40 protein-coding genes are annotated in these 44,655 nt (G+C 56.6%); 27 read left to right on the top strand and 13 right to left on the bottom strand.

Annotated elements, in window-relative coordinates; all coding sequences use genetic code 11:
* Window positions 1-733 (bottom strand): IclR family transcriptional regulator domain-containing protein (locus ENI00_RS02095; protein ID WP_304098141.1); only part of this gene is annotated, 733 nt, incomplete at its 3' end.
* Window positions 734-927: 194 nt separating this feature from the next.
* Here ENI00_RS02095 and ENI00_RS02090 point away from each other — a divergent pair.
* From ENI00_RS02090 to ENI00_RS02070, 5 genes are all read left to right on the top strand, one after another.
* On the top strand, window positions 928-1,743 hold the full coding sequence (locus ENI00_RS02090; protein ID WP_304098138.1) for a CoA transferase subunit A: 816 nt from the start codon (window positions 928-930) through the stop codon (window positions 1,741-1,743).
* On the top strand, window positions 1,743-2,549 hold the full coding sequence (locus ENI00_RS02085) for a CoA-transferase subunit beta (protein WP_304098136.1): 807 nt from the start codon (window positions 1,743-1,745) through the stop codon (window positions 2,547-2,549). The genes ENI00_RS02090 and ENI00_RS02085 overlap by 1 nt, the downstream gene beginning before the upstream one ends.
* Window positions 2,530-3,744, top strand: coding sequence for a 3-oxoadipyl-CoA thiolase (gene pcaF / locus ENI00_RS02080; protein WP_414674193.1), 1,215 nt, complete (start codon window positions 2,530-2,532; stop codon window positions 3,742-3,744). Before ENI00_RS02085 ends, pcaF begins: the two co-directional genes overlap by 20 nt.
* Before the next feature lie 24 nt (window positions 3,745-3,768).
* Window positions 3,769-4,557 carry an alpha/beta fold hydrolase gene (locus tag ENI00_RS02075; protein WP_304098132.1) on the top strand — a complete coding sequence of 263 codons (789 nt, stop codon included), beginning with the start codon at window positions 3,769-3,771 and terminating at the stop codon, window positions 4,555-4,557.
* Window positions 4,558-4,715: 158 nt separating this feature from the next.
* On the top strand, window positions 4,716-5,639 hold the full coding sequence (locus tag ENI00_RS02070) for a methyl-accepting chemotaxis protein (protein ID WP_304098130.1): 924 nt from the start codon (window positions 4,716-4,718) through the stop codon (window positions 5,637-5,639).
* Window positions 5,640-5,672: 33 nt separating this feature from the next.
* Here the strand turns inward: ENI00_RS02070 and ENI00_RS02065 are convergent, their stop codons facing one another.
* Window positions 5,673-6,731 (bottom strand): SDR family oxidoreductase, encoded by a 1,059-nt coding sequence (locus ENI00_RS02065; RefSeq protein ID WP_304098128.1) that lies wholly within the window; start codon window positions 6,729-6,731, stop codon window positions 5,673-5,675.
* A 176-nt stretch (window positions 6,732-6,907) separates the two neighbouring features.
* Between ENI00_RS02065 and ENI00_RS02060 the strand changes: the two genes are divergently transcribed.
* The 7 genes from ENI00_RS02060 (at window position 6,908) to ENI00_RS02030 (ending at window position 12,871) form a co-directional block, all read left to right on the top strand.
* On the top strand, window positions 6,908-7,222 hold the full coding sequence (locus tag ENI00_RS02060; RefSeq protein WP_304098125.1) for a LysR substrate-binding domain-containing protein: 315 nt from the start codon (window positions 6,908-6,910) through the stop codon (window positions 7,220-7,222).
* Between the two features lie 110 nt (window positions 7,223-7,332).
* A complete protein-coding gene (locus ENI00_RS02055) occupies window positions 7,333-8,508 on the top strand; it encodes an ABC transporter substrate-binding protein (RefSeq protein ID WP_304098122.1) in 1,176 nt (391 codons plus the stop codon).
* A gap of 100 nt (window positions 8,509-8,608) precedes the next feature.
* Window positions 8,609-9,472, top strand: coding sequence for a branched-chain amino acid ABC transporter permease (locus tag ENI00_RS02050; protein ID WP_304098119.1), 864 nt, complete (start codon window positions 8,609-8,611; stop codon window positions 9,470-9,472).
* A 12-nt stretch (window positions 9,473-9,484) separates the two neighbouring features.
* On the top strand, window positions 9,485-10,441 hold the full coding sequence (locus tag ENI00_RS02045; RefSeq protein WP_304098116.1) for a branched-chain amino acid ABC transporter permease: 957 nt from the start codon (window positions 9,485-9,487) through the stop codon (window positions 10,439-10,441).
* Window positions 10,442-10,443: 2 nt separating this feature from the next.
* The gene (locus ENI00_RS02040; protein WP_304098113.1) at window positions 10,444-11,211 is read left to right on the top strand and encodes an ABC transporter ATP-binding protein; all 768 of its coding nucleotides are present in this window, start codon (window positions 10,444-10,446) and stop codon (window positions 11,209-11,211) included.
* Window positions 11,208-11,921, top strand: a complete 714-nt coding sequence (locus ENI00_RS02035) for an ABC transporter ATP-binding protein (RefSeq protein WP_304098110.1) — start codon at window positions 11,208-11,210, stop codon at window positions 11,919-11,921. The genes ENI00_RS02040 and ENI00_RS02035 overlap by 4 nt, the downstream gene beginning before the upstream one ends.
* A 116-nt stretch (window positions 11,922-12,037) precedes the next feature.
* Entirely contained in the window at window positions 12,038-12,871 is an 834-nt protein-coding gene (locus tag ENI00_RS02030; RefSeq protein WP_304098106.1) for an IclR family transcriptional regulator, read from the top strand.
* Here the strand turns inward: ENI00_RS02030 and ENI00_RS02025 are convergent.
* On the bottom strand, window positions 12,817-13,770 hold the full coding sequence (locus ENI00_RS02025) for an AraC family transcriptional regulator (RefSeq protein ID WP_304098103.1): 954 nt from the start codon (window positions 13,768-13,770) through the stop codon (window positions 12,817-12,819). The genes ENI00_RS02030 and ENI00_RS02025 overlap by 55 nt on opposite strands.
* Window positions 13,771-13,919: 149 nt before the next feature.
* Between ENI00_RS02025 and ENI00_RS02020 the strand changes: the two genes are divergently transcribed.
* Both ENI00_RS02020 and ENI00_RS02015 read left to right on the top strand, forming a co-directional pair.
* On the top strand, window positions 13,920-14,648 hold the full coding sequence (locus ENI00_RS02020; RefSeq protein ID WP_304098101.1) for a MotA/TolQ/ExbB proton channel family protein: 729 nt from the start codon (window positions 13,920-13,922) through the stop codon (window positions 14,646-14,648).
* Window positions 14,645-15,691, top strand: coding sequence for a peptidoglycan -binding protein (locus ENI00_RS02015; protein ID WP_304098097.1), 1,047 nt, complete (start codon window positions 14,645-14,647; stop codon window positions 15,689-15,691). Before ENI00_RS02020 ends, ENI00_RS02015 begins: the two co-directional genes overlap by 4 nt.
* 61 nt (window positions 15,692-15,752) lie before the next feature.
* On the opposite strand, the gene ENI00_RS02010 is transcribed toward ENI00_RS02015, so the two are convergent.
* Window positions 15,753-17,645 carry a methyl-accepting chemotaxis protein gene (locus tag ENI00_RS02010; RefSeq protein WP_304098094.1) on the bottom strand — a complete coding sequence of 631 codons (1,893 nt, stop codon included), beginning with the start codon at window positions 17,643-17,645 and terminating at the stop codon, window positions 15,753-15,755.
* A gap of 145 nt (window positions 17,646-17,790) precedes the next feature.
* Window positions 17,791-18,903 (bottom strand): S-(hydroxymethyl)glutathione dehydrogenase/class III alcohol dehydrogenase, encoded by a 1,113-nt coding sequence (locus tag ENI00_RS02005; RefSeq protein ID WP_304098091.1) that lies wholly within the window; start codon window positions 18,901-18,903, stop codon window positions 17,791-17,793.
* 107 nt (window positions 18,904-19,010) lie between these two features.
* On the opposite strand from ENI00_RS02005, the gene ENI00_RS02000 reads away from it, so the two are divergent.
* From ENI00_RS02000 to ENI00_RS01960, 9 genes are all read left to right on the top strand, one after another.
* Window positions 19,011-19,604 carry a TetR/AcrR family transcriptional regulator gene (locus ENI00_RS02000; RefSeq protein ID WP_304098088.1) on the top strand — a complete coding sequence of 198 codons (594 nt, stop codon included), beginning with the start codon at window positions 19,011-19,013 and terminating at the stop codon, window positions 19,602-19,604.
* A gap of 67 nt (window positions 19,605-19,671) precedes the next feature.
* Complete coding sequence (locus ENI00_RS01995; protein WP_304098085.1) at window positions 19,672-20,799, top strand: alkene reductase; 1,128 nt, start codon at window positions 19,672-19,674, stop codon at window positions 20,797-20,799.
* 33 nt (window positions 20,800-20,832) lie between these two features.
* Entirely contained in the window at window positions 20,833-21,594 is a 762-nt protein-coding gene (locus ENI00_RS01990; protein WP_304098082.1) for an SDR family oxidoreductase, read from the top strand.
* 125 nt (window positions 21,595-21,719) lie between these two features.
* Window positions 21,720-23,054 carry a DASH family cryptochrome gene (locus ENI00_RS01985; protein ID WP_304098079.1) on the top strand — a complete coding sequence of 445 codons (1,335 nt, stop codon included), beginning with the start codon at window positions 21,720-21,722 and terminating at the stop codon, window positions 23,052-23,054.
* 105 nt (window positions 23,055-23,159) lie between these two features.
* Entirely contained in the window at window positions 23,160-23,579 is a 420-nt protein-coding gene (locus ENI00_RS01980; protein WP_304098076.1) for a YkvA family protein, read from the top strand.
* A gap of 64 nt (window positions 23,580-23,643) precedes the next feature.
* Window positions 23,644-24,420: a MotA/TolQ/ExbB proton channel family protein gene (locus tag ENI00_RS01975; RefSeq protein ID WP_304098073.1), complete on the top strand. Its 777-nt coding sequence runs from the start codon at window positions 23,644-23,646 to the stop codon at window positions 24,418-24,420.
* A 5-nt stretch (window positions 24,421-24,425) separates the two neighbouring features.
* Window positions 24,426-25,373 (top strand): flagellar motor protein MotB, encoded by a 948-nt coding sequence (locus ENI00_RS01970; RefSeq protein ID WP_304098070.1) that lies wholly within the window; start codon window positions 24,426-24,428, stop codon window positions 25,371-25,373.
* 107 nt (window positions 25,374-25,480) lie between these two features.
* A complete protein-coding gene (locus ENI00_RS01965) occupies window positions 25,481-25,990 on the top strand; it encodes a PAAR domain-containing protein (protein ID WP_304098068.1) in 510 nt (169 codons plus the stop codon).
* Window positions 25,991-26,115: 125 nt separating this feature from the next.
* On the top strand, window positions 26,116-26,733 hold the full coding sequence (locus tag ENI00_RS01960) for a DUF2931 family protein (RefSeq protein ID WP_304098065.1): 618 nt from the start codon (window positions 26,116-26,118) through the stop codon (window positions 26,731-26,733).
* Window positions 26,734-26,847: 114 nt separating this feature from the next.
* On the opposite strand, the gene ENI00_RS01955 is transcribed toward ENI00_RS01960, so the two are convergent.
* From ENI00_RS01955 to ENI00_RS01925, 7 genes are all read right to left on the bottom strand, one after another.
* Window positions 26,848-27,657, bottom strand: a complete 810-nt coding sequence (locus ENI00_RS01955; protein ID WP_304098062.1) for a matrixin family metalloprotease — start codon at window positions 27,655-27,657, stop codon at window positions 26,848-26,850.
* Between the two features lie 279 nt (window positions 27,658-27,936).
* The gene (locus ENI00_RS01950; protein ID WP_304098059.1) at window positions 27,937-28,464 is read right to left on the bottom strand and encodes a PRC-barrel domain-containing protein; all 528 of its coding nucleotides are present in this window, start codon (window positions 28,462-28,464) and stop codon (window positions 27,937-27,939) included.
* Between the two features lie 104 nt (window positions 28,465-28,568).
* The gene (locus ENI00_RS01945; protein WP_304098056.1) at window positions 28,569-29,690 is read right to left on the bottom strand and encodes a lipocalin-like domain-containing protein; all 1,122 of its coding nucleotides are present in this window, start codon (window positions 29,688-29,690) and stop codon (window positions 28,569-28,571) included.
* Window positions 29,687-31,987 (bottom strand): FtsX-like permease family protein, encoded by a 2,301-nt coding sequence (locus tag ENI00_RS01940; RefSeq protein ID WP_304098052.1) that lies wholly within the window; start codon window positions 31,985-31,987, stop codon window positions 29,687-29,689. Before ENI00_RS01940 ends, ENI00_RS01945 begins: the two co-directional genes overlap by 4 nt.
* Window positions 31,984-32,664, bottom strand: coding sequence for an ABC transporter ATP-binding protein (locus ENI00_RS01935; protein ID WP_304098049.1), 681 nt, complete (start codon window positions 32,662-32,664; stop codon window positions 31,984-31,986). Before ENI00_RS01935 ends, ENI00_RS01940 begins: the two co-directional genes overlap by 4 nt.
* A complete protein-coding gene (locus tag ENI00_RS01930; RefSeq protein ID WP_304098046.1) occupies window positions 32,661-35,807 on the bottom strand; it encodes an efflux RND transporter permease subunit in 3,147 nt (1,048 codons plus the stop codon). The genes ENI00_RS01935 and ENI00_RS01930 overlap by 4 nt, the downstream gene beginning before the upstream one ends.
* Complete coding sequence (locus tag ENI00_RS01925) at window positions 35,804-37,096, bottom strand: efflux RND transporter periplasmic adaptor subunit (protein WP_304098043.1); 1,293 nt, start codon at window positions 37,094-37,096, stop codon at window positions 35,804-35,806. The genes ENI00_RS01930 and ENI00_RS01925 overlap by 4 nt, the downstream gene beginning before the upstream one ends.
* A 297-nt stretch (window positions 37,097-37,393) precedes the next feature.
* Here ENI00_RS01925 and gdhA point away from each other — a divergent pair, with 297 nt between their 5' ends.
* Complete coding sequence (gene gdhA / locus ENI00_RS01920; protein WP_304098041.1) at window positions 37,394-38,743, top strand: NADP-specific glutamate dehydrogenase; 1,350 nt, start codon at window positions 37,394-37,396, stop codon at window positions 38,741-38,743.
* A gap of 18 nt (window positions 38,744-38,761) precedes the next feature.
* The gene (locus ENI00_RS01915) at window positions 38,762-41,338 is read left to right on the top strand and encodes a PEP/pyruvate-binding domain-containing protein (protein ID WP_304098037.1); all 2,577 of its coding nucleotides are present in this window, start codon (window positions 38,762-38,764) and stop codon (window positions 41,336-41,338) included.
* A 27-nt stretch (window positions 41,339-41,365) separates the two neighbouring features.
* Here the strand turns inward: ENI00_RS01915 and ENI00_RS01910 are convergent, their stop codons facing one another.
* Window positions 41,366-42,874 (bottom strand): sensor domain-containing diguanylate cyclase, encoded by a 1,509-nt coding sequence (locus ENI00_RS01910; RefSeq protein WP_304098034.1) that lies wholly within the window; start codon window positions 42,872-42,874, stop codon window positions 41,366-41,368.
* A 207-nt stretch (window positions 42,875-43,081) separates the two neighbouring features.
* Between ENI00_RS01910 and ENI00_RS01905 the strand changes: the two genes are divergently transcribed.
* The gene (locus ENI00_RS01905) at window positions 43,082-44,176 is read left to right on the top strand and encodes an HlyD family secretion protein (protein WP_304098031.1); all 1,095 of its coding nucleotides are present in this window, start codon (window positions 43,082-43,084) and stop codon (window positions 44,174-44,176) included.
* A gap of 10 nt (window positions 44,177-44,186) precedes the next feature.
* The coding region (locus ENI00_RS01900) for a hypothetical protein (RefSeq protein WP_304098003.1) at window positions 44,187-44,655 on the top strand (469 nt) is incomplete at its 3' end.

Genomic DNA, 44,655 nt, shown 5'->3' with positions numbered 1-44,655 from the left:
GCAAGTAAACTCCCACCAGCGTCTCCATGTTTACCCGCGCGGCGTTGGTGCTGATGTTGATTGCGCCCAACAACTCACCGTCGCCCGCGAAAACCGGCACGGCGACAGAGCGAAGCCCGGAATCCAGTTCCTGATCGACAATGCAGTAGCCCTGCTCTCGAACCGCTGAGATTTCGCTTTTCAGGACATCGGAATGGACCACAGAAGCGCTCGTGAATGCTTCGAGCTTTACGCGGGCAAGAAAGGCCTCAAGCTCAGCGTCAGGCAATTGGGCTAACAATACTCGCCCCATTGACGTATAGGCCGCCGGCAGCCGAGTCCCCACCGACAGCGAAATAGCCATTAACCGATGGCGCGCAGATGAACGCACCACGTATACCACGTCATCGCCGTCCAACACCGCCAGCGATGACGATTCCCCCAGCTCGGCGGTGACATCTTCCAGATGTTGCTGGATAACTGCACGATACTGATTTGAAGCCTGATAGGCGTACCCTAACTGAAGCACCCGGGGGGTTAGCTCAAACTGCCTGCCGCTTCGGCGCACAAACCCTAACGCATGCAGAGTGAGCAGAAAGCGCCGAGCCTTCGCCCGATCCATATCCGTCCGTGCGGCTACCTCGCTCAGGGTCATGCGGGGATGCTCGGCGTCGAACGCCTGCAACACCTCCAACCCGGACGCCAGCGCGCCAATATAGTCCCGATCTCCGGGTTTGAGAACCTGGCCGCTCATTCCTTTCCCTCAATTGCCCACAAACCTGTGTTGGCGGATGGTAGCAGTTAGTTCGCCCTCCGAACATCCGTGCCTCAAACAAACTGATCAAATTTTGCGCTTGACGAAGGCAAAACCTTCGAGTCATTATGTTCGCATATTAAACTTATGTTCGCATATCGAACTTTTACAATCACTGCAATGGAGACTCTGTGATGGCTGAATTTCTCTCCCTCAAGGAGGCCGTGAGCCGCCACATTAATGATGGCGACACCGTCTGTATGGAAGGCTTCACTCACCTGATTCCCTTCGCCGCTGGCCATGAAATTATCCGTCAGGAAAAACGAGATCTGACGCTGATACGCATGACTCCGGACCTGGTTTACGATCAGATGATCGGTGCTGGCTGTGCCAAAAAGCTGATCTTCTCGTGGGGCGGTAATCCCGGCGTGGGGTCACTGCATCGCCTGCGGGATGCCGTTGAGAACGGCTGGCCGAACAAGCTGGAAATCCTCGAACACAGCCACGCCGCCATGGCCAGCGCTTATGAAGCCGGTGCCGCCGGCCTGCCACTCGCCGTGTTGCGCGGCTACGTGGGTAGCGACCTGCCAAAAGTAAATGACCAGATAAAATTCATCGAATGCCCGTTCACCGGTGAGCGCCTGGCTGCCGTGCCTTCCATTCGCCCCGATGTCGCCGTAATTCACGCCCAACGGGCCGATCGCAATGGCAATGTTCTGGTAGAGGGCATCATCGGCATCCAGAAAGAAGTGGTGCTGGCGGCCAAGCGCAGCATCGTTACCGTTGAAGAAATCGTTGATGACCTGGGCGCCTCGGTGAATGCCTGCGTACTGCCGTCCTGGGCGATTACGGCCATCGCCGAAGCTCCGAAAGGCGCCAGCCCTTCCTACGCGCTGGGCTACTACGACCGCGACAACGCTTTCTACAAAGAATGGGATGGCATCGCCCGTGACCGCGAAACCTTCCAGGCCTGGCTGAAAAACAACGTATTTGAAAAAGGAGCTGCGTGATGAGCCTTGAATATACCTCCTCGGAAATGATGAGCGTCACTGCCGCGCGCGCGCTGACCAACGGCATGACCTGCTTTGTAGGTATCGGTTTGCCCAGCGAGGCCGCCAACCTGGCACGCCTGACCCATGCACCGGACGTGACCCTGATTTACGAGTCCGGTACCTTGCAGACCAAGCCAGACGTTCTACCTTTGTCCATCGGTGACGGCGAGCTGTGCGAGTCTGCCCTGACCACCGTTTCTGTGCCGGAGATGTTCCGTTATTGGCTGCAAGGTGGGCACGTTAGCGTGGGCTTCCTGGGTACCGCTCAGATTGACCGGTACGCCAACCTGAACACCACCCTGATTGGTGACTACCGCGAACCCAAAGTCCGCTTGCCGGGCGGTGGTGGCGCGCCGGAGATTGCCACCAGTGCGAAGGAAGTATTCATTACCGTTAAGCATTCCAAACGCACCTTCGTGAAAGATGTAGATTTTGTGACCACCGTCGGCTTCGGCCGGGACGGCAAGGCCCGCGACAACGTACCGAACATTGGCAATGGCCCAACCGTGGTGATCACCGACCTGTGCATTCTGAAACCGGATCCAGAGACCAAAGAACTGGTGGTCCGCTCCCTGCACCCAAACGTGACCCGGGAAGACGTAATTGCGGCCACCGGCTGGGACATTCGTTTTGCGGAAGATCTGGCAACAACGCCGGAACCCGGCGCCCGGGAACTGGAGGTACTGCGTGACCTGAAAGCTCGTACCCATTCACACCATTCAGGGCCCACCATGCCAGCCAACAATGAGGCTCACCGTGACTGACGTCTATTTATGCCATCCCCGCCGGTCGGCCATTGGCCGCTTCGGCGGCGCTCTGTCCAGCGTTCGCCCTGACGACCTGGCCACCCATATCTTCAAGGCCGTACTGGAACAGGCTCCGGAATTGGATCCTGCTGCTATCGAGGAAGTCATGATGGGCTGTGCCAATCAGGCCGGCGAAGACAATCGGAACGTGGCCCGCATGTCGGCGTTGCTTGCCGGCTTGCCCACCTCGGTGCCCGGCACCACACTTAACCGTTTGTGCGGCTCGGGTATGGATGCAGTGGGCACGGCGTTTCGCGCCATTCGCGCAGGCGAGATGGACCTGGTGCTGGCCGGAGGTGTGGAATCCATGTCCCGCGCGCCCTACGTCATGGGCAAAGCCGACAGCGCGTTTTCCCGCAAACAGACCGTTGAAGACACCACCATTGGCTGGCGTTTCGTCAATCCGTTGATGAAAAAGCAGTATGGCGTCGAGGCTATGCCCGAAACGGCCGAGAACGTCGCCGAACAGTTCAAGGTATCGCGGGAAGATCAGGATCAGTTTGCGGTGTGCTCACAGCAAAAGGCCGCCCGGGCACAACAAGCCGGCGTTTTGGCCGATGAGATCGTGGCAATTTCGATTCCCCGTCGCAAGCAAGAACCGCTGATATTCGATACGGACGAACACCCCCGCAGCACCACCCTGGAGAAACTGGCCGCCCTACCCGCGCCGTTTCGTGACGGCGGCAGCGTCACCGCGGGCAATGCTTCCGGGGTAAACGACGGCGCCGCCGCCATGCTGGTCGCCAGTGAACAAGCGGTTAAAGCCCATGGCCTCAAACCCATGGCCCGCATTCTGGGCATGGCCACGGCCGGAGTGGAACCGCGCGTGATGGGCATTGGCCCGGTGCCCGCCGTTCGCAAACTGCTGAAAAAGCAAGGGCTCAGAATCGATGACATAGATGTGATCGAACTGAACGAAGCCTTCGCCGCCCAAGGGCTCGCGGTGCTGCGTGAACTGGGCGTCGCCGATGACGATCCACGGGTGAATCCGAACGGTGGTGCCATTGCCCTCGGACACCCTCTGGGCATGTCCGGCGCCCGGTTGTTAATGACAGCGGCCCACCAGCTCCAACGCACCAACGGCCGTTACGCCATATGCACTATGTGTGTAGGCGTCGGCCAGGGTATTGCTACACTCATCGAACGTGTCTGAAACAGACTGAAGTAGGGAGAGCTCATGGCATTTCTTAAACACAACGGCCGCACCCTTTGTTATCGCTTGCTGGGTGACAGCGCGAAACCACTATTGCTCATGGCACACCCTCTGGGTATGACCCAGGGCGTATGGGACGATATGTTGCCAACGTTGCTGGGTAATTTCCGGGTACTGACCTGGGACTTGCCGGGGCACGGTGCCAGTAGCGCCTGGCCGGAAGAGTCTGGCCAAATCACGCCAGAAGAGCTGGCGCAGGAAGCCCTCGCGCTCGCCGCCGTTGCGGCCGTTGAGAACTTCCACTTTATCGGCACTTCTATTGGCGGCGTGATTGGCCAACAGCTCCTCAGCCAGCATTCGGACCGGTTGCTATCCACCACCCTCACCAACACCGGCGCCGTCATTGGCACGCCTGAGGCCTGGAACAGCCGCTCAGCGAGCGTCATGGAACTCGGTCTTGATGCCATGGCAGCGGACATCGTGCCACGCTGGTTTGGCCCGGCCGCCTGTGATCAGCAGCCCGCGCTGGTAGAGGGCTGGCGCGTCGTTCTGGGGCGCGTTGATAATCGCAGCTATGCGTTGCTGTGCGAGATGCTGGGCGAATGCGACTTCCGGGAAAAGCTCCAAAACCGTCGTACACCCTTGGTGCTGGTGGGCGGGGCCGACGATGTCGCGACACCGCCACAAACACTGCAAGCCCTGGCCCGGTTCAGCGGCGCCGAGGCACCGCTGATCCTGGATCGGGTTGCTCACGTGCCCTCCGTGGAATGCCCGGCAAAACTTAACCAGATCCTGCTTGATAACCTGGCCTGACCGCCAGCCCTGAAGCCAGACCTTGTTGTTCGGGGTCTGGCTTTCTACCTCACTTTTCAAAATACGGACAAAGCTCTGCACTGCGCGGATAGGCTCGCTGCACGAAAAGCCTTAGCGTTTCTCCGCGATGCGAACTCTTGCCCAGTGGAAACAGAACCATGACCAATACCATCACCCTCGAACAGGAAATTTCTCACCCCAGCCCTTCCAAGATGCTGGTATACGGCGCACTGGTTCCGGCGATTGCCAGCTCAGCCTTCCTGCTATTGATGGCTGACACGTCGGCCCAGACCGGTCTCGCCGCCCTGACTCTCGGCCTGGCCGCCACCGCGCTGATACTCTGCGCCAAATTGAAGCCAGTGACGATTACAATCCGGGAACAAGCGCCCGCGCCGGAATCGATACCCGAGCCGGTGCAGGAGCCAGAGATACAAGCTCCGCCCCCGACTCAGAAATCACCAGACCCCATGCTGACCAGTCACCTGGATGATTTGCGCAGCAACGTGGATGTCATACTTGCGGAAATGGACGAGGCCGGCAAACTTGCTAAAGCGTCCGGAGCCAAGGTAGCCCAAAGCGCCAACTGCATTTCTGAATCCGAGGCGTCTATCCGGGAACTGGTCGATTTCATGAGCCGCATTGATGACGTCTTCACCCAACTGGGCAAGCAGTCCAAGGAAATTGGCAGCATCGTGGGCAATATTCAGGACATTGCCAAACAGACCAACCTGTTGGCTTTGAATGCCTCCATTGAGGCCGCCCGCGCAGGGGAACACGGTCGTGGTTTTGCTGTAGTCGCCGATGAAGTGCGCAATCTGGCGGTGCGTGCCAACGAATCCAGCGAGAGTATTCGCGCCATCGCTAACAGTCTCAATACAACCTCGATCGAGGCCGGTAACGGCATGGACAGAATCCGGGAGTCGTGCAACCAGTGCCTGGGCCAGTCAGGCGAAGCGTTGCAGGCAATGAAAGATATTCAGGCCGGAGCGGTGGCACGCATGGAAGTGGTACGGGGCGTTACCGAACGACTTCATGTCCAGCGCGACCTCGCCAATAAGGTGTACCAGGACATCCTTGACTGACCCGGACCCGTTTATCGACCTTAACTTTCCGCTTCAGGGGATAATCTTTTCAGCGCGCAGGCGATCAAACAGATCGAAAAATGCGCCACGTGTCTCCCGAAAATGGTCGAAACCAAAGTCGCGGGACTTGGTCGTGTCGTTGACACACTCTTGATCGCGGCCCAGATCGCCGTCAGTGTGCCACCAGGACGCAAGCTTGCCGACGTCCGGTTCTACCAGACTATGCTTTCCGGCAATCTCGCGCCAGACAGGCTCCGCGCCAATCATCTGATCATCCAGCGGCTGTGGCGTCTCGGGGCAGTCCGCTACCTCAAGGCCGAAGTATTCGCCGATTTCGCGCCACATGCGGCGCCAGCGGAAAACGTCACCGTTAACCGTATTGAAGGCCTGATTGGCTGCACCCGGCGTGGTCGCTGCCCACTCCATTTGCCTTGCCAGCACAAGCGCATCGGTCATGTCGGTCAGGGCATTCCACTGGAACTGCGAGCCCGGGAACACGAACGGCTGACCGGTCGCCTTACAGATCGACGCGTAGACAGCGATTGTTGTGCCCATGTTCATGACGTTGCCGAGCGCATAACCGATCACGGTGTGAGGGCGGTGAACATTCCAAGCAAATCCGTGACGACTGGAAGCTTCCAGCAACACATCTTCGAGCGCGTAATAGAAATTTTCACCCGGTACGCGCGGCTCGGACTCACGGAACGGGGTTTCGATGCGCCCGCTACCGTAGGCTTCGAACGATCCCAGGTACTGCTTGGTGCCGGTCACCAGCGAAGCATGTTCCAGGTTATCGCTATCGAGGGCGCTGAACAGGTTACGCATCATCGCGCTGTTGGCTTCAACGTTTGCCTTCTCATTGTCACGACGAGCCCAGCTACAGTAGAAGACGTGAGTGATCGGCAGGTCTGCCAGCGCCTGCCCGGTCGCCGGTTTGTCCAACAGATCGGTGGCGACCGGAATCACCCCGCTCTGCTCGGTGGGGCGCCGTGAAAGACCGTAGACAGTCCATCCGCTGGCAACCAGATAAGACGCCAGATTGCCGCCGGTAATGCCGGTTGCGCCAACTACAAGTGCTGTACCTTTACGCATGTTTGATGCCCTTTTAAACATTAGGGGAAGAGCGTGGGTCGAATATGGAAAGAACTCGGGAAGCTCCGACCACACACCAAATCAAGACGGCCAGTCTGGTAGAATTCAACCATTGCTACAATCGGAATTATCGCAAATCTTTATTGCACCAAACGCAACAAAAGGACTGTAACGGAATGGACCTTAACGCCTTGCGCGCGTTCGAACGCGTTGCCGTCGACGGCAGCCTCGTAAGCAACGATGCCGAAAGCTTGGTCAGGGCAGCATTGCTCGAGCAGGGGCTGGTCTTGTTCCCCACCTGGCTGATTGCCGGGGAGTTGGCTGCGGGCACTTTGGTGGCCCTGCTGGAAGAATGGCGAAGCGAAGTTATGCCCGGTCGCCGTGAGATCTATGTGCTAACCCCGGAGCGTCGGCTCAGAGCCCTCAAAGTACGTGCCTTCATGGATTATCTTTTTGAAACCGTGTCGCCAGTTCCTCTTTGGAGCCGATGACAAAACGAACGTCTGCACCCACCGGACACCCCTGTGCAGAAAACGGATATTTATGCAGCGACTTCACGCCTCTAATAGCAGAACTTAAAACAACAATCTGAGGTGTTGAAATGAGCAGGATCACAATCCTTGCCAGTACTGTACTGGCAACCACACTGACCGCCGGACTCTCTTCTGCCGCCCTGGCGGCTACGGGCGATCCGATAAAAATCGGACTCATGCTGCCTTTTAGTGGCATTTACGCGCAACTTGGCGAAGCGGGTCGGGACGGCCTTAAGCTAGCTTTGAAGGAACACGCATCACAGCTGCACGGATCTCCGGTGGAATTCATTGAGCTGGACACCGAAGCCAAACCGTCCCGTGCGCCGGAACTGGCGTCCTCGATGCTCAATCAACACAAAGCGGACTTTGTCATTGGCCCGGTTCATTCTGGCGTTGCCATGGGCATGATCAAGATGCTGCGGGGCAAGGACACCATCATGATCATCCCGAACGCAGGTTCCGCCGCTGCAACCGGGCCACTGTGCTCACCTAACGTATTTCGCACGTCATTTTCGTCTTGGCAGCCGTCTTATCCGATGGGCAAAGTGGCGCTCGAGAAAGGCTATAAAAAGGTTTATGCCATCAGCTGGAACTACGGCATGGGTCGCGAGAGCCTGGATGCATTCAAAGAATCGTTTGAGGCAGGTGGCGGTGAAATTGTCGAGGAAGTACTACTGCCCTTCCCTTCTACTAATTTTCAGTCCCACGTCAGTGCCATCGCTGACAAGAACCCGGATGCCGTATTCACCTTTTTCGCTGGCGGCGGCGCCGTCAAATTTGTGAAGGATTACGACGCCATGGGTCTGCGCGGCAAGATCCCGCTGCTGGGCTCCGGATTTCTTACCGAAGGCACACTGCAAGCTCAGGGTGAAGCCGCCGAGGGTGTGATTACTGGCCTGCACTACGCAGAAGAGCTTGATGTTCCCAAAAACCGGGAGTTCCGCAAGGCCTTCAATACCGAATACGGTCACTACCCGGACATCTACGCAGTTCAGGGGTATGACGCGGGACAAGCTATTGCCAGCACCCTGGACCAGCTCAACGGCGACATCTCGGACAAACAGGCCGCTATCGCCATCATGGAGAAACTGACCATCGACAGCCCGAGGGGGGAATTCACTTTCTCCAAGGCCCATAACCCGATTCAGAATATCTATCTGCGGGAAGTGAAGGATGGCGTAAACGTGGTGCAAAGCGTCGCTGCTGAAGCGCTGGAAGATCCCGCCCGCGGCTGCAAGCTCTGAGCACGGGTTCTCCGCTAGCCTCCGGCACTCGCCGGGGGCTTCCTCGAAGCTCCCCATCCGCACCTGAACTGAATTTCCCGTAAAACCGCTGGGTTCCGTTATGTCTACTGAGCTTTTCTTTGTGCAACTTATCAATGGCGTCCAGTACGGGTTGCTTTTGTTTCTGATCGCCTCCGGGTTAACCCTGGTGTTTGGCGTCATGGGCATTCTCAACCTGGCCCACGGCTCCATGTATATGGTGGGCGCGTATCTGGTGTGGTACTTCGTTGCACTGACCGGCAGCTTTACTGTGGCCGCCATTCTCTCGGCTGTGATCGCTCTGGGGCTGGGCATACTCATAGAGCGAATGCTGATACAGCGGCTCTATAACCGCAACCACCTTGACCAGGTGCTGCTAACCATCGGCATGATATTTGTTTTCAACTCCCTGCAAAGCATCCTCTGGGGCAACGATCCTTACGGCGTGGCCGTTCCAGAGGCGCTTAGCGGCTCGGTGCCGTTTACCGACAACTCCAGCTATCCGATCTACCGCATCTTCGCGGCTGTCATCTGCATTGCCATTGCGGCTGCGTTGTATTTTTTGGTCAGCAAAACGCGCCTGGGCATGCTGATTCGTGCCGGTGAATCCAATAGGGAAATGGTTGAAGCTCTGGGCGTTAACATCAAAAGCCTCTACACCATTGTGTTTGCCATCGGCGTCATGCTGGCGGCCATATCAGGCATTATCGCCGCGCCCATGAGTTCCATTGTTCCGGGTATGGGAGAAAGCGTACTGATTACCTGTTTCGTGGTGGTGGTCATCGGCGGTATGGGCTCCATCAAGGGCGCCTTCGTGGGTGCCCTGCTCGTCGGGATTATCAGCACCTTTGCGGCGGTCCTGATACCGACCATGTCCAACATGATTATCTACATCTTTATGATCCTGGTGCTGCTGGTGAAACCCCAGGGCCTGTTCGCAAAGTAAGCGGAGCCGAACATGATTTTTGAAAAGCGCACTGAACGCATTTTCCTGGCGATCTTTTTCCTGATCGCCCTCTGTATCCCCCTGTTCATGGAGGACAACTCGTTCTTCGTGGGGAAAATCACCACCATCCTGATCCTGGCCGTATTTGTAATGTCGCTGGATTTTCTGGTCGGGCGGGTTGGCCTGGTAACTCTGGGACATGCCCTCTTCTACGGACTGGGGGGCTACCTGTTCGTCATCCTTACCCCCGAGTATGAAGCGGTCAACTTCTGGATTTACGCGTTTTACGTCCTCGGGGTCAGCGCCCTGATTGCACTGATTATCGGCGCCGTGGTGCTTCGCACATCGGGCATCTACTTCATTATGATTACCCTGGCGATATCGCAAATGGGCTATTATTTCTTCTTCGACTCGTTGGAATTCGGCGGCGGGGATGGCCTGTTTATTTTTATCAAGCCTGAGACCAGTATTTTTGGCCTCAACTTTCTGAATCTCGATAACCCGACGCATTTCTATTACCTGGCATTGCTGGGCGTGCTCATTACCCTGCTGACGATAAAGATCGTGCTGCGTTCGCGTTTTGGCCGGATCATCGAAGCCAGCCGCCTGAACCCGGAACGTACTGAGGCGCTGGGCTACAACATCTTCGCTTTCCGCCTGATCAGCTACGTCATCGGCAGCACCCTGGCGGCCTATGCCGGCTTGCTGTTTGCGTTGCAATACGGTTATGTGAATCCGCAATTCATGACTTGGGAGATGTCCGGCACCGCGCTGGTAATGTCCATTCTCGGCGGCATGGGGACGATTTACGGCGCCATTCTCGGCACGATCACCTACGAGGGGCTGCAGTATTTTTTCGAGCACGTGAGCGAGGACTGGAAGCTGTTCATGGGCGGCGCCATCATCCTGATGGTCTTGCTGCTGCGCAAAGGCCTGGCCGGTTATCTTGAAAAACTGCTGGAGAAATAATCATGGCCAACAACATCATTCTGGAAACCGAATCCCTCAGTAAACACTGGGGTGGCATCAAGGCACTTAACGATATTTCGCTGCAGTTCCATGATAAACAACTGCACGGGGTGGTCGGCCCTAACGGGGCTGGCAAAAGCACCTTGCTTAACATGCTATGCGGCACGCTGAAGCCCACCAGCGGCTGTATCCTGCACAAGGGCGCACAGATAGAGGGCATGAAGCCCTGGAAATTTGTGCGCAGTGGTATCGGGCGCAGCTTCCAGAAAACCAACATCTATGCCGAAGTCACCTGCCTGGAAAACTGCGCAGTGGCTGCCCAGCGCCGCTTTGCGGGCAGTTTTAACCTGTTTGCCTCACGCCATGCCAATAAACTGGTCAAGGAGGCCGCAGAAAAAGCACTGTGTCAGGTTGGCCTGGCAGACCGCATTAACACCATCGCGGCGGAAATATCCTACGGTGAACAGCGACAACTGGAACTGGCCATGGTGTTGGCAACTGATCCCTGTATCCTGCTGTTGGACGAGCCCATGGCTGGCATGGGCCATGAGGAGTCTCTGCGCATTATCGAGCTACTCAACGACCTCAAAAAAACCTACAGCATTGTGCTCGTAGAGCACGATATGGACGCCATTTTCGAACTTTCCGACCAACTGACCGTACTCGACAACGGAACGCACCTGATTACCGGCACGGTAGATGAGGTGCGCAATGATCCTCGGGTAAAAGAAGCCTACCTGGGTAAGGATGACGAGGAGGAAGCCGCATGAACTCCATTCTGCTGGAAGTGAAAAACCTCAATACCCTTTATGGTCGCAGCCACATTCTCCACGACTTGTCATTCCGGCTTGAAAAGGGCCATTCCATGAGCCTGATGGGCCGCAACGGCATGGGGAAAACAACCACTCTGAAGTCCATTCTGGGCATCGTGTTACCGCGCAGCGGCCACATTTATTTCGACGGCGAGGACATCAGCAAATTGCCAACCTGGAAGCGCATGCGCCGCGATATCGCATACGTTCCTGAAGGCCGGGGCATGTTCCACAACCTGACCGTGAAGGAACACCTGCAGATGGCCGCCCGCCCAAACAGTAGTGGCAAGTCCGAGTGGGATTTCGACCGGGTTATGGCAACCTTTCCCCGCCTTCAGGAAAGGTTGTCCAACCTGGGCACCGAACTTTCCGGAGGGGAGCAACAAATGCTCGCCATTGGCAGGGCCCTGGTTACCAATCCGAGGCTTATGATTCTCGATGAAGCGACAGAAGGGTTGGCACCGCTGATCAGAGAAGACATCTGGCGCGTTATTGCGACCATTCGAACGTCTGGCATTTCAACGTTGGTGGTGGACAAGAACATCAAAGCGCTGAAAAAGCTATGCGATCGACACGTAGTTGTCGTGAAGGGAAAAGTTCATTTTGATGGCAGCTCTGAAGATCTGGCTCAAAACCTCGAGAAAGTCGAAACCGCCCTCAGTGTTTAAACGTACACGAAGGGTTAGGGATCTTCGGTAACGGGATAGCGGGCACCGACCGTCATGCTGACGTCTGTTATGCTTTACCACCCGGTTCAACAAGCAACTTTATAACGGCAACCTCCATGGCAGAAGAAAGCCCAAAACGACAAGGAATCGGCTCCCTTGAGATCGGCCTTCGCATTCTTGATTACATTTCCAGCGCGGCAAAACCACCGACGTTAAAGGAACTGTCGGGCGCATTGGACCTGTCTCCCAGTCGCGCCCATAAGTATCTTGTGAGCCTTCTGCGTAAGAATTACATCAATCAGGTTAACCAGACCCAGTACACGCTCGGAAACTCCAGCCTGACTCTTGGCATTTCCGCACTGCGCCGTATCAACCCGATCCAGCTGTCCTACGAGGCTGTCGATCTGTTAAATGAGGAAACCGACAAGACCGTCTCCGTTACGGTCTGGAATGGCAGCGGACCGCTTGTCATAAAATGGCTCGACTCCAGCCAACCCGTTGCGGTCAACGTTCGTCTTGGCGCTGAGCTTTCCGCCCTGAATTCTGCGTCTGGTCGAATTTATTTGGCAAGCATGCCGCAAAAACGTCGCAGGGAACTGATCGATCACTATTACCGCCAGTCGCGGACGCTGCCAAAACATAATCGAAAAGACATTCCCAGAGAAAAGCTGGGGAGTTATCTGGAGTTGATCCGAGAACAAGGTTATTGCGCATTTTTCAGCGACTATCTGCCCGAAATCAACGTCTTGAGCATGCCCGTGTTCGACCTGAACGGGAGCATCGTGACCGTAATTTCGCTGCTTGGCCTTGAACGGGATACTGATATTATCGAGGGCTCGGAACTGTTTAACCAGATGCGTCAGTGCGTGGATAAGATTACGCGCCAAATATGCGGTCAGCCCGCCAGTCGCATGGTTTCAGAGGGCAGTTCACCAAACCGTTTGCGATAGTCTGACGAAAAACGGCCGAGGTGACTAAAGCCGTAATCCAATGCAACCTCAGTGACGTTCCGGCAATGGCCATGCAACAAATCATTTCTCAGGCGTTTGAGCTTAACAAGTTTCACGTAACTTTTAGGGGTGGTTGAGAACACCCTTGAAAAAGCATTGTAGATGGAGCGGATGCTCATGTTGGAAATTTGAGAGAGCGTTTCAAGCTCAATGTCTTCTTTCACATTTTCCTCAATGTAACGAATTATCCGCTCCATAGAGGGTGAAACCGGTTGAACACTATCGGAGGCATTCCAGTTGTTAGGAAATACCTTCAGCAGCTTTTTCAGAACAATTTCCCTATACGGCAACGTGACAGCGCCAAGATTCGAGTCGCCAGATTCTTCGAACTCTGAAAAAACGGCATCCAGAATGCTCATCAACGACGGGCAAAGCCGCATGTCTATGGGCAAGCGATCAAAACGCACTACCTGTTCACGCGCAGAACTCCCGGTGCTGGAAACAGATTTCATGATCGATGCAGGCACCTTGATAATGACTTTTTCGCATTCCTGAGTGTACTCAAGATCAATCACTTCATCGGGATTGACCATCATTGCCTGACCGCGGCGCACCCGTAAATTTTCCCCGCCATGCCGCCAGCGACATTCCCCCCGTGTCACCACCTGAAAATGATAGATGTCATCGAGTGCCGGGGACTTGACCCTGACATGGTTGCCATAACTGATTCTTGATAGCCCAAAGCCTGCGAACTCCCCAAAGCTCAGACTCGCAGCAAGGTTCTCGCCACCGAGCAGGTCCAGGCTGTGGCCTCCGATATGCTGGTTCACGAACGCCGATACCTCTTCAGGATGAGCGCCATGGAAAATCGTTGACGTGGCAAGCGACTGGGAAAACATTTTCCGCACCATTGTATTTATTATGAATCGATTCACTCTATATGAATCCATGGGTGCGATCAACAAATGAACCCAACGAATCTTCTACCTCGCAACCAGGATGTTTGTGCTATGTTTCGTGGGAATCCCTATACACCAGCAGGAGCTCCATGAGTAATCCCAAACACACCCTTTTCTGGATGACCTTTTTCCTGGCCGTTGTTGCAGTGGTTGGCGTGTTGATCCATCAACCTCTGATAACCGCATTTATGGCCAACTGGGTTTTCAACCTGATGATTGTTTGCGTACTGCTCGTCGGGATTGGGCTCACCTACCGCCAGGTTTTCGTATTGTTTCCTGAGCTGCGCTGGATTTCCCAATTCCGCACCGGTCATTCCGGTCTCTCGGTGTTAGAGGAGCCTCGCCTGCTCAAACCTCTCGCCCGACAGTTGGGGGAAGATTCCAAGCGCGACCGGTTCACGCTGTCTACGCTGTCACTGCGCACGGTTCTGGATGGCATTTATTCCCGAATGGATGAGCAGCGAGAAATAACGCGGTACTTTATTAATCTGTTGGTGTTCCTTGGGCTTCTCGGTACGTTTTGGGGTTTGCTCGGCACCATCAATGCCGTTGGCGCGGTCATTACCAATCTGGATATGGGCCAGGGAGATTTCAGCAAGGTGTTTGCAGACCTTCAAGCCGGCCTGTTGACGCCCTTGCAAGGCATGGGCACCGCGTTTAGTTCATCGTTGTTCGGTCTGGGTGGCTCTTTGATATTGGGCTTTCTCGATATACAGGCCGGCCATGCCCAGAACCGCTTTTATGACGGTCTGGAAGAATGGCTGACTGGTGTGACCAATCTGGTTGACCCGTTCAACGGCGGTGACCGCTCGCTATGATCGGATCCCGACGCCGAAGCCGCAGTACCACAAATGTCTGGCCAGGGTACGTAGACGCGCTCTCTGCGCTGCTGATGCTGGTGATATTCATGTTGCTGGTTTACGTGGTCAGCCAGCTTTTCCTGTCCCAGACGCTGTCTGATCGCAACTCCGAACTTGCTCAGCTAAACCAGCGACTGAACGAAATATCTCAGTTACTGGGGTTGGAAAAGAACAAAACGGACGCTCTGGAGCAGCAAATACTGACCGTTCAGAGCAACTTCAGCGACAGCCTTGCCCAGAACGAAGGTCTGCAGGAGCGGCTGGATGCATCCCGTAACCGATTGATGCAGCAAACCGCCGATGCCGAAGCCCGGGCTGAGCGGTTGGCCAATATGAACCAGGAACTGGACAGCAAGGACGAACTATCGTCGAGCCAGCAGAACATGATCCTGCGCCTTTCCAACCAGATTGCGTCGCTTCAGAACCAATTGAGGCAGATAACCAAGGCACTGAACCTGCAAAAGGAAATGACCGCAAATAAAGACGGTGAACTGGAAGATGTCAGCCGGCGCCTTAATACTCTGCTGGCTGAGCGGGTCAACGAACTGGAGCAGTATCAGTCGGAATTTTTCTCACGGCTTCGGAACATCCTGGCCGCCAACGAAAACATCCGCATAGTCGGCGATCGGTTCCTGCTGCCTTCGGAACTGCTGTTCGCATCCGGCTCGGCGCAGTTGGGCCCTGAGGGCAAGCGTGAACTTGATAAACTGGCGGGCGTGTTGCTTGAAGTGGTTAAAACCATTCCCGCCGATCTTGACTGGATCCTGCGTATTGATGGCCATACCGACATTATTCCCATCAATACACCGCAGTTCCCCTCCAACTGGGAACTCTCGACCGCGCGCGCTGTGGCGGTCGTGCGCTACCTGGCTGATCAGAACGTGCCGCAAAAACGCATGGCCGCAGCGGGTTTTGGCGAGTTCTTCCCGGTTGCTGACGGCACGACACCCGATGCACTACAGAAAAACCGGCGCATCGAAATCAAACTGACCGATCGCTAACCCGGGCCGCCACCCTGGGCCAACTCAATACGGCCCTCGTCCTGGGGGTCGGCCAGGCCTGCTAAAGCCGAAACCGTTGGGACGCCTGAGTCAGGCTGCCAACCTGAAACGAAAGCCGCTCGATGTGCGCATTGAGTTTTTGACGAATGTCGGAGGTTTCCCGAGTGTGGCCATGGATCATCTCAACCTTCTGGGCAATTTCTTCCGTGGTGGTTGAAATGCCCTCTACGGAGGAGGCCACCTGATTCATGTCGCCGGCCAGCTGTCCAATTGCGGCGGTGATCTGGTCAATCGACGTAGCGGCCTCCTTTGAACTCGCTTCGCCTTCGCCGGCTGACACCAGACCCTCTTTCATGAGGGTGGTGATGGTCCTGGTTTCCTGATTGAGTGATTCAACGATATCGGCAATACCTTTGGTGGCAGAAACGGTTTTTTCAGCCAGAGAACGAACCTCATCGGCTACCACCGAAAAACCTCGGCCGGCCTCACCCGCTCTGGCGGCCTCAATGGCGGCATTCAGAGCAAGGAGGTTGGTCTGTTCTGCCAAACCGTTGATCACTCCGACGATGGAACTCACCTTTTCGCCGGTTTTACCAAGCCGCTCCACCTGATCGTTGGCTTTGTGAATTCGCTCGGCCAGCTCGCTCATGGCGCGGGCACTGCGCCGGACAACCTCGGAGCTGGAATGGGCAGAGTCGTTAGCACTCTGCACCGCACCATTCACCGACTGGGTATGCTGAGCGATATCGACGGCGGTATGTGAAATTTCCTGCACCGCCGTAGCGGTTTGTTCGGTTCCGTCTTCGACCTGTTCACCGTTGCGCCCTATCTGATCCACCAGCGCGTCAAGCTCTGACTGAAGGGTGGACAGTGTCCGGTTGCCCTCAACCACTTGCCCGATAACGCCGGACACATCGTCCAGCATCTTGTTGGCTGCCAACCCCAACCGGTTGAATTCATCGTTCGGGTTCTTTCCCGGTTCAAGCCGTTGGCTGAGATCGCCCCCGGCGACCTGGGTCAGCAGGCCTACCGCCTCATTAAGTCGCCTTACCAGGGTTCTGGAGGCGGCTGTTAATGTGATCACAAGGATCGCCAATACCGCCGCAGCCGTCGCGATGATCAACCAGGTCGAGGAGGTTCGAGCCTCCTCCGCTTGCCTGCTGGTAACCACAATTACGTCACGCCGGAGCACGTCATTCTGCTCCGTAACGAGATTGCGAATGCGTGTCCCTGTGTCAGACAAATTGCTTTGCGTCCCGGACACTGAGACTACAAGCTGCTCGGCCTCTGAAAACGCATCGTCAAACCCCTGTATGGCCTGACCAATGTCGATGTCCTGCCAATCCATCTTCCTGACGATTGTCAGCATTCGCTCAAGGGCCTCGCGGGTCGTCTGGGCGTAGGCGGGGTCAAAGGTCGAGAGGTAATCCCGGTAGGCAGACGCAATGATACTGATATCATCGTCAAACATGGAAATGCTGATTTTTCGCAGCTCGTTGATATTATTGGACATGGCCGCTCTTAGCCCATCGGCGGGCGTCAGGCCCAATTGCTGGCTCAGGGCCAATTGCTGGCTCAGGGCCAGCCAATCGCGGCGCAGCTGGACATATTGTTCAACTTGCGTTCGGATTTCCTGTGCGGTGGCGTCGATGGCCTCATCCGATAAGGCGCCTGCGGATTCTTTAAGCGCTAATGATTGGGCGGCGAGGGATTGAAGCTGCTCTTGATAGCGGTCGACCTGTGCCGGCTCGAGACTCTCACTCACCCTCTCGATTGCCAGCCAGTTATTCAGCAGTGCGAGGGACGCCGATTCATAGGCCCGGGCCTGCCCACGTGCGTCATAGGCGTCGGATACCTTGGCAAGCCCACCTAAAGATACCATGGTGGCAATGGCCAGCCCGATCAGAGTGGCGACAATTAACAACATGAATTTTTGTTTCCATGAAAGACTCATTGAGTCACTCCGTTCGCTATTGTTTTTGTTTGAGATTTTTCTTTTACCCGCAACCTACCCACAGCCTAGAGCCTACAGAGCACCGCTGTCAGCCTTTAAAAAGCCGGGGGCCAATTCAGGCGCTCCGGCGACATTCACAATCCGGTCAGAAATGAATCACTGTTCTGATGCTCTTGCCTTCATGCATCAGATCAAAGGCCTTGTTAATGTCTTCCAACGGCATTTCATGGGTAATGAACACATCCAGCGGTATCTCACCTTTCTCGGCTTTCTCCACGTACCCTGGCAGTTCCGTGCGGCCTTTTACGCCACCGAACGCTGAGCCTTTCCAGACTCGGCCGGTCACCAGTTGGAAGGGGCGGGTGCTGATTTCCTGGCCGGCGCCGGCAACGCCGATAATGATGGATTCGCCCCAGCCTTTGTGACAGCACTCAAGCGCCGAACGCATAAGGTGAACGTTGCCAACGCACTCGAATGAGTAGTCTACGCCGCCATCGGTCATGTCAATGATCACGTCCTGAATCGGCTTGTCGTGGTCTTTTGGGTTGACCACATCGGTAGCGCCGAGCTGCTGTGCAATCTCGAATTTACCCGGGTTAATGTCTACCGCGATAATACGGCCGGCCTTCGCCATTTTGGCGCCGATGATCGCTGCCAGGCCGATGCCACCCAGGCCAAATATCGCGACGGTATCGCCCTCTTCAACCTTGGCGGTATTCAGCACGGCGCCAATACCCGTCGTTACGCCGCAGCCCAGCAGGCACACTTTATCCAGAGGCGCTTCTTTGGGAATTTTTGCGAGCGACACTTCCGGCAGCACCGTGTACTCAGAGAACGTTGAGCAGCCCATGTAGTGATACAGCGGTTCGCCGTTGTAAGAGAACCGGGACGTGCCATCGGGCATCACGCCCTTGCCCTGGGTTGCGCGCACGGCTCCGCACAGGTTGGTCTTGCCAGAGGTGCAAAATTTGCACTCGCCGCACTCGGCGGTATAAAGCGGAATGACGTGATCGCCAACCTCAAGGCCGGCAACCCCTTCGCCAAGGGCCTCTACAATGCCGCCACCTTCGTGGCCCAGAATGGTCGGGAACAGACCTTCCGGATCAGCGCCTGAAAGGGTGTAGGCATCGGTATGACAGACACCGGTCGCCACAATACGCACCAGAACCTCCCCTTTTTGGGGCGGCGCGACATCCACTTCGACAATTTCCAGCGGCTGGTTGGCAGCAAAAGCCACGGCGGCACGAGATTTAATCACAGGCTATCTCCTTGCAGGCATAATTACGGTTACGGTTATCTCTGATGCGGTTTTTTCGGACATCGAGAGTTTGACGGATTCTAGACGATCGGTCTAGTATGGTGGCCATGACGACGAACGCCACACGCAATCTTATCATTCAAACAGGCGCCGACCTTATCGGCACGAAGGGATTTGGTGCAACAGGCATCAATGGCATCCTCACGGTTGCTGGCGTGCCCAAAGGGTCGTTCTATCATTACTTCAGCAGCAAGAATGACTTCGGCCTTGCGATCATCGATACCTTCGCCGAGGAATACGATACGAAACTTGATCACATTCTTAATGACAGCAGTCGTTCCTACGTTGATCGTTTGCGGGCCTATTTCGATACCGGCTTCGACAATATGACAGACTGCAACTGCACCCGTGGCTGCCTTATTGGCAATTTGGGCCAAGAATTGGCGGGGCAAAACGAGATGTTCCGCGTTCGATTGAACAATGTGTTTTCCGCTTGGGAAAAGCGCTTTGAAGATTGCATTGCCGACGCGCAAACCGCCGGAGACATTGCTTCGGGCATTGATTCCGCAGATGCCGCCAGCTTCCTGCTATCCGGTTGGGAAGGCGCCATTCTGAGGGCCAAGGTTGTCAAATCAACAGAGCCGATGGAACGGTTTGTCCGCGTATTTTTCACCCGATGTCTTGGTATTAGCACCCTGTAAATTTTTTTCGCACACTTTCTAGTAGACTGGTCTAATTAACATTTGTTTATCCTAAAAGGCGTATTTTATGAGTAACCAAAAACAGAACGATCCGTTATTTCAGCCATTTGAACTGGGCGGCGTCACACTGCCCAACCGGGTTTTAATGTCGCCACTGACCCGCTCACGCGCCAGCCAACCAGGCGACATTCCGAACGCCCTGAACGCGCACTACTACGAACAGCGGGCCAGTGCCGGGCTGATTCTCAGTGAAGCAACTCAGATCTCGCCTCAAGGCAAGGGGTACGCGTTCACGCCAGGCATTCATTCCAACGAACAAATTGATGGCTGGAAAAAGGTTACAAACGCGGTTCATACGGCTGGCGGTCGCATTCACATGCAGCTATGGCATGTGGGCCGCATTTCCCACCCGGATCTGCAGCCAAATGGCGACCAGCCAGTCGCGCCCTCTGCCATCAGGGCAGAAGGCGCCAAAACCTTTATCAGTGCAGACTCCGGCATGGTAGATGTGCCGGAACCACGTGCATTGGAAACCGCCGAAATGGCCGGCATTGTCGAGCAGTATCGCCAAGGCGCACGGAACGCGAAGGCAGCCGGATTTGATGGCGTAGAGGTTCACGCCGCGAATGGCTACCTGCTGGACCAATTTATAAAGAGTGGCAGCAATCACCGCACCGATGAATACGGCGGTACGTTGGAAAATCGCCTGCGCCTGCCGCTGATGGTAATCCAGGCCGTCATCGATGTGTGGGGCAAAGACAAAGTGGGCGTTCGTGTTGGCCCAACCGGAAGCTTCAACGGAATGTACGACAATAATCCAATTGAAACCTTTAGCACTTTTGCCAAACACCTGAACGACTTGGGTATCGGCTATCTCGAAGTCGTAGAAGATTCCTTCCAGGGCAACCATGCCAACGGCCGCCCGGAAGACGTCATCGACGCAATCCGGGCAGCTTATAAAGGTACCTACATCGCCAACGGCGCCTATACTGCCGAAGAGGCCCGCATCCGTATCAGCGAAGGCCGTTGCGATCTGGTTACCTTTGGCCGGCCGTTTATCGCCAACCCGGATCTGCCTGAGCGGTTTCGTCAGAATGCGCCCCTCAACGAATGGGACGACAGCACCTTCTACGGTGGCGATGAACACGGGTATACCGATTATCCGGCACTGGAAAAACTTGAAGCAAACGCCTGATCAGCAATTTTTGATCCAAACGGGAGCAAACCGATGAGCAACACCAACGATACGATTAACGATACGATTAACGAGAAGGTAATTATCATCACCGGCGCCAGCAGCGGCCTGGGCGAATCCACCGCCCGGCGCCTGGCCGATCGTGGCGCCAAGCTGGTGCTGGCAGCCCGCCGGGAAGACCGCCTGAAGTCGCTGGCTGATGAGCTGACGGCAAAGGGTGCAGACGTCTTGTGGCAGGTCACCGATGTGACCGACCGCAAACAGGTCGAAAGCCTGGCAGCAGCGGCCAAAAAGAAATTTGGCCGCATCGATGTGCTGATCAACAACGCGGGCCTTATGCCGCTGGCGCCGCTGGATGCCTTGAAGGTAGACGAGTGGGAACAAATGATCGACGTCAACATCAAGGGCGTTTTGTATGGCATCGCGGCCGTGCTGCCCACCATGCGCGAGCAGCACAGCGGGCACGTGATCAACCTGTCCTCGGTAGCCGGGCACAAAGTGTTCGCGGGTGGTGCCGTGTATTGCGCAACCAAGTACGCTGTGAAAGCCCTCTCCGAAGGACTGCGTATGGAAGCCGGCGATGAAATTCGCAGCACCAACATCTCTCCGGGCGCAATAGCCACCGAACTGACCAGCACCATCACCGACCCCGATGCAGCACAAGCCGCGGAAGAGCTCTACAAAGTGGCTATCGATGCCGATGCGGTTGCCCGCGCCATTGTCTACGCGATTGAGCAGCCTCAGGACGTGGATATCAACGAGATCATCCTTCGCCCTACGGCACAGGAGATGTAAGCCTGCTTTCAGACTGACGCCTGTTGCCGTCATGCGCTTCTGATAATCTTTTCACACATCTGAAGCGTATGACTGTGACCGCACAAGCGGTTTGGACAGGTTTTCACGTTGGACAGGCCTTCACATTGAATACGCTTTACTGGTTTACCCGAGATCTTCGATTACACGATAACGCGGCCCTGTTAGCCGCCTCAAAATCAGACATGCTGCTGTGCGCGTATGTTGTGGACCCCCGATGGTTCCAACCCGGCCCCCTGCAGAGCAAGGCGATGGGCGATCACCGCTGGCGATTTCTCTGGCAAAGCCTGATCACGCTGGAACGTAATCTCCGGGCTCTGGGCCAACGATTGCATATTGCCTATGGCAAGCCCGAGGACGTCATTCCAGCGCTGGTGCATAACCATAAAGTGAACAGAGTCATCCGCTCGCGCCAACCCGGCACGCGGGAAGCTGGTCAATGGCAAGTCATTCAGGACACGTTACCCGACACCCTGTTTCAGGAATTCGAAACGCTCGGCCTGTTTACCGAAAGCTCGCTCCCCATGAGCCTGGAAGACCTGCCGGATTCCTTTTCAAAATTTCGTAAACTGATCGAAAAATCCGGCGAACGCGGCCCCTCAATGCTGCGCATCCGAACCCTCACGGCGTTGCCACCGGCACCGGGGTTTCCCGAAGACAACCGGGGTGAGTGCCCCGCCGTTAAAAAACCGCTGCATCCTGCCCCGTTCACGGGCGGAGAAAAGGCCGGCCTGGCCCGTCTGCAGGAATTTTTATTCGGTCATCATGCCATCGACAATTACAAGCAAACGCGAAATGCCCTCGATGCCCTCCAGGAATGGGATGCCTCCTCGAAGTTCTCGCCCTGGCTGGCCGATGGCTCACTCTCGGCACGGGAAGTTGCAGAAACCATTGCCCGATACGAGCGCGATGAAACCCGAAACGAGTCCACTTACTGGCTTTGGTTTGAACTGCTGTGGCGGGAGTACTTTTACTGGTACGCCCTGAAGCACGGTGCTGATTTGTTCCGGCGCAACGGCGTGCAACACAAGCGCCGGCCCGTCACGTTTTACGGGCACCGCTTCAAAGCCTGGTGCGAAGGCACCACCGAGTACCCCTTGGTCAACGCGGCCATGAATCAGCTCCGGGAAACCGGTTATATGAGCAACCGGGGTCGGCAGTTGGTCGCCAGTTGTTTTGTGAACGAACTGGAACTGGACTGGCGCTACGGTGCCGCATGGTTCGAAGAGCAACTGATAGATTATGATGTGGCTAGCAACTACGGTAATTGGCAGTACCTGGCCGGTGTAGGCGCCGACCCCCGCGGCCTTCGCCAGTTCAATCTGGAAAAACAGGCCCAGCAATACGATCCGCAGGGTCTCTTCATTGATAAGTGGCGCGGCCACGCCGAACAACCGGTTGGATTGCACACAGTGGATGCGGCGGACTGGCCAATTTCGTGACGCTATAATGACACTCTTAATGACACTCTTAATGACACTATATCGCGACGGCAATTGGCACTATGATTGACCGGCGCCCCATTCATCACCAGAGGACAGCTATTCATGGCCCTGTTCAGCCAGAAGAACGCGCAAAAAGAACTGAATGCAGAAGCTGAAAAGGTAAACCCTGCCGATCTGGAGGCGTTGCTGAATCGGCAGCAGGCTATTGAGGCAAAGGTTAAAAACAGCGGAAAACTGAATCGGTTCAGCGCCGACATCAAACTGATGTTTTCCATGCTCAGGGACTACTGGAACGGCAGTTACCGCAATGTTCCATGGAAAAGCATCGCAGCCATTGCGGGTGCGCTGTTATACGTGCTCAATCCACTGGATCTCATTCCCGACCTGCTGCTCGGCATCGGCTTCGTAGACGATGTTGGCGTTGTTGCACTGTGCTTGAACCTGGTCGAGTCTGACCTGCACAAGTACGCAGCTTTCAAAGAATTCAGAGACGAGTCCACACAATGGGCACAAGCTGATTGATTGAATAATGAACTGCAGGTAATCTCACCACCCTGGTTTTATCGCGACATTTGCAGGAGCGCACGTGGATTTTGCCACCCTTATCGGCCTTGTTGGCGCGCTGGTACTCATCGCATCCGCCGTTATTCTCGGCGTCTCACCCGATGTTTTCCTGAACTCTGCATCCCTTCTGATCGTCGTAGGTGGCACCATGCTGGTGGTGCTGGCCAAATTCAGCATTCCACAGTTTCTAGGCGCTTTCAAGGCAGCTCTCCGGGCGTTCAAGTTCAAACTCCCGGAGACACAAACCAGCATTGAAGAGCTGGTAGACGTGGCCAACGTCGCCCGCAAAGAGGGGCCATTGGGGCTCGAGGGCCGGGAAGTCGCCTCGCCGTTTCTCGGCAAGGGCATTCAGATGCTGGTTGACGGCCAGACCGGCGACACAATCAAGCAGCTGCTGGACAAAGAACGCCTGATGACGCTTGACCACAACCGGTCCGGCGCCAAAGTGTTCACCGCCATGGCAGACGTAGCGCCGGCGATGGGTATGATCGGCACCCTGATTGGTCTTGTACAAATGCTCTCCAATATGGAAGATCCCAAATCCATCGGCCCGGCCATGGCCGTTGCGTTGCTGACCACGCTTTACGGCGCGATGATTGCGACCATGATAGCCACCCCCATCGCCGATAAGTTGTCCCTGCGGATGACCGAAGAGGCCCGCCTGCAAATGCTGTACACCGACGCATTAGTGGCCATTCAGCAGGGCACAAATCCACGCATTATCGAACAAATGCTCTCCAGCTACCTGCCACCAGGCCAGCGCGACAAAACGCCGGAGCCAGAGACCGCCAGCGGATAAGCCCTATGGACGAGCTCCCAGAAGAGGAAAAGCCGGGCATTCCCGCGTGGGTTGTCACCTTCGCCGACCTGATGTCTCTGCTGATGTGCTTTTTTGTGCTTTTGCTGTCATTTTCTGAAATCGACGCGATGAAATTCAAGCAGATTGCCGGTGAACTCTCACAAGCCTTCGGGGTTCAGCGCGAAGTTCCGGCACTGGAGATTCCCCAGGGCACCAGCCCGATCTTCGACAAGTTCTCTCCGGCGCCTCCCGAGCCAACGCTCGTTAATGAAGTCCGTCAGACCACAACCGATCAGCAACCAGAGCTGCAAACTCTGAAAAGCCCTACGGAACAGTCGGAAGAAGCGGCGGCCGACCAAGCCCTAGAAGCCAACACCGCCCGCATCCGGGACACCCTCAAGGAGGCCATTTCCGATGGCCGAATTACGGTAGAAAAAGACAGGAATGCTTACCACATCGTCATACGCGTCGAGGAAAAAGGCTCGTTTCCATCCGGCTCGGCAGAACTGACCTATGAATTCGAAGGCCTGCTTCTGGAGATGGCGAAGGTGCTGGCCGACATGCCTGGCAAGCTCACGGTGGAAGGGCATACCGACGACATTCCCATTCGCACGTCGCGCTTCTACAGCAACTGGGATCTCTCTGCGGCCCGCTCGGCCGCTGTTGCAAACGTTTTGTTGGCCACCGGCGATGTTGAGCCCAGGCGTCTGGCGGTGAAGGGGCTGGCAGATACAGAGCCCAGAGTGGACAATATTTCGGCCGAGAATCGCGCAAAAAACCGGCGTGTGGAAATCATCATCGATCTGTCTGATACGCGGCCAGGCTCTCAAGAAAACCAGGAACAACCGCAAGGTTTGCGGCTTCGGGAACTGATTGAGAAAGACGCCGGAGAGCGCGAGGCCGTTATCGATATTCGCCCTGTCAGCCCGGATTCGGACGGCATTACCTGGTAAAAGGCTCTCTGTTGTATGGTACCGGCTGTGCCAGTGTGGTAATTTTTTGACCGGATTTGTTAATGAGCAGCCAGGATGCTACTCATCACCAGAAAGGAACTCTCATCATGAGTAATCTGATTGCCGCCTGCGTGGGCGACATGCATGTTTGTCCGATCAAAGGGCACGGCTCCTCCCCTATCTTGCCAAACGGCTCTAACATCCTCGTTGAAGGCACGCCCATCGCGCGCGTTGGGGACGCTACCGGTTGTGGTGCCATTATTACTCAAGGCTACCCGCTGGCCTTGGCCGATGGCATGCCTGTGGCGTACCTTGGGAGCCCGACCTCCCACGGTGGATCCATTGTCAGCGGAAACTCTCGCGTTATTCTCGGCGTTGCTACAAACACCGCTCCGATTGTTGATTTTGCGATGGCCGGCGCACTGGATGGCAAAGGCCAGTTAACGCCCACAGCAAAAGAACTGCTCGACAAGGATCCACAGAAATTTGTGCAAAGAGCGGCTCAGAAAGGCGCGCTAATTGACAACGGGGTACCCGAAGAATCATTAGACAACTCACCCGCCGAAGAGGATCGCCCCAAAGTCCGGGTTGAGGCCGGAATCCAAGGCCCTACTTAAGCAAAGGTACATTCACCACTCCGATCATTACTTGCAGCTCGGCCCACTATACCCCTTCAGACCCGCTCAAGATGGTCATCGCGCGGTTTATCCCAACAAAGGACGACGGGTGGATGGAGAATATTATGAGTATTAATCAATGGGTGCTCAGTTTTTGTGTTTTCGCACTCTTGGGGTGCTCGGAGCAAACAGAGTCAAAAGGGCCAACCCATGGACCCAATGGCACGTATCGGAGTATCGGCGCTGTGGCTCCTAGGCACTATGATGTTTGGGTTGACAAATTTTTCATCGAATCCTTGTCAAAGGATATTGGGTGGCGTCGTCCTTTTGGGATTGTGTCTTGTTGCTGGAAAAGTCCGCCGCTCTCGCGAGCTGACTGGCAAACGACACCAGAGTTGTTTGTTATCCGTTGGTTTTCGTTTGCTGAACAGCAATCCTATGAAGCAGTTATTAAGCTGGAGAATCCGGACGATATTGAAGAAAGAATGAAGGAGGTTGCTTCGTTTAAGCGTTATGGCGAAGTAGTCGAACGCCCGCGCTATAACCTCGTCCTAGGACTGGCACCGGGTGGAACAGTGGTCGTCTGGATCATGAATCGTGCAGAGAATGCGATTGAGGTAGGGCGGTATGAGGCAAGAAAGATTGAAACCCACCCTGAGCACTATCGCGAGATTACCGAACGCTATAATCGTGACAACGCCAAGTTTATTCAGGAACACGGCATCCCGTTTGTCGGCTGGTAACTCGAACCCCCTTTCGGACCGCCCAAAATGGTCATCGCGCGGTCCAGTCCAACAAGGGACGGTGGTTGTCTGGATCATGAACGCTGGTGTTAATGCGACTGAGGTAGAGGAGTCTTACCCATTCGGTATGGCAACCTCCTTTCTGAAATAAGGGTGCTCGGTGAAAATAGCGTCTGGGCCTGCTCGGTGAGGTTGAATTACAACTGCTGAGGCATTGACCAGTTCGTTGTTATTGGCACGCCGCCCGTAGAGTTGCCGAATGCCTCGTAGATCGCCTGGTTGCAGCTCGGCGAAGACCTCGGTGTAGCGAAATCCCATCACCTGCCCGGACGGCCCGGGATGGTCCAGGCCCAGAGCGTGGCCGATCTCATGAATCAGCGTATAGCGGATGTCGTAGACGTCTTCGTCGCCGTTGAACCCGACCTTCCATTTGTGATCAGGGTTCAGACACACCAACGCCTGTTCGATGGCGCGCACACCGCCTCTCTCGTCGGGCGCGTAAGATACATTGGCGAATGCCCGCATCCGCGGCGTCCCTTGTGCACCGATAATAATATCTGCGTCACGGGCATCGGCAACCTGATGAAATGAAAGATCGGCCGCGCGCTCCCATACCCGGAACGCTTCTGCGGTCTCGCGCACCAGCGTCTCGAAGGGGAGGGTCTGCCCGGAGAGTATGCTCATCGGTGCCAAGTCACGACAGTTGCGCGCGTCATCAAACCGCAGTGTCTCGTCAGCGAACGCGTAGCTGATGCTCGCTCCCACCCCGAGCGTGTGCTCACCCCACTTTACTTTGTAGCCGTCCAGCTCAAGCAGCCGATACCCGCTTTCGCCGTTATCGGCAGACAGTGGGAGTGACAAGGGTAAAAGCGCTGCCATTACTGACACGCACATGAAAAGACGCACATTTTTGGCTGTTAACACTGCAGTCTCCGAACATAGCTGACTGAGAACAGTGGAGTCTATTCGGCAAGCGCCTTTCGAAACTCCGATGCAAAACAACGAGTAGGTGCGCCACCGCGATACCAGGACTCGAGTCACCAGGTCAGATTACTGACAACCATGGGAGGCGTCGGTTGTAGATTGGTAAGGAAATGTTTATCGGGAAGGAACCACAATGAGTTGCCTGGCGTGTAACAAAAACGGCAGAGGCTTTCGCCCCTGCCGTCTATTCATTTCACCACGAGTGGAGCGTGCTGGAATTTACATCTTGGTTTCGAACGCCGGCGCAGACTGCAGTTCCTCACGGGTAGCGTCAATCCGCAGTTCCTGCTTATCAGACGTGTTTGATTTTTTTACGTTATCCCAGGCAATGGCGACGTTTTTCTCGCCCATGCCCAGAAATCCGCCGACACCCACGACAACAGCAACGACCTGACCGTCTTGATCAATGACCAGGTCACTCACCGAGCCCACGTCGTCATCACCACTGGTTTTAATATCAGCACCGATCAGGTTGCTCGCGTGCATCCCATTAGCGGGTGCAGCGTCCATGAACGCTTTGTTCTGCATGGCAGACTGGCCGCCCATTTTTTTCTCGCTTTGCGCAGTTTTATTCTCACCTTGCATGGTTTTGGTGTTGGATTTCATGGTGTCTTGTTCACCCTGCATGCTCCGCTTTTCCTTGGTCATTTTCTGATCAGTGGATTGCTGGGCAAATACCGCGCTGGAACTCATCGCTATGGCCGGCGTGATCAAGGCATAAAAGGCAAGTGAATGTAGTTTTTTCATAGGATTCTCCTGCGAATCGTGTGTGGCTGTCGGACTAAACTGTCCAGTTCCAACATACTCTCGCCGTTGACACTTGTTCGGTGCGAAAACGCACATAGGGGCGGTTAATCGGCATCCCCGGTCAGCTCCATATAGCCCTGTCCCTGATGGCTTCCCGTCACGCTGACCGGGCTTTCCCAATAGGGGTAAAGCCCCCGATTGAGATAGTCACCGGGTGGCGCACTCAGCTCCAGATCAATCTGATAAGCGGGAACACGAAGCTGCCAGCGCACAGGCACACCCTCACGCCGGTCCAGCGCCTGCAGGCTCAGATCTTCCGGGCCCAGTGGAACAGGATCGCCCTGCGCAGGGATCCAGGTTCCAGATTGGAAAGTTCCGCTGTCGTCCCGCAATCGGAACGCCATCAGTTTGTCGCCACTATCGAGGTGCAGGGCAAACCAGTCCCAGCCTTTTTGCCCGGTTTTCAGTAACTGGCTGCTCCATTCCCGGTCAAACCAGCCTTTGCCACTGACCGCCAGCGCCTCGCCATTCAGCGTCACCTCGCCGGTAATGGCAATGTTCACCAGGCTGAAGTACATGGAGCCTTCACCGCTGGCAGATTTGGCGCTGAAGCCCTGGTCTCCGTGGGCTACTGGATCACCCTCAATACTGAGGGTCAGGTCGTAGCTCCAATCTTCGCCAGCCGCGTGCAATTGCCAACGATCATTATCGGCATTGCCAGTCAGCCGCCAGTCATCCAGCCACACGTTGAACGGCACTGCGGTGGCACCCGCAGTGCCCATATCTCCACGGGCAAGCTTTTCCTCAAAGTAATGCTGGCCCTTCCAGCTCACCGCCCCGTGGGCCATCCAGGCGGCTTGCAACGGCCAGTCGGTGGCAGCCGGCGCGGGCGCTGCTGCGGCTCTGGGCTGCAGTGCCTGCCGGAATTGGGTCCATTGCAGCCCTAACGGCTCGCCCGCCGCCGTTTCAAGGTTCGCAGTGAGGTACCACCACTCAATACGGTGCTGCGGGTGTGGCCCGTAATCGACGGGAAAGCTCAGCCGGTCTCCCGGCGCCGGCTGCAAATACGGCGTATCGGCGTTGCTATTTGAATCATTGCGTTTCTCAAGCCCCGCGAGGCCGGCAAAGCCTTCATCCCCGGCATCGTTGGAACAGCCGGCCGGCGAGAACAAACCGAACAGTAGACCGACGATGAGACTGAACCGACAAACTCTGTATCGCGTCATCTCTCCCCCTCGGACGGAGCGCCAGCAGAAACAGGCGCAACACCGGGCTTGCGAAGTTGCCGGCGCATGAGTAAGGCAATGCTCAAGCCAATGGCCAGGCTGAGAACGGCGATTTCCAACCAGAATGCCGGGTACACAACCATGGGCAGCGACCAGCCAAACGCCAGCGGATTAATCCGATGCACCAGCACCCAGGTCAGCCAGATGCCCAGAGGCAACGCCAATACCGCGATACCGCCCGTCAGCGTTAGCGCCAATCTCAGCAATTGGCCTGCGACCTCACGGTGCGGCAAACCCCAAACCACCAGCAATCGGAAGTACCAGGCACGGGTGGAAAAAAATACCCAACCCATCATCAACAGCGCCGACGCCGCCAGAATCAGGGTAAGCAGCGTCATGGCGCGGGTCAGTGCGAAGGTTTGATCAAACACACCGGTTGCCAGTTCGCGCACGGTGCCGTTGTCTCTCAGGGATAACGCTTGCACGCCCCAGAGGTGTTGAAGCGCATCGGTTATGCTCTGCATCCCGGGCTTGCCGGGCGTGATGGATAGGCTTTCGGAGCTGGCATTGAAGCTGTCGGGCAAGGTTGCACCGTTCAACAGGACCTCACCTACCGGGCGGCCGTAATCCGGGTACACGCCCAACACTGGCATAGCCCCCGGCTGATCACCGAGCACTAACTGCACGCGATCACCCACCCCAAGATTCTCCCTGCGGGCAAGTTGCTCGTTGATCATCACACCGTCACCGGCTGCCAGGGCTTCCCAGGGGCGATCTACGGCTTCCAGCAGCGTCCACCCGCGTATCAGTGGGCTGACGGGCGTGAGCGCAAACACATCCACTTGCCGGTCACCGGCATGCTTTGCACCTGGCAGCCGTGCCTGGCCCCGAATCGCCCGGTGCCACTGCAAACCCGGCACGCTCGCCTGTTGGCCAGTGAGCCATTCGGCGGCCTCCCGACTGTCAGCGCCCGCCGGCACTTCTACGTAATAAGCGGCTTCCAGGCGCTGCGCCAACCAGCGATCGAAGGTGCTTTCAAAGGTGGTGACCAGAGCCTGAACCGCCAGCACCATCGCCAGAGCAAACTGCAGGGCAACCAGCGGCAACGTCAACCGGCGAACCAGTACGGTAAGCTCCCGGTAGCGCCAACGGGTGAGCGGGGCTGCCGAGCGGCTTGCACGCCAGTGGGCCAGTTGGGCGACGGCGGCCGGCGTGAGCCAACCCGCACTGGCAAACACCAGAGCAACGGCCACAAAAACCCAGGGCAGCGAGGGCGCAAGCCAGGCCATCACCAATCCGGCTGAAAACAAAACGGCCGCTAACCCTGCTCGCGCGGGCATGGGCACGTTAAGATGCCCACGCAACCTCAGCACCAGCAGATCGCCCAAACAGGCGACCACCACCACCGCCAACATCACCAGCACCGGCGTTAACCAACCTTGCCCTTGCCCTGCGTACAGGGGAATATCGAACAGCCCGTTCAGTGCGTTCCCGAAACCGCTTCCCAGCCCCGCGGCCAACCAACGGCCCAGCCAGACACCGGGCACCACACACACCAGCGCCAACACCAGAATCTCCAGCACCAGCCAACGCTGAACCTGCCCCGATGACACCCCGAAACGCTTAAGCAGTGCAAAGCTGTCCCGGCGCTGTGCCAGCCCCAACAGGTAAACGCTGCGCAACAACAGAGCGGCAATCAGCAGCACCAACACACCTAAAGCTTCGAGGTTGAGCAGGAAGCTGTCCCCGAGTTCGCCGGTGTCCGGGCTGGTTGAGAAGGTTTTCAGGTGGTAACCAGGTGGCAAATCGGCCGCTTGCGTGGCATCAGAGGCCAGCAGAAACAAACGACTTTCGCGGGCGCTGATGCCGGCTGCGGTATGAATGTCCACAAACGGTTTGCCGTTCAAGGGCTGATCCGGCGTTTGAGACACACCGGCTTTGGCACCGAAACACTGGCCGGCCAGCGGATCAATACCGACAAGGCGATTGCCGGTTTCAGGTGCCACCTCCAGCCAGGGCATGGCACACACGCCGGCGAGCCTGAGGGATACAAAATCTTCAATCGCCAGAGCCCTGCCATCGGCTCGCACTACCTGCTGGCGTTCCGCGACAGCTTGTTCACTTTGATTGAGGCTCGCTCTGGCCTGGCTGGTCAGATGGTTAACGCCTGTCCACAGCATGGTCGCCAGGAGGATCATGATCGCCAGAGCAATCAGTTGCAGCGGATGACGGCGGTAGTGGCTGAGCAGAGCCCCGGGTAAGACGAAAGATCGCGAGAAAGAACGGGCACTTCTCATGGGGTTCTCTGGTGGCCAAGATCCAGATGCTGCTCGCAGGCGGCAGCCAACTCAGCGTCGTGGGTAGCCAGAATCAGGCTGCAGCCATAGCGAGCCTGAAGGTCGAACAACACCCGCGTTACCTCATCAGAGGTATGACGGTCGAGGCTTCCGGTAGGTTCATCTGCCAGTATCAGCGCCGGTTCCATGGCAAACACCATGGCCAGAGCGGCGCGCTGACGCTGCCCACCGGATACCTGATCCGGATATCGCCGGGCGAGCTCGCCTATGTCGAGGCGGGTTAGCCAATCTTCACTGTGCGCGGGGTCACGCCCGGCAAGCTGGGCCCGCAGCCGCACGTTGTCCAGTAACGACAGCGCGGGCATGAGGTTCGCCTCCTGAAACACCACCCCGATATGCTTTCGGCGCAGCGCAGACCAGGCCGTAGCCTTTCGCGGTGCCCCTGCACCACTCGCCTCGAAAACCTGATCGCGCAGGGTAATGGTGCCGGCATCTGGCAGTTCCAGGCCGCACAACAGATTCAGCAGAGTGCTCTTGCCAGAACCGGAGCGGCCAGTCAGTGCCAAAGACTGGCCCTGGCCGAGGGTAAACGACAGTTTTTCAACAACCGGAACGATTTCATCAGCACTGGCAAAGCGCTTGCTCAGGCCCCTCACCACCAGCAAAGATTCCGTCATGTCAGCTCCTCACTGTGGCGCCTTGCCCGCCATTCCCGGAACTGCTCCAACCAGGAGAGTAACGCAGGAATAATCAACAGCACCAACACCGTAGACAGGCCCAGACCAAACGCGATAGACGTTGCCATCGGAATCAGGAATTGCGCTTGCAGTGAGGTCTCAAACAGCAAGGGCAGCAGCCCGCCAATGGTAGTCAACGAGGTCAGCAGTACCGCACGTACCCGCTGAACGGCCGCTTCGTTCAACGCTTCATCAATACCCAGCCCTTTCTCCCGCTGCTGGTTATAGAAAGACACCAGAATAATCGCGTTGTTTACCACAATTCCGGCCAAGCCAAACAGCCCGAACAACGACAAAATCGTGAGCTGTAGCCCCATCAACCAGTGCCCCAGCAACGCACCCACCAGTGCGAACGGAATAATCGCCATCACGATCAACGGCAGAGTCCAGGAAGAAAATACCCAGACCAGGATCACGTACATCAGCGCCACCCCAACCAAAAGGCCGGTTTTCATGTCCGCGATGGTGTCCCGCTGATCCGCCGATCGGCCCTCAAAACTGTACCGAACGTTGAAGCGACTGGCGATGTCCGGCAAGGCATCAACCTGCAGGCTCTCAAGAATCTGGGCCGTGGTGCTTACCCGGGTGTTCAACCCGGAGGTCACTTCTACGGCCAGTTTGCCGTCAGCGTGGCGCAAAGCCTCAAAACCCTGGCGATGATCCAGATTCATCACCTGCCCCAGGGGCACGAAACGTCCGTCGGGCACGCGCACGGTCACACGCGAAAGCGTAGACAGGCGCTCGCGCTGATTCCGGGGCAGTTGCACCCGCACTTCCATTTCGTCGCGCCCGTCCTGATAGATCTGGGCCAACCGGCCATCAAACGCCGCCCGCAGTTGGCCGCCCAGATCCGTTGTGGTGAGGCCCAGCGCTTCACCATAGGCACTGGTCTGATAGATCAATTGTTCCCGACCCCAGGGCATGTCATCTTCCACATCCAGTACGCCGGGCAGGGTCGATAAGGCTTGCGCCAGTTCCTGTGCGGCAAGCTTCAGATTTTGTGAGTCGTCGCCGGTCAGGCGCACGTTCACATCACTGCCCGGAGGCCCGGACTGGCGCTCTGAAATGGTCAGGTTATCCAACCCGGCCGGAAGGGCCAGGCGGTCGCGCCACTCGTTGATGAATTCGGGGTTGCGCACCGGGCGCTGATCCGACGGCACCAACTCAATCATTATCGAACCCAGTTCGTCGCCCGTCCGGGAACTGCCGCCTCCGCCCTGGGTGGCGCCCTGGGTGGTAACGGCGTGCAGAATGAGGTTGCCGCCCAGCGCCGATTCTGACTCATTGAGCGCCTGTTGCATCTCGGCCATAAAGAGGTCAACGGTGTTGCTGTCGGTGCCCGCAACAAAGCTTGCATTGGCGTAGAGCACGGAGGGCTCAGGCGTCGGGAAGAAGTTAAATCCGAGCCGACCACCGGCGAGCAGTCCCAGAGTCACGATGGCTAACGCCAGAACACTGGCCATGGTGATACCGCGATGCTTCAGGCTGCGCTGGGAGAAACGGCGAAACGGGCCTTCGCGAAAGCGCTCAAACCGGCGTTCAAAACCGTTACGGAACCGCACAATCGGATTGCGGCTGGGTAACGCCGGTTCTGAATCACCTTTCCCGGTGCGCCTGGGACTGAAGGCGTGCCGCAAATGCGCTGGCAGAACAATAAAGCACTCCAGCAATGAGGCGACGAGCACGCAGATCATGACCACCGGTATATCGCCCAGGATATTGCCGATAATGCCACCCACAACCAACAGTGGCATAAAGGCGGCGACGGTGGTCAAAGACGACGCCAGCACCGGCCATACCATGCGCTTTGCCGCGCCTTCCGAGGCGTATATCGAGGCTTCGCCCAGTCGTGCATGAGCGTCTGCATCTTCGCCCACCACAATGGCATCGTCCACGATTACCCCCAGCGCCATGATCAGCGCGAACAGGGAAATCATGTTGATGGAACCGCCAATCAGCCACAGCACACCAAGAGCCGCAAGAAACGCCGTGGGAATTCCCACGGCCACCCAGAATGCTACTCGCCCCGGCAGAAACAGATACAGCAGGCACACAACCAACAGCAGGCCGCTGAGGCCGTTGCTGGTGAGAAGGGAAATGCGGTCGTTCAGCAGTTGCCAGGTCTCATCGTAAACTTCGAGATGCACGGTCGGAGGCAGCGTGGCCCGGGTATCAACCAGCCATTTTTCGAGCACTTTTGCCGCGGCCAGTGAGTTGCCGTTTTCCGCTCGCTGGAGTTGCAACTCAATCGCCGGAAGCCCCTTATGGGTGAGCGCTACCTGATTGTCCCGATTTTCCTTGCGAATCGTCGCGATGTCCCCCAGGCGTAGCTGAAGTCGCTCATTGCTTAGCAGGGGTACCGTCTCGAACGCCTGCGGGCTGCGGCGTTGTTCCAAAGATCGCAGCTCGCGGGCCGCGTCCTGCTGGGCCATTATGCCGGCGGGTAAATCCCGTGAAACCGACGCAACCCGATCAGCAATCTGCCCGACCGACAGCCCCAGTGTTTCCAGGCGCTCTACCGGCACCTCTATACTGATTTGCTGTTCTGGCAACCCCCTGAACGATACGCGGTCGATGCCTTGCTGCAGAAGTTCGTCTTCATAGCGGTAAGCCAGGGCTCGCAGTTCACTGGGTTCAACATCCCCGTACACCAACAATCTGGCAACCGGGTCGTAACGTTCCAGCCGCGCGACCCGGGGCTTCTCGGCGTCTGCCGGAAAATTATTAAACTCATCCACTTGTTGGCGCACATCATCCAGTGCGGTGATCGGATTGGTGCCTTCCTGAAATTCGAGGGTGATTGCAGCGATGCTCTGAGCCGAGGTAGACGTCATCTTCTTGATACCGTCAACGCTGCGCAAGCGCTGCTCCAACGGATTGGTGATGCCCTGTTCAACGTCTTCGGCCGACGCCCCGCTCCAGACCACTTGCACGCTGACCACATCCAGGACAAACGTGGGGAAGAACTGAACGTTCATGCGGGTCAGCGCCAACGCGCCGGCCAGTAGCATCATCAGCATCACAAGGTTACCAGCCACCTTGTGATGTACAAAAAAACCGATAATGCCTTTTCTGCGCCTCATTCAGCGAAGCTCCCCATGCCTTTTTCCTTAACTTTTTCCTTAACTCTTTCCTTACCTATCGCTTCGCCTTCGACGGCAACATCCACTTTCAGACCGGTCAGCGCGTTGGGCAGATGGGTGACAATCAAACGGGAACCCGGCACGAGCGCATCACCGGCAATCAAAAGACGACGTTCGCCATTAGCGGAGCGCACTTCGCCTACCCGCTCCACGGAAATTCGCCGCATGCGGCTATCGTCAGAGATCAGATACACGCTGTCTGCGCCATACAAGGCACTGAACGGAATGGCGACTGTGTCGCGGCGCTCTGGCCGTTCAAGGCTGACCGGCAACAGGGCGCCCGGGCGCAAGCCGGCCGAAGCTCCTGACAGCCCGAGAATCGCCTCCGTTCCAGCGGGGTCGCTTGTGCCCGCAAAGCGCTCGAACTTGAATTGAACCTCGCGCGTATCGCTGTATGCATAAAGATCGTTGCCCTCAGCCAATGCCCGAAGTAGCTCGGCGCGATACTTGTCGGGCACCTTGGCCCGAAGCTCCAGTCCTTTCACGGCATAAACCGAAAGCAGCGTCTGATTTCGTGATACCTGATCACCCACGGCAACCTGAATGTCCGTTACAACACCCTCAAACGGGGCAACCACACGGGATCGTTCCGCATCTCGCCGGGTTGTTGTCAGAGTTGCCTGGGCCTGGGCCAACCTGGCCTCCAGGCTTTGCAGCCGCGCCGGATGTTCGTCAATGGCTCGCTGGCGAATACTGGCGGTAAGTTCGGCTCGGGCCGCAGCGTCGGTTACGCTTTCAAGGTTCTCGCGGGACGCAAGGTTGCGATCCACCAGCGAGCGGGAGCGCTCCAACTGCCGGCGGGCATTGGCCACAATCGCCTGCTCGCTTTTGAACGCTGCCTGATCGTTGCGGTAGCGCACCTGTTCAGAGCGGATCTGCGCGTCAAGATCGTCCACCTGGGCTTTCGACTGGGCCAGCACCGGCTTTATATCCTGAGCATCCAGGGCAATCAACAGGTCACCTTTACTGACCCGCTGCCCCTCGGCCGCTGGTCGCTCATCAATACGGCCGGCCAGGGTCGCGACGACCAACATCTGTTCAGGCGCTACCACCTCGCCGTAAAGAGGCAGTACCGGCGTGTATGCCCCTGGCGTGACGGCCTGAACCTGCACCCGCCAACTGCGCTCGGTGGCGCTCACTTGCGCCGGCTCCGGGCGGGTCATTTTCAGATACACGAACCCCAGTACACCCACTACCAGAATTACTACGGGTATAAGTCGTTTGAACATTTTTTGGCCAACCAGAAGAAAAGGCTCACCCGCGCACACGGATTGAGCGGTTAACAATCGCTATTCGCTTCGCTCTCAAAAGCACTATACGTTTGTTCGCAGAAGATCATGCCAATGGATTGAGTGCAACGATCGTAAAACACGCACGATGGCTTTTGGCGGGAAGGTCGATTGAACCCTCGGAAAAGGGGCTCTCTTGCCAAAAGTCCACCAATGTGGTCAAATCACCGCCCCATTTTTTTTAAGCACTCTTTTCACTTTCCTGCAATAAGCAAGAACCGAAACAAGGAACACGCCATGACCGCCCGACTTGATGAAAAACTGGAACTGATTTACGAAGATGTTCTGCACCGCAACCCGGGTGAAATCGAGTACCACCAAGCCGTACATGAAGTTCTGGAAACCCTGGGGCCCGTGCTGGTGAAATACCCGGAATTTGCCGAAAAGAAAATCATCCAGCGCATTTGTGAGCCTGAACGCCAGATTATTTTCCGGGTGCCCTGGCAGGATGATAAAGGCGAGATCCACATTAACCGCGCTTTCCGGGTGGAATTCAACAGCGCATTGGGGCCTTACAAGGGCGGCATGCGTTTTCACCCGTCTGTGTATCTGGGCATCATCAAATTCCTGGGATTCGAGCAGATTTTCAAGAACGCCCTCACAGGCCTACCCATCGGTGGCGGCAAGGGCGGCAGCGACTTTGACCCCAAAGGCCGCTCAGACGACGAAGTGATGCGTTTTTGCCAAAGCCTGATGACCGAACTGTATCGCCACATTGGCGAATATACCGACGTTCCCGCCGGTGACATTGGCGTGGGCGGCCGCGAGATTGGCTATTTGTTTGGCCAGTACAAGCGCATCACCAACCGATACGAATCCGGCGTATTAACCGGCAAGGGCCTCGACTGGGGCGGCAGCCGCGCCCGCACTGAAGCTACCGGCTACGGCGTGGTGTTCTTTACCCATGAGATGCTGAAAGCCCGCGGTGACTCCATGGAAGGCAAAAAAATTGTGGTCTCCGGCTCCGGTAACGTCGCCATTTATGCCATTGCCAAAGCCCACGAACTGGGTGCCAAGGTTATTGCCTGCTCCGACTCCGGCGGCATTATCGTCGACGAAAAAGGCCTGGATGTGGCCGTGCTCAAACGCATCAAAGAAGTTGAGCGTCGTCGTCTCAGCGCGTACACCGAGTTCCACAAGGACGCAAAGTACGTCAAAGGCGGCAGTATCTGGTCCATCCCCTGCGACATCGCGTTGCCCTGCGCGACCCAGAATGAGCTGGACGCGAACGATGCCAAAACCCTGGTTGAAAATGGCTGCATCGCAGTAGCTGAAGGCGCCAACATGCCTACAACGCCAGAAGGCATTGCTATTTTCCAGGACGCCAAGCTGATGTACGGTCCGGGCAAGGCCGCCAACGCCGGCGGCGTGGCAACCTCTGCGCTGGAAATGCAGCAGAATGCCAGCCGTGATTCATGGACCTTCGACTACACCCAGAAGCGCCTTGAAGACATCATGATCGAGATCCATAAGAGCTGCTATGAAACAGCAGCGGAGTTTGGTTCGGAAGGTAACTATGTGTTGGGCGCCAACGTTACCGGCTTCATCAAGGTAGCGCGCGCCATGGCTTCCATGGGCGTTATCTGATTACGAGGCACCAGACTCATGACCGGGAACGGCAGAAGCGCTCAGGATATCACCCGGGTTTCTACCGGCCTCCCGGGGCTTGACGATGTTCTCGACGGTTTGAGAATTGGCGATAACGTGGTCTGGCGAGTCACCGACCTGAACGATTACCGCCGGTTTGTGACGCCGTTTATTGAGTCTGCGGCGTCTGCCGGGCGCCGTATTATTTACCTCCGATTTGGCCAGCATCCTCCGCTGGTGTCCGCAAAAACCAACATTCACATTGAAAACGTCGACGCTCTGGGTGGGTTTGAAGCCTTCACCGGCAGGGTCTGGCGTCTGATTGAAGAGCATGGCCGCGGTGCATTCTACGTGTGTGATTGCCTGAGCGACCTGCTCAACGCCTGGGCCACAGATGTCATGGTGGGCAACTTCTTCCGGGTGGTCTGCCCCTTCCTCTTTGAACTGGACACGGTCGCCTGGTTTGCGCTCTATCCCGACCGGCATTCCCGCACCACTCTGGATCGCATCCGGCAAACCACGCAGGTGATGGTGGATGTTCACCGCCTGGGGGATGACGTTCAGATCCAGCCCATCAAGGCCTTGTGCCGGCAGTCGCCGACCATGTTTCTGCCACACCGGGAATGCAACGGGCGCTTTGTTCCGGTTACTGACAGCAGTGACGCAACCCGGCTTCAGGCCGGGCTGGAAGTGGCCCAACTCAACCGGCAGCCGCTTCTGGACTACTGGGATCGCCTGTTTCTTCAGGTTGCCGACGCCCTTGAAGCCGGTGACGGAGATCAATCAGCAGACATTCTGGATCGTGTGCTGAGCGTTCTGATCAGCCGGGACCCACGCATGTTGGCTCTGGCAAAACGCTACCTCAGCCTGGAAAGCCTGCTCGCAATACGCACCAGAATGATCGGCAGCGGTTACATTGGTGGCAAAGCAACAGGCATGCTGATAGCGCGCAGCATTCTGCTGGCCAACCAGCCTGATGTCTGGCAACAAAACCTGGAACCCCACGATTCCAGCTATCTGGGTTCCGATGCCTATTACGCCTTCCTCGTTCACAACGGTCTGTGGCCAGCCATTATGCGCCAACGCTCTGCCGACGGTTATCTCAGCGAAGCCGCGCAGCTTCGGCAGAACATTCTGGCGGGAACGTTTCCTCCGGAAATCCTGGCAGAACTGGAGCGACTCCTGGACCACTATGGCCAGTATCCGATTCTGGTGCGCTCAAGCAGCCTTCAGGAAGACGGGTTTGGCAATGCGTTCGCCGGCAAATACGACAGCGTGTTTCTGGTAAACCAGGGCGCCCCCGAGCTTCGGCTTGCGGAGCTTGAGGATGCGATTCGGCAGGTTTACGCCTCTACCATGAGTGAGGACGCGCTGGTTTATCGACAGCAACGCGGGCTGGATCAAAAAGAAGAGCCCATGGCACTGCTGATCCAGCGAGTGAACGGCCGCTTCCATGGTCGCTACTACCTGCCCGATGCGGCGGGCGTTGGTGTTTCACGCAATACCTTTGCCTGGGACACGGATATGAACCCGGCCGCCGGCATGGTTCGCCTGGTTATGGGGCTGGGCACTCGTGCGGTTGACCGGATTGAAGGTGATCACGCCTGCGTTATGGCGCTGGACTACCCCGGCCGTCAGCCTTTTCGCAATCAGGATGAAAACTATCGGTTTTCACAGCATCTTCTGGACGTGCTGGATCTGCGGGAAGGCGATCTGAGCACTCGCCCTTTAAGCCTGCTCACAGAGGAAGTGGCCGATTTGCCCCTGAGCCATCTTGCCGAAATAGATCGCACCGCCAGCCGCCGTGCAGAAGAGCTGGGTTTGCCCGGAAAGGTATGGCGCCTGACGTTCAAACCTCTGGTAAGTAACAGCCAATTTGTCAGCAGGCTGTCAAATCTGCTGCAAACGCTGGAATCCGGTTATCAGCACCCGGTAGACGTCGAGTTCACCCTGCATCTGAACAACAACGGCGAGCCGACGTTCAATCTGGTGCAGTGCCGACCTTTGGCGACAATCGGCGAAACCGTAGCGGCCGACATTCCCGCAGAAATACCCGGGCAGCAATTGCTGTTCCGCACATCCGGGAACTTTATGGGCGGCAATATCAACCTTTGCATTCAGCGGGTGATCAAAGTGAATGCGGCGGTATACAGCCGGCTGAGCGTCAGCCAGCGCTATGAAGTGGCTCGATTTGTGGGCGAACAGGTACGCAACAGCAAGGATAAAACCATGCTTATTGGCCCGGGGCGCTGGGGAACCAGCAGCCCTGAACTGGGCGTGCCGGTTCGGTTTGCGGATATTGCAGGGGTGGCCGTGCTGGTTGAGGTGGCCGAAATGGAGGGTGATATGGTTCCGGATCTTTCCTACGGCTCGCATTTTTTCCAGGATCTTGTGGAAACCGGCATCGCGTATGTGGCCCTTTTCCCCAATGGCCGACACTGCGACTATCAACCTGAACGGCTCACCGGCAAAGACGCCCCTATCCCACAGGCTACGCCGGAACAGGCTGTGCAATTGTTTGATGTTCACACCAACCCGCTGCAGCTAACGGGCGACGTTGTCAGCCAGCGCCTGGTTTGCTATTTTTCGAGCTGACACCCACGTGACAGGGGCAAATCCGTTTTATACGCGGGATATGCCTGAGGCATCAACAAGGCAGTCACGCCCTGATTGTTTTGCGCGGTAGAGCCGGCTGTCTGCCAGCCGGATAAGCGGATCTGGCGAAGCCGGAATGTCGTTCAAGTCCTCAATCGATGCAATGCCCGCGCTGACCGTAAGCGGCAATGTGTGGCCCTCAAAACCGAAATCGCAATCACGCACCGAACGAATTATGCGGCTTACGATGTTTCGCACACCCTCACGACTCACATCACCGAACGCAACAATAAACTCTTCGCCTCCAAACCGGGCCACGACGTCGGCCTCCCGGGTTTGCTCAACCAGAATGTTGGCAAACGTGCGCAGAAAGAAGTCGCCGCCCAGGTGCCCAATGGAATCGTTGATGTGTTTGAACCGGTCCAGATCAAACATCGCCAACGTACACTGCTCATTGTAGCGACTGGAACGGCTCAGCATTTCGTCGAGTCTCGGCATCAGATATCGGCGGTTGTGCAGGCCGGTTAGTGGGTCTCGAATCGACTGATTGAGCAGTTCGCTCTCAAGCCGATGCCGTTCAAGCGCGCCCGAGAGCAGGCCGGATACAATCGCAAGAAGATCGGCCTGATCCTTACGCCAGATACGTTTACGGAGTGAATCCACGCCAAAAAAACCGGCCACCAGGCCTCTTACCCGAACCGGCACGCAGAACATGGAGCAAACACCCTGTTGTTCCAGCAAGATGCGCTCGGGGCCTGCCGGTAACTGCCCAATGTCCTCCACAAACACAACCCGATTGTCGCTGACCATCTCGTCGATCTGGCTTTGCCACCACTCAAACTCGTCGACCCGCACGTCATGTTGGCTGTCAATGAGGGATGGCACGCCGTCTGAACACCATTCGTGGGTGTTATCCATAATGCGGTAGTCGGGCGAAAACTCGTACAAGTAAGCCCTGTCTACCTTAAAAAAATCGCCGATGGTGTTCAGCAGCTCTGAAGTGAACGCACTAATGGTATTGAACTTACGGTTAATAAACTCGGTCGACAACCTGGCAATCAGTTTCTGAAAATCAGCCTGAAAAGCCGATTCCGTCTCGCTTTCCCTGAGCGAGTACTCGAGATTTTTATACTGCTGGATGTTGTGAAACTGGCTGTACCAAACGGTGCTTCCGTCGGCCTGACGTTCCGGTATTCCATGGGCTTCGAACCATTCGTAATGCCCGGCAGCCACGCGCAATCTGGCCTGATGACGCCAGGGCGTGAGCGCCAGTGCAGACGCCTCAACGCTTGTATTCACATCGACTACATCCTCTGGATGCAGTGCCAAAAACATGGCATCCGCGCTTTCACGAAGCACGTCCGTATCAATGCCTAAAATGCCCTTTACCTGCTCGTTGATAAACAGGTAGCGATGAGACTCACCATCGGCGCTTAACCAATAGGTACAGAGCACATCCGAAACAGACGAAACCAGCTTCGGGAGAAAACTGTCAGGGTCCGTCAATGGCTGGTCTTGGTTGAACCGTCCCGTCATGAAGTACTCTCTTACTGAACGTGAGTCGGTTGTATAGCGAAAAGTGTAGCGCACAGTGCCATGCACAGCTATTTCAAAACAGTAAGGATTCGTTCAAAAAAGGCGTCTCGATACGCTTTTGGGCAAGTGCTACCATAATCGCCGATGAACAACACCAACCGGCTTACTTATCCCCCAGCATCCCCAGCATCCCCAGGAGATTTTTAAATGAGTGAGTCTGACGAACAAACACCGGCTCGAAACCCTGCAAAGTCCATCGCGATCGGGGTGGTTCTGCTTCTTCTTATCCTGGCCTTTATGTACGCATTGAGCGATCGACTGGCGCCCTCATCGTCACGGGGGTTCGTGTCTGCTCATGTGGTACAGATAGCGCCAAGGGTGTCGGGGGACATTACGGAAGTCATGGTCGCAGACGATGCCGTCGTTCAGGCAGGCGATCCGCTTTTTGCGCTCGACGCCCGGCCGTTTGAACTCGCGGTTCGCCAAGCCGAAGCCAACCTCGCCAACACGGTTCAGGGTATAGACGCATCGGCCGCATCGCTTGTATCCGCCCAGGCTGTTGTTACCCAGGCAAGAACCAGCCTTGGTACGGCCCGCACAGAGGCTGATCGTACATTGAGGTTGGAAAAGCGCGGCATTATTCCCGTGGCACAGGGCGACACCGCCCGGGCCAAAGTTGCCGATGCCCAGGCGCAACTCCGTTCAGCAGAAGCCAATCTGGAAAGCGCCCGGGCACAACTCGGCCCCAGGGGCGCCGACAATCCTTCCATTCTGGCGGCGCAGGCGAAGCTGGAAAGTGCGCAGTACGATCTTGCTTCCACAACGGTTCGGGCGCCCCACTTTGGCGTGGTCACCAACATGACGTTGGCCGAGGGCCAATTTATAAACGCGGGCAATCCGGCCCTGACCTTCATTGACGCAGATGCCGCTTGGGTAACGGTCGACCTGCGCGAAAACCAACTCCAGGGTATTGAACCCGGCGACCCGGCTCACCTGTTGTTCGACGCAGTGCCCGGCACCCTTTTCGATGGCCATGTGCAAAGCATTGCCTGGGGCATTAACCCGGGGCGGAACGTGCAGGGCGGGCTGGTGGTTAACGAGGCATCCAACCGCTGGTTCGAGCCGGCCCGACGCATTCCCGTAAGAATCGAACTGAACGGCACACAAGACGACTGGCCGCGACAGGTGCGCGTTGGCGGCAAGGTAAACGCTGTGGTGTTTGCCAGCGGAACAGGCAACCCGATCGCGTTGCTTGCGCGAGGATTACAGCGGGTGAAATCCTGGTTCAGCTACCTGTATTGAGGGGTTTGTCATGTACGTAACCCCTCGCCCCAATACCGTAGACGACCCGCTCTACGCGATTCGCCTTGGCGTCACAGGTATGCTGGCCTACGCCGCCATTCCTCTGATTAACCCTGCGTTGCCGCCTATTATCGCCGCCCTGCCGGTCGGCCTGATCGCCGCGCAGCGCAAAGCCTTCAACCCGGGCAAAGCCATTGCCGGGCCGATCGTGATGATTGTGCTTGTGTATATCATGACCTGGTTTGTCGAAGTGCTGCGCCCCATGCCGCTGGTGTATGTAAGCGCCATGTGGCTGACCTACTTCGCAGGCTTTCGCATGATTCTGCAAACCGGGGCCCAGGCCGGCATGCTGATTATTATCGTAGCGGTGTTGATGTCGGTGATGGGCATGCATGGCACAGCCACCGTTGAGACCATGCGCGACGGCTTTGTTCAGGCGTCTCTGGTGGGGCTTGTACTGGGCCCGATTGTTTACGCGT

Source organism: Marinobacter antarcticus, assembly GCF_011049865.1.
GTDB lineage: Bacteria > Pseudomonadota > Gammaproteobacteria > Pseudomonadales > Oleiphilaceae > Marinobacter > Marinobacter antarcticus_A.
Note: the sequence above shows the minus strand (reverse complement) of the source record. Positions and strands in the feature narration are given on the sequence as shown.

Coding starts and splice junctions, on each gene's coding strand:
- ENI00_RS02035 (WP_304098110.1), top strand. CDS start 11,208: ATGAACTCCATTCTGCTGGAAGTGAAAAACCTCAATACCCTTTATGGT.
- ENI00_RS01970 (WP_304098070.1), top strand. CDS start 24,426: ATGGACGAGCTCCCAGAAGAGGAAAAGCCGGGCATTCCCGCGTGGGTT.
- ENI00_RS02010 (WP_304098094.1), bottom strand. CDS start 17,645: ATGAGTCTTTCATGGAAACAAAAATTCATGTTGTTAATTGTCGCCACT.
- ENI00_RS02030 (WP_304098106.1), top strand. CDS start 12,038: ATGGCAGAAGAAAGCCCAAAACGACAAGGAATCGGCTCCCTTGAGATC.
- ENI00_RS02075 (WP_304098132.1), top strand. CDS start 3,769: ATGGCATTTCTTAAACACAACGGCCGCACCCTTTGTTATCGCTTGCTG.
- ENI00_RS02050 (WP_304098119.1), top strand. CDS start 8,609: ATGTCTACTGAGCTTTTCTTTGTGCAACTTATCAATGGCGTCCAGTAC.
- ENI00_RS01940 (WP_304098052.1), bottom strand. CDS start 31,987: ATGAGAAGTGCCCGTTCTTTCTCGCGATCTTTCGTCTTACCCGGGGCT.
- ENI00_RS01960 (WP_304098065.1), top strand. CDS start 26,116: ATGAGTATTAATCAATGGGTGCTCAGTTTTTGTGTTTTCGCACTCTTG.
- ENI00_RS01995 (WP_304098085.1), top strand. CDS start 19,672: ATGAGTAACCAAAAACAGAACGATCCGTTATTTCAGCCATTTGAACTG.
- ENI00_RS01905 (WP_304098031.1), top strand. CDS start 43,082: ATGAGTGAGTCTGACGAACAAACACCGGCTCGAAACCCTGCAAAGTCC.
- ENI00_RS01930 (WP_304098046.1), bottom strand. CDS start 35,807: ATGAGGCGCAGAAAAGGCATTATCGGTTTTTTTGTACATCACAAGGTG.
- ENI00_RS02045 (WP_304098116.1), top strand. CDS start 9,485: ATGATTTTTGAAAAGCGCACTGAACGCATTTTCCTGGCGATCTTTTTC.
- ENI00_RS01935 (WP_304098049.1), bottom strand. CDS start 32,664: ATGACGGAATCTTTGCTGGTGGTGAGGGGCCTGAGCAAGCGCTTTGCC.
- ENI00_RS01925 (WP_304098043.1), bottom strand. CDS start 37,096: ATGTTCAAACGACTTATACCCGTAGTAATTCTGGTAGTGGGTGTACTG.
- ENI00_RS02090 (WP_304098138.1), top strand. CDS start 928: ATGGCTGAATTTCTCTCCCTCAAGGAGGCCGTGAGCCGCCACATTAAT.
- ENI00_RS01990 (WP_304098082.1), top strand. CDS start 20,833: ATGAGCAACACCAACGATACGATTAACGATACGATTAACGAGAAGGTA.
- ENI00_RS02065 (WP_304098128.1), bottom strand. CDS start 6,731: ATGCGTAAAGGTACAGCACTTGTAGTTGGCGCAACCGGCATTACCGGC.
- ENI00_RS01915 (WP_304098037.1), top strand. CDS start 38,762: ATGACCGGGAACGGCAGAAGCGCTCAGGATATCACCCGGGTTTCTACC.
- ENI00_RS02085 (WP_304098136.1), top strand. CDS start 1,743: ATGAGCCTTGAATATACCTCCTCGGAAATGATGAGCGTCACTGCCGCG.
- gdhA (WP_304098041.1), top strand. CDS start 37,394: ATGACCGCCCGACTTGATGAAAAACTGGAACTGATTTACGAAGATGTT.
- ENI00_RS01910 (WP_304098034.1), bottom strand. CDS start 42,874: ATGACGGGACGGTTCAACCAAGACCAGCCATTGACGGACCCTGACAGT.
- ENI00_RS02025 (WP_304098103.1), bottom strand. CDS start 13,770: ATGTTTTCCCAGTCGCTTGCCACGTCAACGATTTTCCATGGCGCTCAT.
- pcaF (WP_414674193.1), top strand. CDS start 2,530: ATGAGGCTCACCGTGACTGACGTCTATTTATGCCATCCCCGCCGGTCG.
- ENI00_RS02000 (WP_304098088.1), top strand. CDS start 19,011: ATGACGACGAACGCCACACGCAATCTTATCATTCAAACAGGCGCCGAC.
- ENI00_RS01965 (WP_304098068.1), top strand. CDS start 25,481: ATGAGTAATCTGATTGCCGCCTGCGTGGGCGACATGCATGTTTGTCCG.
- ENI00_RS02055 (WP_304098122.1), top strand. CDS start 7,333: ATGAGCAGGATCACAATCCTTGCCAGTACTGTACTGGCAACCACACTG.
- ENI00_RS02040 (WP_304098113.1), top strand. CDS start 10,444: ATGGCCAACAACATCATTCTGGAAACCGAATCCCTCAGTAAACACTGG.
- ENI00_RS01980 (WP_304098076.1), top strand. CDS start 23,160: ATGGCCCTGTTCAGCCAGAAGAACGCGCAAAAAGAACTGAATGCAGAA.
- ENI00_RS01945 (WP_304098056.1), bottom strand. CDS start 29,690: ATGACGCGATACAGAGTTTGTCGGTTCAGTCTCATCGTCGGTCTACTG.
- ENI00_RS01950 (WP_304098059.1), bottom strand. CDS start 28,464: ATGAAAAAACTACATTCACTTGCCTTTTATGCCTTGATCACGCCGGCC.
- ENI00_RS02015 (WP_304098097.1), top strand. CDS start 14,645: ATGATCGGATCCCGACGCCGAAGCCGCAGTACCACAAATGTCTGGCCA.
- ENI00_RS02070 (WP_304098130.1), top strand. CDS start 4,716: ATGACCAATACCATCACCCTCGAACAGGAAATTTCTCACCCCAGCCCT.
- ENI00_RS02020 (WP_304098101.1), top strand. CDS start 13,920: ATGAGTAATCCCAAACACACCCTTTTCTGGATGACCTTTTTCCTGGCC.
- ENI00_RS02060 (WP_304098125.1), top strand. CDS start 6,908: ATGGACCTTAACGCCTTGCGCGCGTTCGAACGCGTTGCCGTCGACGGC.